Raw genomic sequence first — 57008 nt, forward strand, 5'->3', positions numbered from 1 at the left:
TAAGGCACCGGCCAAGGCGAACCCGGCGCAGGGCGAGGCGCTGTCGGCGCTCGTTAACCTTGGATATGCGCCCGGCGATGCAGCGGCGGCGGTGGCCGAGGCGATGACGCCGGGCGCTGCGACGGGGGACGTGATCCGCGCCGCCTTGAAGCTGCTGGCACCGAAGGGGTAAGGCAGGGGTATGAGTGAACCCGATCCCCTGATGCGGCCAGAGCCGTTGCCCGAGGATGCAGACCGCGCGCTGCGGCCGCAAACGCTGGAGGCGTTTATCGGTCAGGCCGAGGCGCGGGCGAACCTGCGTGTGTTCATCGAGAGCGCGAAGATGCGCAAAGATGCGATGGATCATGTGTTGTTTCACGGCCCGCCCGGGCTGGGTAAGACAACGCTGGCGCAGATTATGGCACGCGAATTGGGGGTTGGCTTCCGCATGACCTCTGGCCCCGTTTTGGCGCGGGCCGGGGATTTGGCGGCGATTTTGACGAACCTAGAGCCCAATGATGTGCTGTTTATCGACGAGATCCACCGTCTGAACCCGGCGGTGGAAGAAGTGCTATATCCCGCGCTTGAGGATTTCGCACTGGATCTGGTCATTGGCGAGGGGCCTGCGGCGCGCACGGTGCGGATCGAGTTGCAGCCGTTCACGCTGGTCGGGGCGACGACGCGGATGGGTCTGCTGACGACCCCGCTGCGCGACCGCTTTGGCATTCCGGTCCGGCTGGAGTTTTACACCGAGAACGAGTTGCACGAGATTGTCACGCGCGGTGCCCGCCTGATGGGTGCCCCTGCGACGCCGGACGGCGCGAGAGAGATTGCGCGGCGCGCGCGCGGCACACCGCGGATCGCGGGGCGGCTTTTGCGGCGGGTCGTGGATTTCGCGTTGGTCGAGGGTGATGGCACCGTGGACCACGCGATTGCTGACCGGGCGCTGACGCGGATGGGCGTGGATGATATGGGCTTGGATAACGCGGATCGGCGGTATTTACGTCTGATTGCAGAGAGTTATGCCGGCGGCCCGGTAGGGATTGAGACCTTGAGTGCGGCGCTGAGTGAGAGCCGGGATTCGCTGGAAGATGTGATCGAGCCCTATCTGTTGCAGAAGGGTCTGATTCAGCGCACCCCGCGCGGGCGGATGTTGGCGCGGGATGCGTGGCGGCATTTAGGGTTGGCTGCGCCAAAGCGGGACAGTGATCTGTTTGACTAGGGTTGGAGCCTCCGGCGGGCGTATTTTACAAAAAAGCGAGGATGGGGCGGTGGCGATCGAAGCGGAAGAGGTGGCGGCGAAGTTCACGCGGGGCGATGGCAGCTATCTGTGCGCCCGCTGGGGGCGGCCAATTGTGCCGGTGGTGTTCGGCGTCGATGAGGCGACGCTGGGCGTTTTTAAAAGCGCGATTGAAGCGGTTGTCGTCATGGCCGGTCACAAAATGGCCGAGACGGACTGGGAACTGGGCGCGAACCTGATGGTGTTTTTCTGCCGTGATTGGGCAGAGCTGCCGGAGGTGCCGCATTTGGATCAGATGGTGCCGGACTTGGTGCCACTGGTCGCGCGATTGCAGGCGGCCGAGGCGAACCAGTACCGGGTTTTCCGCTTTGACGAGGTGGGCGCGATCAAGGCGTGCTTTGTTTTCCTGCGGATGGATGCGCATTTAGAGGCAGTAAGCGCGGATACGCTGGCGCTGAGCCAGGCGGTGCAGACGATCGTGCTTTGGTCGGACCGGGCGTTCATGGATGCCTCGCCATTGGCGTTATTGGACGGCGTGGCGGTGATCAGGCCGGAGGTCGCGGCCATTGTGCGCGCGGTTTATGATCCGGTCATGCCGGCGGTGGCGCAGGACGCGAGCCATGCGCTTCGCATCGCGGCGCGGGCAGGGAAAATGCAATGAGCCACGAGACTCCGGTGCGTGTGTATTACGAAGATACCGACATGGGCGGGATCGTCTATTACGCTAACTATTTGAAATATATCGAACGTGGGCGGTCGGAATTAGTCGAGCTGCTGGGGATGAACCAGCTAGAGATGCGCGACAAAGAGGGCATCGTCTTTGTCGTGACGCGGGTGGTGGCTGATTATCTGGCCCCCGCAAAGCTGGATGATCGGTTGGTCGTGCACACAAGTCACCGGGCGCAAAGCGCGGTGCGCTGGGTGTTTGACCAAGAGGTACGGCGCGAGGATGTGGTGCTATTCCGGGCGGAAGTTACTGCGGTGTGTATGACGCTAGAGGGAAAGCCGACGCGGCTGCCTAAGGGTTTGCGCGCGGCGGTGCATTAGCCCATCGGCGGTCTGGCGCAAACGTGTGCGGAATGACATTGGCGTTTTGTTGCGATTCGGATAGAATCAGCCACAATCAGACCGCGAAAGCGGCCAAACGTCAGAGCAGGCACCATGGAAACAGTTCCCGATATCACGATGTGGTCGATGTTCGCCCACGCGACCATCCTTGTGAAATTCGTCATGTTCGCGCTGATTGGCACCAGTATTTGGTGCTGGTCGATCATCGTGGACAAGACAATTCAGTATCGCAAAGCGCGTGCTGCGGCGGACCTGTTTGACCGTGCCTTCTGGAGCGGCGAGCCGCTGGATCAGCTGTATGACCAGATCGGGGGTCAGCCACGCGGTGCGGCAGAGGTCGTCTTTAGCGCGGGCATGACCGAATGGCGCCGCAGCCATAAGCAGGACGGCGATCTGATCGCAGGCGCGCAGGCGCGGATTGATCGCAGCATGGATGTGGCTATCGCGAAAGAAGCGGCCAAGCTGCAAAAGGGTCTGTCTGTGCTGGCGACGACCGGGTCGGTTGCGCCGTATGTGGGTCTGTTCGGTACGGTCTTTGGGATCATGAACGCCTTTATCGAGATTGCGCAGGCGCAGAATACGAACCTTGCGGTTGTGGCACCCGGTATTGCAGAGGCGCTGTTGGCGACGGGTCTGGGCCTGATGGCGGCTATTCCGGCAGTTATTTTCTACAACAAGCTAAGCGCGGATGCGGACCGGATAGTCGCGGGCTATGAAGCCTTTGCCGACGAGTTCAGCACCATCCTGTCGCGCCAGTTGGACGCCTGAGCCATGGCTGAGGCTGGCAACCGGCGGGGGCGGCGGCGCGGACGGGCGCAGCCGATGGCCGAGATCAATATCACGCCCTTTGTGGACGTCATGCTGGTGCTACTGATCATCTTTATGGTCGCGGCCCCTTTGATGACCGTTGGCGTGCCTGTGGAATTGCCCAAGACTGCGGCAAATGCATTACCAAGCGATGAAGAAGAGCCGCTGACGGTGACGATCAAGGGCGATGGCACGCTTGCGATCCAGAACACCGACACGGCAGAGGGCGAGTTAGTCGCCAAGTTGCAGGCGATTGCAGCCGAGCGCACCAGCGACCGGATCTTCTTGCGCGCGGATGGCGGCAACGCTTGGAACCGGGTGGCAGAGGTCATGGGCGCGCTGAATGCGGCGGGCTTTTCCAACATCGGCCTTGTGACCGACATCGGCGGGACCGCGCTGGCTGCGCCTGCGGACGCGGGCAACTAAGTCATGGAACGCACGACCGGCACATATGTCTCGGCCGCCGGGCATCTGGCGTTGTTGGTCTGGCTGATCGGCGGCTGGGGGTTCGATTCTGAACCTTTGCCGTTTGAAATTAGCGAAGTGTCTGTCGTGAGTTCCGAAGAATATGCCGCGATCGTGGCGGCGACGACGCCTGATCCGACCGAAGCGCCACCCGATGCGCCAGAGGCGCCAAGCGCCGAGGCCGCCCCAGAGGTGCCTGTGCAGGAAGAGGCCGCAGCGACCCCGCCCCCACCCGATGCGGTGCAGCCGCCAACGCCTGATTTGCCGCCGCCCCCCGCGCCAGAGCCGCCAGAGCCGATGCCTGTGATCAGCGATTCGCCAGCGACTCCCGGTCCGCCGGCAGAAGAGGTCGTGGCTGCGCCGAACCTGACCGCCAGCCCGCGCCCGATTCCGCGCCCTGCGCAGCGGATTACGCCTGACGCCGTTGCGCCGCCGCCGCCTGATGCGGCCCCGGCCGATGTGGCGCAGGATATGGCCAGCCCTGACGCGGCCCCCGATGCGCCTGTAGTCGAGCAGGCGCAGGAGCAGACGGCACCCGAAGAGGCGGCGACCGAGATTGTGACCGAGGCGGAGACTCCGCAAGGTTTGGTGACCGAAACGCCGCGTCCGCGCACGCGTCCGAACCGGCCGACGCCGGCCCCTGCGCCAGAGGTTGAGCCCGAGACGCAAACGGCAGAAGCGCCTGCGCCGCAGGTGGACCAGTCGGCGGTTCAGGCCGCGCTAGAGGCCGCTGCTGCGGCGACAGCGCCGCCATCGCAGGCCGCGAATGTGCCGCAAGGCCCGCCGATGACGGGATCAGAGCGCGAAGGCTTTCGCGTGGCAGTGAACCGCTGCTGGAACGTCGATCCGGGCAGCCAAGCGGCGCGGGTCCAGATGACGGTTGGGTTCACGCTGGATCAAAGCGGCAAGGTCACCGGTGATGTGCGCCAAGTCGCGGCCAGTGGCGGCGATGATGCGGCGACCAAGATCGCCTATGATGCTGCGCGGCGTGCGATTCTGCGCTGTCAGGGCACCGATGGTTACGATCTGCCAGCGGACAAATACAGCGAGTGGCAAGAGGTCGAGATTACCTTTGACCCGTCGGGAATGCGGCTGCGCTGACGGCGAAGTTCCGCCTGTCGGGCGTAGCAAGTCACATCCACACTTGATAGTGTGGCAACAACAGGCAAACGGGCGCAAAGCCCTGCGAGTGAGGACGAGAGTGATGAAGAACCGGTTTATGATTGCCGCTTTGGCCGCCGCTTTGGCGTTTGGCTCTGCCGCCCCCGTGCTGGCGCAGGGCGGTCCGCTGCGGCTGACGATTACCGATGGTGTGATCGAGCCACTGCCGTTTGCTGTGCCGACCTTTCAGGCGGAAACCGCCGGGGCAGAGCAGGTCGCGAGCGATATTAGCCGTCTGGTCGCGCAGGATTTGGCCGGCACTGGTCTGTTCCGCGAAATCCCGCAGGACGCGTTTATCAGCCAGATGGGCGCATTCGGTGCGCCTGTGGCCTATCCTGATTGGCGTGCGGTGAATGCGCAGGCTTTGATCGGCGGCGCAGTCAGTGTGAATGGCGATCAGTTGGTCGTGAAATTCCGTTTGTATGACGTCTTTACCGGCGCTGAACTGGGCGAAGGTCTTCAGTTTGCAGGCACCGTCGGCGGTTGGCGCCGGATGGCGCATAAGGTGTCGGATGCGGCCTATAGCCGGATCACGGGCGAGGGCGGTTATTTCGACAGCCGCGTCGTTTACGTAGCCGAGCAGGGGCCAAAGGATAACCGCCAGAAGCGTCTGGCGATCATGGATTATGACGGCGCGAACACGCAGTTCCTGACCGACAGCAGCACGATTGTGCTGGCACCGCGCTTTTCGCCAACGGGTGACCGGGTGCTGTATACATCCTACGAATCCGGTTTCCCGCGCATCAACCTGCTCGACGTCGGCTCTGTGTCCAAGCGCCAGGTGCAAACGGCAGAGGGCGAGATGGCGTTCAGCCCGCGCTTTTCCAAGGACGGCAGCCGCGTCGTGTATTCCATCGCCAATGGCGGCAACACCGACCTTTATATCTCTGACCTGAACAGCGGTGCCTCGACCCGGCTGACCAATGCGCCAAGCATTGAAACAGCGCCAAGCTTTAGCCCCGATGGCAGCCAGATCGTGTTTGAAAGCGACCGGTCCGGTGGCAGCCAGATCTATATCATGTCCGCTGGTGGCGGAGAGCCGCAGCGTGTGTCGTTCGGCGCGGGTCGTTACGGCACCCCCGTCTGGTCACCGCGCGGTGATTTGATCGCGTTCACCAACCAAGAGGGCGGGCAATTCCATATCGGCGTCATGCGCACGGATGGATCGGAAGAGCGTATTCTGACGACATCGTTCCTTGACGAAGGCCCGACCTGGTCGCCCAATGGCCGCGTGCTGATGTTCAGCCGCGAAACACAGGGCGCTGGCGGTACTTCGGCACTGTATTCGGTCGATATTTCTGGCCGTAACTTAAAGCCGGTTCCGGTGCAGGGCGGGGCGTCTGACGCGGCTTGGGGGCCACTTCAGCCATAAACGCCAAAGATTTCCCTGTTACGGAAACCGTGATAGATTAATACGAACAGCAGTTCATAGGGACGAATTGACAATGAAGATGACGACTAAGGCGATGCTGGTTCTGCTGGCCCTGTCCACCGCGGCATGCACGCGGCCCGACCGTTTTGGCGGCGCTGACGACCTAAGTGCCAACGCAGGCAACGGCGCGCCGCTGGGCAACACACTGCCGCAGGGCGGCGCCTCTGATCCGCGCAGTGCGGAATACTTTCAGCAAACGGTCGGCGACCGTGTGTTGTTCGTTGTGGACAGCAGCAGCCTGACACCGCAGGGCCAAGCGACGCTGGACGGTCAGGCGAACTGGTTGCAGACCAATAGCGATTACCTTGCAATCATCGAAGGCCACGCCGACGAGCAGGGCACGCGCGAGTATAACCTTGCGCTGGGTGCACGCCGGGCGAACGCTGTGCGCGAATACCTCATCTCTCGCGGGATCCCGTCGTCGCGTCTGCGCACGATCAGCTACGGCAAAGAGCGCCCGATCGAGGTTTGCTCGAACGAGGCTTGCTATGGCAAAAACCGCCGTGCTGTGACCGTTATCTCGGTCGGGTCGCTCAGCTGATGCGGGGCGCGGCACGCTTTGGGGCGCTGCTAGGTCTGGCGGTTATGACCGCCACGGCCGCCACAGCGCAGGACGCCACGCTGGCGGATATCCGTCAGCAGCTGGGCACGCTTTACAGTGATGTGCAAAGCCTGCGGTCGGAATTGTCGACCAGCGGCGCGCTGACGACGGGTGCGGTGGGAAACACCCCGCTAGACCGTCTGAACGCGATCGAGAGCGAGCTGACGCGCCTGACTGGTAAAAGCGAAGAGCTGGAGTTCCGCATCAACCGGATCACCACTGATGGCACCAACCGGATCGGTGATCTGGAATTCCGCCTATGCGAAGTTGAGCCCGGTTGCGATATCGGCAGCCTTGGCGACACGCCGTCGCTGGGCGGTGTCGATAGCGCATCCAGCGTGCCCGCCCCGGCGGCGGCCGTGCCGGATCAACCACAACTCGCCCTTGGCGAACAGCAGGACTATCAGCGGGCGCAGGAGGCGCTCGCATCAGGTGACTTTCGCAGCGCCGCGGATCTCCTTGCGACCTTTAGCGCGACCTACCCGGGGTCAACCCTGACAGAGGAAACGGCCCTGATGCGGGGCCGTGCGCTGGACGGTTTAGGCGACACGGCCAACGCGGCCCGCGCCTATCTGGAGGCGTTTTCTGGTAACCCAGAGGGGGCGGTCGCTGCAGAGGTACTGTTTCGTCTGGGCAATGCCCTTGGCGGTGTTGGGCAGGCGCAGGACGCTTGTGTCACCTTGAACGAAGTCGGCGTGCGCTTTCCCGCGTCGCCCTTCGTGACCGAGGCTGCGAACGCGCGTGTCGCGCTGGCATGTCCCTAAATACGGGATCTGCCTTGAACACTGGCCTGCCGCAGCGGTTCGCGGACCGTATGGGGCAGTTGCTAGGGCCTGATTTTCCACAACGTTTGTGCCTCGCCGTGTCTGGCGGCGGGGACAGTATGGCGATGCTGCATCTGGCGGCGGGCTGGGCGCGTGTTTACGGCATTACACTGCAAGTTGCGACCGTAGACCATGGTTTGCGCGAGGCGAGCGCCGCCGAGGCCGTGATGGTCGCGGCAGAAGCGCAAGGTCTTGGTTTGCCGCACGAAACCCTGCGCTGGCAGGGGTGGGACAGCCGCGGAAATTTGCAAAATGAAGCTCGGCAGGCACGGCGGGCTTTGCTGCGGCAAGCGGCAGGCGGCGCACCTGTTTTGATGGCGCATACGCAGAATGATCAGGCGGAAACGGTGCTGATGCGCCTTGCGCGCGGATCGGGCGTCGATGGCCTTGCAGGTATGTCTGACGACGCGACTGCTGGCGGAATGCGGATTTTGCGGCCGCTGTTGACCGAAACGCGGGCGGCGTTGCGGCACTATGTGACGACGCTGAAAATCCCCTTTGTCGACGATCTAAGCAATGAAGATACCGAATATGCACGTGTGCGGATGCGGGCGTTGATTGGCACCGAAGGGCTCGATACCGCGACCCTTGCCGCAACGGCCACGCATATGGCGCGGGCGCGCGATGTGCTGCAGGCTTTGGCGCGGAATGCGGCTAGGGACCTGTCGCGCCCAGATGCAACCGCACCTGGGGCGGTTGTCTGGGATCGTGACGGATTTGCCGCGCTTGGCGCGGAGACTCAGTCGCGGCTTGCGGCCGCTGCGGTGATGGCCGTGACCGCTGCGACCTATCGTCCACGCCTTGAACCGCTCTTAGAGGCGGTAAATCGCGCAATGTCGGGGGGCGCGGCCGTGCTGGCCGGGGCCATCATCGTCCCGCGACGGGGCCGTTTGTTCATCGCAAGAGAGCCGATGGCGGTGGGGAATGCGGTGGACGTCGCGGGACCTGCATGCCTTTGGGATACTGGGTGGCGGTTGGAAGGCCATGATATCAACGGCTTGACGGTGCGCGCCTTGGGCGAGGCCGGGCTTGGCCTCATCCCCGATAAGCCGCAGCCGCGTGCGCCGCGACACATCTTAGCCAGCCTGCCAGCAGTCTGGGACGGCGCGACGCTGGTGGCCTTCGCGCCGCTTGGGTTTGGCGCGCCGCACAGCATTATTCCACCCGGCAGCGGTGAAGAATTGACCCTTGCGCGGCTTGCGCATTGAAGATTGCGGCGGAATGTCTATTTTGGGTAACAACGCACGGTTTGTTAATAAACTTCCGTCATTTTCCGATGCCAAAGGAGCCTCTCATTGGGCAACGCACGTAATATAGTCTTTTGGGTCGTCCTGTTCCTGTTGGTTCTGACGCTGTTCAATTTGTTCAGTGGTGGCACCAGTAGCGGGATGAGCAATTCTAAAAGCTATTCGGAATTCGTTTCCGCTGTTGAAACCGACTCTGTATCCAGCGTGACGCTGGATGGTGAACAGGTCCGCTACCGCGGCACCGACGGTCGCGACTATGTCACGATCAAACCGCAGGATGCGGAAGTCACAAACCTTTTGATCGCCCGCGACATTCCTGTGACGGCGCAAAGCCAGGAACAGTCTGGTCTGCAAAGCTTTTTGATCGGTTTGCTGCCCTTCGTACTGCTGATCGGTGTGTGGGTCTATTTCATGAACCGCATGCAGGGCGGCGGCAAAGGCGGCGCGATGGGCTTTGGTAAATCCAAGGCAAAGCTGCTGACTGAAAAGCATGGCCGCGTGACCTTTGATGAAGTGGCTGGCATCGACGAGGCCAAGGACGAGCTGGAGGAGATCGTCGAATTCCTGCGCAACCCGCAGAAATTCTCGCGGCTTGGTGGTAAGATTCCTAAGGGTGCTTTGCTTGTCGGCCCTCCGGGTACGGGTAAGACCCTGCTGGCCCGGGCGATTGCGGGTGAGGCTGGCGTGCCGTTTTTCACCATCTCTGGTTCCGACTTTGTCGAGATGTTCGTCGGTGTTGGTGCAAGCCGCGTGCGCGACATGTTCGAGCAGGCAAAAAAGAACGCGCCTTGTATCGTATTTATCGACGAGATCGACGCTGTTGGTCGGTCGCGTGGCGCAGGCTATGGCGGCGGCAATGATGAGCGTGAACAGACTCTGAACCAGTTGCTGGTTGAGATGGACGGTTTTGAGGCCAACGAAGGTATCATCATCATCGCGGCGACCAACCGTCCTGACGTTCTGGACCCTGCTCTGCTGCGTCCAGGTCGCTTTGACCGTCAGGTGCAGGTGCCAAATCCAGACATTAAGGGCCGCGAGAAAATTCTCTCCGTCCATGCTCGGAAGGTGCCGCTGGGTCCCGATGTTGACCTACGCATTATCGCACGCGGCACGCCCGGATTCTCGGGTGCCGACTTGGCGAACCTTGTGAACGAATCCGCACTGATGGCGGCGCGCATTGGGCGTCGGTTCGTGATGATGATCGACTTCGAGTCGGCCAAGGACAAAGTTATGATGGGCGCGGAACGCCGCAGCATGGTCATGACCGAGGACGAGAAGAAGTTGACGGCCTATCATGAGGCTGGTCACGCGGTTGTTGGTCTGAACGTTCCGCAGCATGACCCGATCCACAAGGCGACAATCATCCCGCGTGGTCGTGCGCTGGGTCTGGTGCTGTCATTGCCGGAGCGTGATCAGTTGAGCGTAAGCTACACGAAGTACACGTCGAAAATCGCGATGGCGATGGGCGGCCGTGTTGCGGAGGAGCTGGTGTTCGGCAAGGATCAAGTCACCTCTGGCGCATCGTCCGACATCCAGCAAGTGTCAAAGATTGCCCGCGCCATGGTTACGCAGTTCGGCTATGCGGAAGAGCTTGGGTTCGTTGATTACGCGAACGAGCAAAGCTCTTATCTGGGGAATTACGGTGGTGGTACAAACCACTCTGCCGATACCCAGAAGATCATCGATGACAAAGTTAAGGCCATCGTTCAGGAAGGTTATGAAACCGCTAAGCGTATCCTGACAGAGAAGCGCGACGATCTGGAACGTTTGGCGCAGGGTTTGTTGGAATACGAAACCCTGACCGGTAACGAGATCGCACGCGTCATTGCTGGAGAAGTACTGAAGCGCGGTGAAGATCAGGACGATACGCCGCCCTCTGGTGGCAATGCGATCCCCACGGTTCCTAAGACCCGCAAGACGCCGCAAGCTGACGGCGGCCTGGAGCCGGAGCCTTCGGCTTAATCCTAACTTGATTTAAATAGAGCCCCGTGCTGAAAAGCGCGGGGTTTTTCTTTGTGAAAGTATGCGATGCCAGCGCTGATAAAAACGGAACACGTGGGTCGGATAACTTGGCTTGGCCGCGTCCCGCACCGCAATGCATCTGAGATTGTGGGGGAGCCGATTCAGTCAATGTCCTTGAACTTCGACGGGATGCCGGGCGAATTTCACGCAGGATTAACGCGGCTGTCGTGTAGCCGGGTGACGACGCAGTATCCCAAGGGGACTGAAATTCGGAACGTGCGGCAGTTGAGCATTGTGAGCGCTGCCGAACTTGCGATCATCGCGAAGAAACTAGATTTGGACGAGATTGACCCAGCTTGGTTGGGTGCAAGCGTTGTGGTGGATGGCATTGAAGATTTCACGCATGTGCCGCCATCAGCGCGCCTTCAGGGACCAGATGGCGTCACATTAACTGTCGATATGCTGAATCAGCCCTGCCATTTGGTGTCGAAGACGATTGAAGAAGCGCGACCCGGGCACGGTAAGGCTTTTAAAGCTGCTGCCAATGGTCTGCGCGGTGTGACTGCTTGGGTGGAACGGGCGGGAACGTTGACACTTGGTGATACTTTGGTTCTGCATGTCCCAGGCCAAAGGGCATGGCGCGGGTAATTCTTTGGTCGCGACACGATCTGCGAGCGGAGACCATATTCCTTTGCGGGGCGGGCCAGTGTAGGTGAGTAGCGCGCGCCGCGGCTGCGCGTGAATGACGATTTAGGGATTGAACGATGTGCGACGCTGCCCGGGTGTGCCACCCGAAGGCGCCCCGCACAGCGTCCTGCGATGGAAAGGCAGCATCAATGACAGCCACGATTATCGACGGAAAGGCCTTTGCTGGCCGGGTTCGGGAAAAAGTCGCAGCGCATGTCGCGCGGCTGAAAGAGGAGCACGGGATTACGCCTGGTTTGGCTGTCGTGCTGGTCGGCGATGATCCAGCATCAGAGGTTTATGTCCGCTCTAAGGGCAAAATGACGAAGGCTGTCGGCATGCTGTCGCTGGAATACCGCCTGCAGGCGGATGCGGCGCAGGATGAGGTCATGCGCGTTGTTGCAGAGTTGAATGCCAATCCTGAAGTGCATGGCATTCTGGTCCAACTGCCGTTGCCGCGGCACATGGACGAGGCAGAGGTTCTTGCGGCGATTGATCCAGCGAAGGATGTGGACGGGTTCCATATTTCGAACGTTGGTCTGTTAGGTACGGGCCAGCGGGCGATGGTGCCCTGTACGCCGCTGGGCTGTCTGATGATGCTGCGCGATCATCATGGTGACCTGACAGGCATGGATGCGGTCGTTATCGGGCGTAGCAATATTGTCGGAAAACCGATGGCCCAATTGCTCTTGGGCGAGAGCTGCACGGTGACGATTGCGCATTCACGAACGCGCAATCTAGCTGACGTGGTGCGCCGTGCGGACATCGTCGTGGCAGCGGTGGGGCGACCCAAGATGGTGCCGGGCGATTGGATCAAGCCGGGGGCGACCGTGATCGACGTGGGTATCAACCGGACCGAGGATGGTTTGGTCGGCGACGTCGATTTCGCGTCGGCGGTAGAGGTCGCTGGCGCGATAACGCCGGTGCCGGGCGGCGTTGGCCCGATGACCATTGCCTGCCTGTTGGCAAACACGGTTACGGCCTGCTGCCGCGCAAACGATTTGGCCGAGCCGGATGGGCTGACGGTTTAACTGGAACGCAGATTGCGCGATGGCCGGTTAAAATAGCGATAACTGATCCGCTAAAAAGGCGGGTCAGCACCGGGTCCGTTGCGCGCAATCCGCCCGTGTATGCGCCATAGGCCGGCAAGATCAGGCGTTTAGCATCGGTTAAAAAGCATGAGCGCGCATTGCCTGCGCCAGGAATCGCGTACTTGGGGTGATAGTGGCCGGATATCTCGAGCTGGGTGTCGCTTGCGATATGGCGAAAGGTCAGGCCGCCGTCCTGATGGATTGAAAGGTGTGTTCCGCCCAATGCCAAGGGACCCGGATCGTGATTCCCTTCGAGCCAGAGCCACTGACGCCCGGCCTGAAGGCTGGTCAGGGTTGTGTCATCCGCGTCTGACAGGCTGTCCGCAGCCATAAGATCGTCGAAACTGTCGCCAAGGCAAAGTACGGTTTTTGGGTCGGTCACGGCAATGTCGTGGCTCAATTTCGCCAAGGTTTCTTGGGTCTCATAGGGCGGCAACATGACACCGGACCGCCGCGCAATGCGGTCGGATTTACCAAGATGCAGGTCGGAGACGCAAAGCAACTGCCGATCGCCCCACCATAAAGCACCAGAGGGCAGGGCGGTCAGCCGGTGTTCACCAAATGTAAAGCTATGTGCGTTCATACTTTGTTCTAGAGCGTATTGAGGCGAAGGTGCAAGGATCAGAGTGCAGATAGACCAGCCTCGTCCATTAAGCGGGCGGCCATCTCCTCCATCAGGCGTTCGCGGCCTGCGCCTACGACGGGTACGCGGCCGGGTTCAAGGAGCATAGGTGCTGCAAGCGGGCTCACGCGGGGTAGGATGACGTGATCGACGCGGCCAGACGTGCGGGTCAGCATCTCTTCGATGCGGCCGAAATCGACGATGCCGCGCAGGGCCTCTTCTTTGGTGACCTGCATAATAAGATGGTCCGGGTCGTATTTGGCGAGGGTGTCATAAAGGATGTCGGACGAAAACGTTGCTTGGCGGCCTGATTTACGTGCCTGCGGTAGGTTGCGCTGGATGAGGCCAGCGATGGTGGCCGATGCACGAAAGGTGCGTTTCATGACGGCGTTGCCGGCAAGCCAATCGGCGAAGCCATCGTGCAGCGCGTCAGGGTTGAATAGCGAAGCGGGGTCATCGACAGGGGTTAATCCCCAGACAAGTGTCGCATAGTCGGTCGAGACAAAGCCAAGGGGATTGAGGTCAAGCTCCTCCATCCGTTTGGTCAGAAGAAGGCCAAGGGTTTGCTGAGCATTGCGGCCTGCAAATCCGTAGAAACAGGTATGCGCGCGGCCATCGTGCGGAAAGGATTCGACAAGGATGCGGTCGGCTTGCGGAAGCTTTGACCATTCTCGTTGCAGGTGAAGCCATTCGGCGGTGTGCATCGGCAGCTCTGGCCAATCGTCTTCACGGAACATACGCAAGATGCGTTGGGATAACTGAGTGGAGGTTGCGAATTTCGTGCCCATGAATGTGGCGATCTTGGGTGTCTTATCAGCGCGGCGGGTGACCTCGACCGACATGTCTTTAAGGGATTCGTAGCGGACGATTTGGCCGCCGATCAAAAAGGTATCACCGGGGGTCAGGGTAGCGGCAAAGGATTCCTCGATCTCGCCCAACGGTTTAAATCCGCCGCGCAGGCGAACTTTAAGGGTGTCGGTGTCCTGAATTGTGCCAATGTTCATGCGCAGATCGCGTGTAGCGCGGGGATCGCGCAGGTGCCAAAGGCCATCACGCAGATGAAGTCGCTTCCAGCGATCATAGGCGCGCAGGGCGTAGCCACCGGTAGCACAGAAGTCGAGGCAGGCGTCGAAATCGGCGCGAGCCAGGGTGCTGTAGGCGCCGACGGTGCGGACTTGCTGATAGAGGTCGTCTGCCGAGAACGGTCCAGCGCAGGCGCGGATCAGGATGTGTTGGCATAGAACGTCGCGTGGACCGGGGCCGGGGGGATCGCCGTCGAGTTCATGGTCGCGGGCGGCTTGCAGGGCGGCAACGCATTCGACGACTTCAAACCGGTTCGCCGGAACCAGCAGCGCCTTGGACGGGGCGTTATAGCGGTGGTTTGCGCGGCCGATACGCTGGATCAGGCGTTTAACGTTTTTGGGGGCACCGACTTGGATCACCAGATCAACGTCGCCCCAGTCGATGCCAAGGTCGAGGCTGCCAGTGCAGACGATGGCGCGCAGTGTGCCGGCGACCATCGCGGCCTCGACTCTTTGTCGTTGATCCCGGTCTAGGCTGCCGTGGTGAATGCCGATTGGCAGATCAGTGTCATTCGCGAGCCAGAGGTTGTGAAAGAAGATCTCGGCCTGCGCCCGCGTGTTGTGGAAAATGAGCGTGGTTTTGTGTTGTTTGACCTGCTCTAGGACAGCCGGAATTGCATATTTGGCCCCGCCACCAGCCCAGGGGGGTCGTTCCTCGGTCACCAGCATGGAGATGTCAGGGTCGGGACCGGGATCGGCGTAGAGAATTTCGCAGGGGTCAGGATGGCAGGCGAGGCCGCTGGCAATCCGGGCGGGGTTTTCGACGGTGGCAGAGAGGCCGACGCGGCGCAGACCGGGGGCCATGGCTTGCACGCGGGACAGGGCTAGCATGAGCTGATCGCCACGTTTCGATTCCGCGAGCGCGTGAATTTCGTCAACGATGACGCGCTGTACACCGGCAAACATGCGGGGCGCGTCCTCGTACGAGGTCAGAAGGGCAAGGCTTTCAGGCGTGGTCAGTAAAATATGCGGGGGATCGGCGCGCTGGCGCTTTTTCTGGGTGGCGCTGGTATCGCCAGTTCGATCCTCGATCCGGATCGGCAGGCCCATGTCAGTGACCGGAGTGGTCAGATTGCGTTTGATATCGGCAGCCAGCGCCTTGAGCGGCGAGACATACAGCGTGTGAAGCCCTTTATGTTGGCCATCTGCGAGTTCGGCCAGCGTTGGCAGAAAGCCCGCGAGCGTTTTGCCGCCGCCCGTCGGTGCAATCAGCAACAGCGCAGGGGCATCGGCCCGGTCCAGCATGTCCTGCTGATGGGGATGGATGGACCAGCCCCGCGCGGTGAACCAATCGTGAATAATAGGGGGCAATTCCATCCCCCTGATGTGTGGCGGCAGGTGCCTTTGGTCAAGCGATCAGCGGACGATCTCTTCTTCTTTGACGAACATGTTGGCCCAGGCGCGGTCAATCATGTCGGGATTCATTTGATATGGGATCCCCTCAAACTCGCAGATCGAAATCATCTGATCGATCAGGAAGATCGGTTGGTAGTTGGCATAGACGTTGTCGATCTGCGGGTAGAGGTTGTTGAGCAGGTGAACCAACGTGCGTTCGTCCAGCGGCATCTTTTTCTTGCGTGCAACAAGAGCGAAGATTTTCAGGAAGTCGGCCTGCGAGGGTCCATCAATTTTGATCTTGAAGAAGATACGGCGCAGGGCCGCTTGGTCAAAGATCGCATTGGGGTGAAAGTTCGTGGAAAAGATGACGAGGGTGTCAAATGGCACCTCGAACTTTTCACCCGATTGCAGGGCAAGAATATCTTTGGACTCTTCCAGCGGAACGATCCAGCGGTTGACCAGCGACTGTGGCGGCTCTGCCTGACGGCCAAGGTCGTCCACGATAAAGATGCCCCCCGTCGATTTCATCTGCAGCGGGGCCTGATAGGTCCGTGCAACCGGGTTGTAGACAAGGTCGAGCATCGAGAGCGACAGTTCGCCCCCGGTGATCACGGTCGGGCGTTCGCAGCGAACATAGCGGGTATCGAACCGACCTGTCGTGCGGCGCAGGGAATTGGGGTCCTGTTCGTCGTCATCGGCGCTGGAGTGCACGATCGGATCGTAGACGGTGATGACCTGACCGGAGTATTCGATGGCGCGGGGCACATAGATTTTGTCCCCCAGAGCGTCGCGAATACCGTTTGAAATTGAAGACTTACCATTGCCCGGCGGGCCATACATCAGGATGGATCGCCCAGAACTGACAGCAGGGCCAAGGTTGGAAATAAGGGCGGGGGGCAGGATGAGGTGCCCCATCGCGGTAGTCAGTTGGTCGCGTGTAATCTGGATGTTGCGGATCGACTGACGCTTGATCTGTTCGCGGTAGATGTCCAGCGGCACGGGCATTGCACCGTAATATTCCGACTGTTTCAGCGCATCATTGGCCCGGTTACGGCCTGCGTCGGTCAGCTGATAGCCCATTTCAGAGCTGCCAGAGGACGACATGCTGCCCGTCGCCTCGAGTAAGAGCTGGCCGCGGGCCAGATCGACCAATTCCTGCGTGACATTGACAGGCAGACAGACGGCGCGCGCAAGCTGCGTGACCATTGTCAGGTTCATGCGGAACATGGTTTTCACCAATATGTCGCGCATCATTGGCAGGGGCAGAGCCATACCTTCCAAAGAGCGCGGGCTTGGCGGGGCCATGACCCCAGTGTTTTGCATGTTCAAATGATCGACCCCATCAAAGCAACGCGGGGCGGACCCCCGGTGTTGCCTCTGTATGGTGTCGATTTATGGCTAAAACATGGACAAACGGTTTCACTGCAGCGGCATTTACGGCCGCCGTGGGTCAATATCCGCGGTAAATGACCAGTCCGAGGTAGGCGAGCAGGGTCATTGCCAAGGGAAGGCCCATAGGAAAGCGGCGCCCTGACGTCCAGCTGGCCCAGTCCGGTGCGAGGCGGCGCAGAGGCGTCATGCGCGCGATGCGGTGGATAGCCCAGCCGCCCAGCAGGCACAGCGAAAACAGGTAAAGCAACGGGGCAATGTCACCTGTCGCGATCATTGGCGCGGCGGCGGCGGCGAATTTCGCATCACCCGCGCCGACTGCGCCAACGGCGTTCAGGGCAATGCCGATGATCAACACGACGATCATGTGCACATAGCCCCAAAGATAAGCCTCGAGCGGGAGGGCGAAGTAGCCTAGGACCACGTAGCCTGCAAAAAGCGTCATGACGGCGGCGTTGGTGATCTTCATACGCGATAAATCGGTATAGGCGACCCAGAGGCCGACCGGGATTGCAACGATCATGAACCACCAAGCGGCTGTAGCGGACAATACCATGTGTTAAACCGCTTCCAGGGCGCGCAAGGCGCGGGTGGCTTCTTCGAAGTGCTGCGGGTGCGTGTCGATGGCTTCACGCAAAAGGCCCTTGCCCGTGGTCACGTCGTTTTGCTTAATCGCGGTCAGCGCCATGGTGTAAAGCAGCTGTGCGCGTTCAATTTGGGTCATTGGCACGACCGGCAGATCGTATTTTCGCTGCGCGCCGCGTGCCAAGATCAAGTTGTTCTTGGCGGTGAACATTGTGCTGTCTTGGCGCAGGGCGTCGGTGAACAGACGCTCTGCCCCTGGATAATCGCCGCGTGTCAGCTTGGAGTAACCCCAGTTATTCATGGTGTTAGCGGGCGTCGACGTGAGGCCGACGGCGGTTTGGTAAAAGCTATCAGCCTTGGACCACTGTTGTTTGCTGTCGGCGATCATCGCCTCTAGCCGGTAGCGATCAAAGGTTTCGTGGGTCGGCGGGATGGCATTCAGCGTAGCTGCTGCATCGTCCCAGCTATTTGCGCGAATTTGGGCTTCGGCCATTTCGACCCGGTCATCAAGGTTGGAGTCGGGGTGCGCAATGACAAGCTTCCAAGTCGTCACGCCCTCGTCTGCGCGGCCTGCACGGACCAATGACTTGGCAAGTCCGCGCTGCAAATCGATCCGGTCCGGATTGCCGGCCAAGGCACCGTTGAAATATTTTACGGCCTCTTCGGGATCGCCAACCGTAAGCATGACGTCGTTCAGGCTCGCGCTTTCGATCGAGTTGAGGTCCTGCATAGCGCGCTGCACTTCGGCATCGCCGTTACGTGTGCCGCAAGCGGACAAGGCCAGCGTTCCGGCCAGACATAGAATAACGGTATGGCGCATTTTTATGCGTCCTTTCCTGCTGCTACCTCAAAGCGGTTCGATGGAGTCGTCATCGGCGCGCCGGACCAGTTCAAAGTTCTGGTTCTCTTGCGCAGGATCGTAAATAACGGCGTCGCGTTTGGATAGTGCCAAGCGCAGGTTCTCTCGGATCTCGTCAGAATTCCCGTTGTCCGTGGCAAATGCGCGACGAAAAATCTCGGCTGCTTCGGCAAATTCGCCTTTTTCCATCAATAATACGCCCAAGTTGTTCCAAGCGGGGGCGAAATCAGGTGCCTCTTCAGCGGCGCGGCGCAGCAGGCCTTCGGCTTGTCCTAAGCGGCCAAGGCGCAGGTTGGCGGACCCAAGCGCGGACAATGTGTCCACGTTAAAGCCCTGCACCACGGCGGCGCGGGAATATGCATCAAGCGCGAGTTCGTATTCCCCGGCGGCCATCAGGCGGTGACCGACGACAAGGTTATCGACCTGCGCCTTGCCCGCGACGCCGGGTGCAAAAACGCCGTCCCCAGACGCAAGCGGGCCGCCTGATGAACAGGCGGCCAGTGCGAGACATATTGCGGCAGCCAAGGCGCTGCGAGGTCGAATCATCGGTTCAGTTTCCGCCCCCCATGGTTTGCGTGATACCGTAGATGGAGGGTCCGATCAGGATGAGCAAAAGCGGCGGCACGGTCAACATCATCGTGGCAAGTGTCATCTTAGTCGGTAGTTTATTTGCAGCTTCTTCGGCACGCATGACACGTTTGTCACGCATTTCTGCGGCATAGACCCGCAGCGCATCGGCGATCGAGGTGCCGAATTGTTGGCTTTGGATCAGCACGGTTGTGAAGGACGAGATGTCTTGCACACCGCAGCGTTCCGCCATGTCGCGCAGCACAGCCTCTTTTCCTTTGCCGGCCTTCATTTCTTGGCTGACCAGTTCGAATTCAGAAGCCAGATCGGGGAAGCCTGATTTCAACTCTCTTGCGACGCGCAGGATGGACTGGTCCATGGATTGACCAGCTTCGACGCAGACCAGCATCATGTCGAGGCTATCTGGGAAGCCGTATTCGATGGCCTCTTTGCGCGCGGCAACGCGGCGCGTGACCCAGTATTTCGGTAGCATGTAGCCAATAAAGCCCGGAATCAGCAGCGTCATCATCATGGATTGCTGCGACACTTCGCCCGTCTGCGTTTTCAGCAGGGCATAGAGGCCGCCAAAGATAAGACCGAAAATGCCCAAGGCGAACTGACTGAAGTGAAAGGTACGGACGGCGTTTTTGGATTTATAGCCGGCCTGCAACAGCGTCAGTCGTGCTGCAGAATAGGCGACGGCGTCCTGCGGTTCCAGAAAGTTGGCGTATTTTTCCAACTTGTCTTTGCTTGTGGGCGCACGCAGGCGTTCGCCGTTGCCGCTTGCCTTGGCGGTGTGGGCGCGGTTGAGGGCTTTGAGTTTGTCGAGTGGATCGACCTGCTTTTTCAGCAGGACAGGCAACGTGACAAGGATCATGATGAGGCCAATAAAGCCCACCAGAATGACGCCGCCAAATGGCCCCAGGATGTCGGTTAGCATCGTGTTGATATCGTTGATAATAGACATAATCTGACCTTACACCTTGATGTTCACGAGGGCGCGCATGACGATCAGGTTCAGAACCAGAAAGCCGGTTACGACCAGACAGGCAGGGATGAAAATCGGCTTATCCATCACCTCGTCAAAATAGCCGGGCTGGATCAGGTTGATCACGATCAACGCTAGGATCGGGAAGGCCGAGAGCAATTTGCCGGACCATTTTGCCTCTGACGTGATGGCTTTGACGCGGCGGAATAGGCGGAAGCGGGACCGGATCACCTTGGCCAGACCGTCAAGAATTTCGGCCAAGTTACCACCAGAGGTTTGCTGGATCGTGACGGCGACCGCCAAAAAGCGCAAATCCTGCATATCAAGACGTTCTGCCATGGCCTTCAGCGTTTCACCCATATCGCGACCATAGGCGGCCTCGTCCGAGATGACGCCCATTTCGGTGCCCAATGGGTCAGGCAATTCCCTGGCAACGATCTGAACAGCCGAAGAAAATGGGTGGCCGACGCGCAGGGAACGCACCATCAGTTCGACGGCTTCTGGCAGTTGTTCTTCGAACAAGGCCATGCGCTTGTTCGCCTTGCCGCTGATCCACATGAACACACCGCCCACGCCCATACCAACCGCGACGACGGCGCGGGTCGGGGGGGCGACTTCGGTCATCATCGTCAGGCCAAAGAAGGCCATGACGCTGACGCCTGCCATCAGCAGGATGATTTGCGGCGGGGTAAAGGCGATGTTAGCGCGCTGCGCCTTGGCAGCCAAAATCGAATAAAGCGGGATGCTTTGCGATTTCATGTGCTGGGTCATCTCCTTGCGGAGCTGTTCCAGAACCTGTTCGCGATTGCCGCCTTTTTCAAGCAGCTGCAGGCGGCGGTTCACCTTGCCATTCATGGTGATCGATTTGCCAAAAAGCACCAAATAGATGCCCTGCACCACGAAGATCACGGACGCAAAGATCGCAATATAGATAAGCGGTTCGGCGGAAATCATGGTGCGTTACTCCGCAACAAGGGGTTCGAAAATCTGCGGCGGCAAATCGTAGCCCCACAGTTTGAAACGGTCAGAGAAGTGGCTGCGCACGCCGGTCGCCGTGAAGTGACCGATGATCTTATTCTCGGGCGTCAGGCCAACACGCTGGAATTTAAAGATTTCCTGCATAGAGATCACGTCGCCTTCCATCCCGGTAATTTCGGTGATGGACGTCATGCGGCGCGAGCCGTCTTGCAGACGCGAGGCCTGCACGATCAGGTTCACAGCGGATGAGATCTGGCTACGCATCGCTTTGATCGGCATTTCAATACCGGCCATAGCGATCATGTTTTCAAGACGCGACACGCCGTCACGCGCAGAGTTGGCGTGGATCGTGGTCATCGATCCGTCGTGGCCCGTGTTCATGGCCTGCAACATGTCGATAACTTCTTCGCCGCGCGTTTCCCCGACGATGATGCGGTCTGGCCGCATCCGCAGGGCGTTTTTCAGACAGTCGCGCTGGCTGACAGCGCCTTTGCCTTCGACGTTGGGCGGACGGCTTTCCATGCGACCCACGTGGATCTGTTGTAGCTGAAGTTCGGCCGTGTCTTCGATCGTCAGAATGCGTTCGTCGTTGTCGATGAAAGACGACAGCGCGTTCAACGTCGTCGTCTTACCCGAACCCGTACCGCCAGAAACGATAATGTTCAGACGGGTTGCGACGGCGGCCTGCAGATAGGCGGCCATTTCTTCGGAAAACGCCCCGAATCGCACTAGGTCATCGATGCCCAGCTTGTCTTTTTTGAACTTACGAATCGACACCAGCGAGCCGTCGACCGCAATCGGACCGACCATCGCGTTGAAACGCGAGCCGTCTGCAAGACGGGCGTCAACGTAGGGGTTACTTTCGTCGACGCGGCGACCCACGGCAGATACGATCTTGTCGATAATCCGCAGCAGGTGCTTTTCGTCTTTAAAGGTGATGTCGGTCAGTTCGAGCTTGCCGTCGCGTTCGACAAAGATCTGCTGTGGGCCGTTCACCAGAATATCGTTGACCGTGTCATCCTTGAGCAGGGTTTCAAGCGGACCCAAGCCCTTCACCTCGAAGAACAGATCCTGCGACAGGGTAACGCGTTCATCCCGGTTCAGGACGATGCCCATTTCATCAAGCGTTTCGTTCGTGATTGCGTTGATTTCGTTGCGCAAATCATTCTCGCTCGCATTTTCAAGCGCGGCGAGGTTCAGGTTGTCGAGCAGGGCTTTGTGCAGCTCTAGCTTAATTTCACCCAGTCGTTCCTTGCGCTTTTTATCGCGGTCACCCGGCGCGACTTCTGCCGCGCGGGTGGGCATGGATTTCATCAAGGATTTACGCGGAGCATCCTCGGCCACCAGCGCCGTGACGGCGGACATGGTTGGCTTGGGATTTCCGGGTGCGGGCGTCGCCGCGCCGCCTGGCTTTTTGTACTTCGAGAACATGACGTGCCTTTCCCTTAACCGCGTGCTTCGGCGTGATCGGCCCGATTGACCGCGTGGACAGAGGCCGCGAGTTTCGCGATCTCTTTGCGCATGGTATTTTTAGGGGCATTCACAGCAAGCGGCGTGCCGTGATCACCGGTTTGCGCGACCTGCTTGCCGCCATCGGGCAACTGAACTTCGACTGAGATTCCAAGGCTTTCGCCCAGCCGTTTGACCCGCGCCTTGCCGGAAAGATCGGTGAAGCCGGGTGCCCGGTTCAGCACAAAGCGCAGCTTTTCGAACGGCAGGTTTTCAGACTGCAGGGCGCGTTTCAGACGCAGAGTGTTCTGCGCTGACCGCATGTCCAGTTCTAACGTCGCGAAATAGATGTGCGCGGCTTCTAGAACGGTCTGCGACCATTCGACCATGACAGAGGGCATATCAATGATGATGTAATCAAAGTTTGTCCGCGCCATTTCCAAGATTCGCGAGACATCAGCGCTGGTGATCAGATCCATGGGGATCATGTCCGTCGGCGCGGTCAGCACGTGCAGTTTTTGGTCATAGGACAAAAGCGCCTGCATAAATGAGGTGCTATCCATCGCTTCGGTGTCTGACATCAATTCAAGCACTGCCTCTCGGCGGGGCAGGTCGAGGTAAGTCGAGACCGAGCCGCACTGCAGGTCGAGGTCGAGCAAGCAGACGCGGGGTGGGTTGTCCTTGTCGAGCAGCGACAATTCCCAAGCCAGATTGACTGCGAAAGTCGTGGCCCCGGTGCCGCCAGCCATGCCGTGCACAGCGATCAGCACACCATCATGGGTGCCAGTCGCCTTCAGCTTGTTTTGCAATTCCGGGGCGATGGCGATTTCCGCGGCAGGGGTTAGGACCCGTTCGATTGCGTTGGCCAGCTCGTTTTCCGGCAGCGGATAGGGCACAAATTCGTCGCCGCCTTCGCGCAGCAGCTTGTGTAGCGCGGCGGGGCTGACGTCTTCGGTGATAAGGATGACTTTGATTTCTTGGGTCTTGGCCGCACTGATGATGGCAGCGATTCGGTCAAGGTTGACTTCATCCTCTGCATCCATCGCGACGGCCAGAAATTGCAATTCAGCCGCGTCGGGTTGGCGCAAAAATGCAAGGGCGTCGTCGAAGCTCAAATCACCCCAGCTTTCGCCAAGGGCTGCTTCCATGTCTTCGATCAACAGATCAAAGATCTGTACATCACGACTAACGGTGCAGGCCACCAGAGCGGGGCTATCGGATTTATGAATTGCATTGCTGCTCATGCCGGACGTCCTCATTCAATTGGGCGCCACACGGGTATATGAGGGATTTCTTAAGGTCCCGTCACGATCACCCGGTGCCTACGTCTGACCTGCATCGTGCAGAACAAGACTGACCCGTTGGATCGGTTTTGACGGTTAATCTTGTCGAGAATGGGACCAAATTCGATTGATTGTGCGTTCAGGCGGCACGATCATGTGAATTTTGAAGCACTGTTGACGCACACCTTGCGGTGCGCGTCACATAACAGTGAGGATATTAGGCGGTTTTGGTGCGTTTTACTGAATAGAGTCCAGCGTCGCCGTCGCAGAAGTCGACAGGGTCGTCGGAGGGACGGCGCTGGCGATATATTCGCGGAAAATGACTTCGGCGTATTTACCGTTCAGCAACATCGGCGCGCCTTTGACGAAGCCAGAAACTTCGGTGACGGTGCGGCGATTCTGTTGTTCGGGCGCTTGCGTTGCGATGACCGGACGGGTTTCGCCGTACGAAACAAGCGCTTCTAGACGCGAACGGCTGATGCCTTGAGTCGACAAGAAGTTGACGACCGCATTGGCGCGCGCCAAGCCGAGGCGTTTGTTGTAGGACGCGCTGCCGACCAGGTCGGTGTGCCCGTAAACATTGAAACGGATTTCCGGGAATTGCCGAATCCAATTGGCCTGTGTGATCAGAACCGCCTGCGCGGCTGCGTCCAACTGGCTGGAATTGAACGCGAATGTGACCGTCGTGTCGACCTCGGCTGCAAAGCGCTGGCCCAACTGGACTGTTGCCTCGCCGGGGTTGGTCATTGCTTGGTGGTTCGCAGCGGTGGCTGCACCAAAGTCGGCAGCAACCCCGGCAGCGCCAGCAGGCAAAGCGGCATCGTTGTGGAAACCGGCCTCTTGGGCGCAACCCATTAAGGTCAGGGCGGCGGCGGTAATTGTTAGCAGAGTCTTCATCATACCGCCCCTATCATTCCATCACATAGCCGTAGGACCCGCTAAAGTCCTGACGTGCTACTTCACCCGCGCCGCCCGATTTGGGGGCGTTTGATGCCGCCACACGGCCGAACAGGAACAGGTCCTTTTCGGATGGCGGTTGCACACGGTCTGTCGGCAAAGCCAAGGCTTGCCCACGGGTCGGTGTCACCAAATGCGGGGTGACGATAATCACCAGCTCGGTCTGTTCGCGGCTGTATTCGACGCTGCGGAACAGGGCACCCAAAACGGGCACGTCGCCCAGCCATGGCACCTGACCTTTAAGATCGGTGAAATCATCAGACAGCAAACCGGCGATGGCAAAGCTTTCGCCGTCGCGCATTTCAACTGTGGTCGATGTTTCGCGGCGCTTGAAGGCGTTGATGGTAAAGCCGTTTGCGGTAAAGCCGTTGGCCGTATCGATCGACGACACTGCTGCCTTTAGTTCCAAGTTGATGATGTCGCCATCAACAACCCGGGGTGTGAAGGTCATTTCCACGCCAAAGGGTTTATATTGAACCGAAATTTCACCGTTGTCTTGTGTCACGGGCACGGGATATTCACCGCCGGCCAAGAACTTAGCCTCTTGCCCCGAGAGCGCAGTCAAGTTCGGCTCTGCCAAGCTACGGACCACGCCGCGCGCTTCCAAAGCTTCTAGCAGAATGCCGACTTCAAGTCCGCCAGCGTTAAAGCCAAACAAGAAAGCGCCGTTATTCGCATTCGTGGTGGGGGTGGACCCGCTAAAAGTATTGCTCACTGCGCCAGAGCTGACAAGCGAACCAGTGCCGCCAGTTGTGCCAAGGTTGCCGTTCAGCGCGGTGCCCTGTGCTGCAATCGATGATGCCAGCGATTTGCTAACACTGCGCTGCATTTCGGCAAAACGGACCTTCAGCATGACCTGCTGGGTGCCGCCGACGCTCATAAGGTTGGACACCCGGTCAGGGGCATAACGCTCAGCAAGTTCCAACGCGCGATCAAGCCGCGCGGTGCTGGTGACAGTACCGGACAAGACGATACCGTTGTTCGCTGTGCGGACCTCGATCGGCTCTCCTGGCAGGATCTGCTCCAGCCGTTCTTTGAATTCCGCGATGTCAGGGGTGACCTGCACCTCGACGTTGCTGATCAGGCGGCCGTCTGGCCCCAAAATCGTCATCGTCGTGCGCCCTGGTTCCTTGCCCAGCAAATAGATGCTGCGGTCCGACAAAGACGAAATGTCGGCGATACCAGGGTTTGCGATGGAAATTTCCGCAAAGGGTTCGTCGCTTTCAACCACGATGGCACGGTTCATTGGCACTGCCAAAGGGGCAGACGCCGAACCGCGCACAACACGTAGTGTCTCCGCAGACGTTGTCATTGGAATGCTGGCCATCGCCAGCGAAAGGCTCGCAAGTGCGGCCTTCATGAATCTGTCATAGCTCATTGTGACCTGCCTCTCCGATCACGCCTCAGCGGAAATTATTTTCCGTCATTAGGGCTACCATGACCGGACCGCATGATTATTGCAAGAATCAATGGTTTGCAGGTCGGACTTGCTGTGGATAAAGCGCAACAGCTAGCCATTTTTTGTATGTCTGCTTGGCTCTGCGGACATAGAAAAGGCGCCGGGGACGTGGCCCCGGCGCCTTGTATTGGCTGCCATCAGTTTGTGCAGGCGATTTCCATCTGCACTTTTTCGGTGCCGCGGCGGACAGTCGTGTAGCAAGTCTGCGGGGCAGGGGCGACTTCGACGGGGGCTTCGGCAACGACGACGGGGGCTTCTGGCGGCTCTGGCAAGGTGATTGCCTGGTCGCCATCGGGCACGACATTCAACGCAGAGTCCGATCCGACGAGCGAGAGGCTGAGCTTGCCTTCGGACTGGGCCTGCGCAAGGCGGGCAACGTCAGAGGGGCTGACCTGAACAGTCACCGTGCGCGGGATGACGGTTTGGGTGCTGTTGCGGTCGGTGCTTTGATCAATCGCGATCAGCTCAATCGAAGATCCAATCAAGAATGTTTCGTCCTGCCGTGCGGTCGGGCCGACCAAGCCGGTCCAGTAGATGTCGACTCGGTTTCCGGGGCGCAGAAAGCCTGACACGCCAGTTCCGGCATCAACATAGATGGTAAAAGCACGCATCATGGGGCGCAGTGTCTGCGTGATGCTGGCGATTTGGCCTTGCGGGGTCACTTTTGACGAAAGAACAATTTCGTTTGCGTCCATCGAGACGAGTACCGATCGGCTGATGTCCATGCCTTCGGGAAATAGGTCCTCTTTGGTTGCAAAAGAGCCTTCGGGAAGGAAGTCTTTGGCGTAACGGACCGCTATCAGGTCGTCTGGCATGATGGTGTCGCCAAAGGCCTTTGCGGAGTTGACCGCCAAAACTTCGACAGTTTCGACAATTTGAGCTGCGCGTTGACGTTCTGCAATCAACGCAGATTCTGTATCGGCAACATAGCCTTTGACCATGTAGACGGCGAATCCTGCGAGCGCCATTCCCAGCACCAGCACTAATCCAAATACTGTACGCATGATTTATCCTTTCGTGGTGGCCGTAAAATCGACGGAGTGGGGCGGCAGGGGCCGACGCGTCGTGGCTAAAATATTAAGGTTCGGTGGCTGCGATGACGTCTGCGATGTTATCTGCTTTTGCCAGCGCTGACGGCTTGATGGCGACGGCGATGATCAGGCCAAGGCCCACAGTTGCAGCCGTAAGAACGACCCAATCTACGGTGATCGCGCCGTCTTCGGCTGCAATGAAATTTTTCAAAAATCTTGTCATGTCCAAGTTCTCCGATCTGGTGGCGACATCTTTGCATCGCAGGGTATTACGGCAAACTTGCGGCGGGGCCGTGGTGCTTTCGTGCCCAGCACAACAAAAAAAGCCGCGCCATATTGGCGCGGCTTTCAGTAGCGTTGGAGCTACTATTATGGAGTGGTGGTGCCGGCAACAGCCTGGATGTCAGTAACGATCAGGGCAGTCTTGGCGATTGCCGCGTTACGGACAGTCGTGCCGACCAGCAGGCCCAGAGCAACGATGGCAGCGGTCAGAACGACCCAGTCAACAGTCACAGCACCGTCTTCGTCGTTGCGGAAGTTTTTGATAAAGTTCAACATGTTAATTCCCTCCTCAGGGTATCGCTAGTGTTATAGTATCCCTTGCCGGATTATCGCGACCGGCCTCTTGTTTGGCCGCTCCCCGTCTTGGATGAGTTATATTTGCCCTGTGATTGCGTCTGAAATTAGGCCCGTTTCGCATTATTTTGGACGAGACTTGATAAAGAGCAATAAAACTCCTAAGTATATGAATTAATGTGTGAATTTTATTCATTTACTACATTTTTGTTAATTTTTGCGTTGCGCGTTTGCGTCGAATACTGGCGAAAATGCCTTATTGTTCACGTCAAAGTAGCAATCACGCCGTGAACCTGCGACTCTCGGCGCAAAAGAAGCGTCGAGCAGGACGGATAAATTATGAAAATCTTTACGGTGGGCTGTCTTGTGGTAGCCGGGCTGATGATGGGCGTCGCGGAATTGCGGGCTGAAAGCCGATTGCAGCCTGATTTTACCTTTAAAAGGGTAGGGGTGCCTAAGTCGGGTGGATCGCGGATTACTGTTCAGGTCGATCCCAACGCAGCCCCTGCGACAATGTTTGCGCCAAAGCCCGAACAGACCGCTGCGGCTGTTATGACGCCGGACGGTGCTATCGCCCGCGTGCCGCAGTCGTCGGGGCTGGATTGGTTCTGGTCCACGATCTCTCCTGCTTTGGCGGACAGTGGGCCGGGGCGTTTGCACGATGCGCTTGCGGTGATCGCCCAACCGCCAGAGGGTAAGTCGGTGCCGGCCCCGCGCTTGCAGACATTGCAGGACATCGCGGCGCTACATGGGATCGAGATTCTGAAGGCGACCGTCGGCACAAAAGTCAGTCCGGCGTTAGTGCTTGCTTTGATCAGTGTGGAAAGCGCGGGGAATGCGCAGGCGGTTAGCGGGGCAGGGGCGCAGGGGTTGATGCAACTGATGCCCGACACCGCCGCGCGTTTTAGCGTGACGGATAGCCTGTCGCCCGCACAGAACATCAAAGGCGGCGTGGCCTATCTGGATTGGTTGATGAACAAGTTCGATGGCGACCCGATTTTGGTGCTGGCAGGATACAATGCTGGCGAAGGGTCGGTGCGCGACAATAAAGGTGTGCCGCCCTTCGCGGAAACCCGCGGCTATGTGCCCAAGGTGCTAGCCGCTTTTGCCGTGGCAAAGGGCCTGTGCCTGACGCCGCCAGAACTGGTCAGCGACGGCTGTGTGTTCGCGGTCAACAGGTCGTAATTGGTAGGCGGGCCAATCTGGCCCGCCCGTTTTGATTAGTCGACGATTGTGGCTTCGGTTGCAGCGCGCAATTCGTCCATCGTCACGTCCGTCGCACATTCGACGATCCGCAAACCGCCTTCGACGACATCCAGCACACCAAGGTTCGTGATGATCCGGTCCACGACGGCAGCGCCCGTCAGCGGCAGAGTGCAGGCCTTCAAGACCTTTGATTCGCCGTGCTTGTTGGCGTGATCCATGACGACCACGACGCGCTGCACGCCGGCGACAAGGTCCATCGCGCCGCCCATGCCTTTGATCAGCTTGCCGGGAATCATCCAGTTCGCCAGATCGCCATTCTCGGCGACTTCCATCGCGCCAAGAATCGCCATCGCGATCTTGCCGCCGCGGATCATGCCAAAGGACGTCGCAGAATCGAAGAACGCGGTCTGCGGCAGTTCGGTAATCGTCTGTTTACCCGCATTGATCAGGTCGGCGTCTTCTTCGCCTTCAATCGGGAAAGCGCCCATGCCAAGCATGCCGTTTTCCGATTGCAACGTCACCTCGATCCCGTCGGGGATATAGTTGCTGACCAGCGTCGGGATGCCGATGCCAAGGTTTACGTACCAGCCGTCCTGCAATTCTTGTGCAGCGCGGGCCGCCATTTGGTTGCGGTCCCAGCCCTTTTGCGTCCCAGCCATTATGCAGACTCCTTCTTGCGTGTCGTGCGCTGTTCGATCCGCTTTTCGTGCTCGCCTTGAATAATGCGATGCACATAGACGCCGGGCAGGTGGATGCTGTCGGGCTCTAGGCTGCCTGTCGGCACGATCTCTTCGACTTCGACCACGCAGACCTTGCCGCACATGGCGGCGGGTGGGTTAAAGTTGCGGGCAGTCTTGCGGAACACAAGGTTGCCGGTCGCGTCCGCTTTCCAAGCCTTCACGATTGCCAGATCCGCGACGATGCCGCGTTCCATGATATAGGTCTGGCCGTCGAAGTCCTTGTGCTCTTTCCCCTCGGCGATCTGGGTGCCGACGCCGGTCTTGGTGTAAAAGCCGGGAATGCCGCAGCCGCCAGCGCGCATCCGTTCGGCGAGCGTGCCTTGCGGATTGAATTCGACCTCTAGTTCGCCAGCCAGATATTGACGCATGAACTCGGCGTTCTCGCCCACGTAAGAAGAGATCATCTTCTTAACCTGTTTGGTTTGCAGCAGGATGCCGATCCCGAAGTCATCGACGCCAGCATTGTTGGACGCAAAGGTCAGACCCTTAACGCCTGAGTCCTTGATCGCGCCCAGCAGAAGTTCGGGGATGCCACACAGGCCAAAGCCTCCGGCGGCGATTAGCATGTCATCGGTCAGCAGACCGTCCAACGCCTCGGCGGCAGAGCCATAGACTTTCTTCATCTCGCACCCTCAAAATTCAATTGCCCGGCGAACCTGCTAGGCGCGCCGGGCAATGTCAATCTGATGCGGGCCTTTGAAGCCTATTCCAAAACGTCGCCGTCATCGTCGTCTGGCGCTGGCTTGGCTTTTGGCGCAGCTTTTTTCGCAGCAGGCTTTTTGGTCGCCGTCTTAGTTGCAGTCTTCGCCGCTGTCTTTGCAGCAGGTTTCTTTGCGGCCGTTTTCGCGGCTGGTTTTTTCGCAGCGGCCTTTTTCGGAGCAGCCTTCTTTTTGGCCCCCGGTTTGGGTTTGCCAGATTTCGCAGCCCGTTCGTCCAACAGGTCCACCGCCTGCGCCAGCGTCAAATCCTCTGGCGTGATCGTGTCAGGGATCGTGGCGTTCAGCTTATCCCATTTCACGTAAGGACCATATTTTCCGTCATAGATATTAACCGGACCGCCAGCGGCCGGGTGTTCGCCCAACTCTCTCAACGCGACGGCTGCCTTGCCGCGGCTGCCGCGGCTGGCGACTTTTTCGGCCAATAGCTGCACCGCGTGGTTCATGCCAACGGTCCAGACGTCGTCCAACCCTTCGAGGTTGGCATTGGTGCCACCCCGGTCAGATGTCGTGTCAGCGTGTTTCAAATACGGACCATAGCGTCCGATGTTTGCCCAAACGTTAATGCCGTCTTCGGGGTGTGTTCCAATGAGTCGGGGCAGGGCGAGCAGGCGCACGGCCTCTTCCAGGCTAACCTCTTCAGGCTCCCACGCAGCAGGCACAGATTGACGTGGCGGCTTCGGCACCTCCTCTGTCGCGGCACCGCGTTGGGCGAAGGGGCCAAAGCGGCCTTTGAAGATGCGGATCTCTTCGCCTTGATCCTCGCCCAGCAGCTTGCCGTCAGGGGGAATTGCAGACTTTTCCGCCTCTGGGTCGGGGGGGCCGAAGGGCCGGGTGTAGCGGCATTCAGGGTAATTCGAACAGCCGATGAACGCGCCGCCGGACCGGGCTGTGCGCATCGACAGACGGCCCGCGCCGCAGTTGGGGCAAAGGCGTGGATCGGTGCCATCGCCGGGATCGGGGAAAAGGTGCGGTTCCAGCACCTCGTTGATTTTGTCCAGCACTTCGCCGATGCGCAGATCGGCGGTTTCAGCAATCGCTGCGGAAAAGTCGCGCCAGAACCGTTCAAGCAGCTTTTTATAGTCGCCTTCTCCGGCGCTTACCTTGTCGAGCTGATCTTCTAGGTCGGCAGTAAAGTCGTATTCGACGTAGCGGTGGAAGTAGTTCGACAGGAACGCTGTCACCAGCCGCCCTTTGTCCTGCGGAATCAGGCGGTTCTTGTCTTTTTCGACATAGCCGCGATCCTGAATTGTCGTGACGATGCTGGCATAGGTGGACGGGCGGCCGATGCCGAGCTCTTCCATGCGCTTGACCAGCGTCGCTTCGGTATAACGGGGCGGGGGGAGGGTGAAATGTTGTTCACTATCAACAGATTGCTTTTTGGCAACCTCGCCCTGTTCGATCTGTGGCAGACGCTTGTCGTCTTCGTCCGTGCTGTCGTCGCGGCCTTCCTCGTAGACGCGCAGGAAGCCGTCGAACAGCATGACCTGACCGTTGGCACGCAGCATGACTTGCCCGTCCTTGCTGCCCACATCCACGGTCGTGCGTTCCATACGCGCCGCTTCCATTTGGCTGGCCAGCGTGCGCTTCCAGATCAGGTCATACAGCTTGCGCTGATCGGCATCCTTGATCTCTGCTTGCGTTGCGTCGACCATCATATCCGTCGGGCGGATACATTCGTGCGCCTCTTGCGCGTTCTTCGCCTTGTTTTTGTAGATGCGGGCGTCCTTGGGGACGTAATTGTCGCCAAACTTCGCCTTGATCGCGTCGCGCGCACCGGTCACCGCTTCTGGTGCCATGTCGATGCCGTCGGTCCGCATATACGTGATGAACCCGGCCTCATACAGGCGCTGTGCAACGCTCATACACTGCTTTGCGCCCATGCCGAATTTACGGCTGGCTTCCTGCTGCAGGGTCGAGGTCATGAAGGGTGGGCTGGGGTTGCGGCTGGCGGGCTTCGCCTCCACGCTTTGGACGGACAGATCGCGGGAGGTGATCGCCTGCACAGCCATTTCGGCCTGCGTTGCGTTGCCCAGATCGAATTTATCAAGTTTTTTGCCGCCAAGCACCGTCAGGCGCGCCTCGTAATTTGCGCCGCGGGGGTTTTCCAGAACCGCGCGGACGGTCCAGTATTCCTGATTGCGAAAGGCTTCGATTTCCATCTCGCGTTCGACGATCAAACGCAGGCAGACCGACTGAACCCGGCCTGCGGATTTCGCGCCGGGCAGTTTGCGCCACAACACAGGCGACAGGTTGAAGCCCACCAGATAATCCAGCGCGCGGCGCGCCAGATAGGCATCCACCAGCGGTTGGTCGACTTGGCGGGGATTTTTCATCGCCTCGGTTACGGCGGATTTTGTGATCGCGTTAAAGACGACGCGGCTGGCAGATTGAATTTTCAGCCCGCGCTTGTTCTGCAACTCTTCTTGCAGGTGCCACGAAATCGCCTCGCCCTCTCTGTCGGGGTCGGTTGCGAGGATCAGGTGCGGGTCTTCTTTCAGCGCATCGACGATGGCCTTGAGGTGCTTTTTGGAATCGCTCGCGACCTCCCACAGCATGGTAAAGTCTTCGTCCGGTAGGACCGAGCCGTTCTTTGGCGGCAGGTCGCGGACGTGGCCGTAGGATGCCAGCACCGTGAAATCCTGCCCCAAATACTTGTTGATCGTCTTGGCTTTCGCCGGGGATTCGACAACGACAACTGGCATGGAAAACCTTGCTTTTACTAGAGGGCACACTGGCCGCGCAACATGGTCGGCTTGTCCCTAAGTTGTCAATCCGGCGGCGTAGCGCCAGTGCCAAACCGCTTGATGCGCCTTACTGCATTGAAATTAATGATAAACAAATTTTCCGGCGTGTCACCACTCAGTTGGTGCGTGACAATAGCCCGCCGGCAGAACGGGCAATGAGGCCCTCAAGCTCTAGGTCGACTAGCGCTGGTGCGACGACGGGGGCAGCCCCTCCAAGGTCGCGGATTAGCTGATCTTCGGCCATCGGGGACACGCCAAGGCGGTTCAGGATCAAGTTGTGCAGCGCTGCAGTTTCGCGCAATCCGCGCTGCGGTTTTGGCGGGCGGTCTGGCGCTTGCGGGCGGTCTGGCGTTTGCGAATGATCTGGCATTCGCAGCGGCAGTTCAGGGGCGGCGCAGGGCAGGGTGCCGACGGCTTCGATCACGTCAGCGGCGCAGCGGATCAACGTTGCCCCATCGCGGATCAGCATGTTGCACCCGGCGGCGCGGGCATCAAAGGGGTGGCCCGGCACGGCGAGCACGTCGCGGTTGGCATCCAGCGCATTGCGGGCGGTGATCAGGCTGCCTGACTTGGCCGCCGCTTCTACGATGACCACGGCGCGCGACAGGCCCGCGATAATGCGATTGCGCGCGGGAAAGTGCCGCGCCTGTGGTTGCAGGCCCATTGGCATTTCCGACAGGCGCAGTCCCTGCGCCCCAATCTGCTGTGCCAGCACACTATTTTCGCGCGGATAAATCACATCGACCCCGCCCGCCTGGACAGCAACGGTGCCACCTTGCAGCGCAGCGTGGTGGGCGGCGGCGTCAATGCCGCGCGCAAGGCCGGACACCACGACAAAGCCTGCGGCGGTCAGATCGGCGGCCAGCGCCTTTGCCATGCGTGTGCCAAGGGACGATGCATTGCGGGCACCAACCATGGCGATCATGGGCCGCTGCAGCAGGTCAATTTGACCGATTGCCCATAGCATGGGCGGTGCGTCGGAAAGATCGTCAATGACCGCAGGCCAACCCGGATCGCCCTGCATCAGCAATTGCGCACCGGCCTTTTGCCCGGCCTTCAGTTCGGCGGCAACAACGCCTTCTGGGCAAATGCTGTAGTCTGATACGCCAGCCGCTGCGGCGATATCTGGCAGGGCGTCAAGCGCGGCAAGCGCCGTGCCGTGTTCGGCGAGCAGCCGGCGATAGGTTGCTGGCCCGACCCGGCGAGAACGCAGAAGACGAAGGTGATGGAACCTGGGGGCATCCTGGGGGGGGATGTGGTGCGTGGTCGGGAAACGTTCCACTTTTGAACCATACCTTCGTCTTGCTGCCTGATCAGACTAGAATCCCAAGGGTTAATAGGTTCTGAATCATTTCAGCAATTTAAGACGTTTTTGATCGGTCAGGCCGATCCGCCCACGGTCAGCCCCCCGATCATCAGGCTGGGTTGGCCGACGCCCACGGGCACCCACTGGCCTGCCTTGCCGCAATTCCCGATGCCGGGGTCGAGCGCGAGGTCATTGCCGATGCCGCGAATCTGCTTCAGCGCGGTCGCGCCGTCACCGATCAAGGTTGCGCCCTTGATCGGCGCGCCGACGACGCCGTCTTTGACGCGGTAGGCCTCTGTGCAGGAAAACACGAACTTGCCGTTGGTGATATCGACCTGACCACCGCCAAAGCCAACCGCATAGATCCCGTCCTTCAGGTCTGCGACCAGATCGGCGGGGGGCGTGCCGCCAGCCAGCATATACGTGTTCGTCATCCGCGGCATCGGCGCATGGGCATAGCTTTCGCGCCGCCCGTTGCCGGTGGGTTCGACGCCCATCAGGCGGGCATTCTGCCGGTCCTGCATATAGCCAACCAGCACACCGTCATCGATCAACACATTCTTGGCGCTGGGCGTGCCTTCGTCGTCCACGGTGATCGAGCCGCGACGGTCGGGGATCGTGCCATCGTCCAGCACTGTCACGCCTTTGGCCGCAATCTGTTGGCCCATCAGGCCCGCAAACGCGCTGCTGCCTTTGCGGTTAAAGTCGCCCTCTAGCCCGTGGCCAATCGCTTCATGCAGCAAAATGCCTGGCCAGCCCGGCCCAAGCACCACGTCCATCACGCCTGCTGGCGCGGCTTCGGCCGTCAGGTTGACCAGCGCGATGCGCAGCGCTTCGCGGGCGACGCCTTGCCAGTGGTCGGGCGCGATCAGGCCGATCAACGATGCGCGGCCACCGCCGCCCATGCTGCCGCTTTCCCGGCGGCCGCCGTCCTCGACGATGACAGAGATATTGATGCGGCTCATCGGCCGAATATCCGTGACGACAGTCCCTTCGGGGCGCAATATCACGACCTCTTGCAAGGATGCGCCCAAGGATGCGCTGACCTGCACGATGCGCGGGTCTAGATCGCGGCAGAAGGCGTCGATCTGGCGCAGTAGGTCGATTTTTGCCGGAAAGGTCGCCTCTGCCACCGGGTCAACGTCACTATAAAGCTTAACATTCGTCCCCTTGGGCCCGGCCGCCAGTGTGCCGCCGCCATCACCGACGGCCAAACGCGCCGTCGCCACGGCCCGCCGCAGCGCATGTTCGTCAATGGTCGAGGCGTGGGCATAACCGGCACGCTCGCCCCGCACGGCGCGCAGGCCGAAGCCTTCGGACGCATCATAGCTGGCGTTTTTTACACGCCCATCGTCCAGCACAAGGCTTTCCGACCGGCGGCGTTCAATGAACAATTCACCGTCGTCAGCGCCCTGAACGGCGTCCCGCAACAGGCCGAGGGCTGCATCCTGATCGAGGTGCGTCGTGAATGGGCGGAAGGCGTCAGCGGTCATTTAGGCATCCTTAAGCGGGGCAAGTTAAACACACACATCGCGCCAAAGCGTCTCTTTGACGCAATCGTGGTTCTTGAGTTGTCCCTCAGGATATGGGACACGCTGGGCAGGATACAACGGGATTCCGTGTCGGCCGCATCGTCGGTGGCCCCGCGCAATCGTCACGCCGCAGGGGGAAAACCCTGCGCCGGAGCAAAAGGGAAAGACATGCGAGTGAGCAATTTCGCCAAGACTGCCTGGACCACCATGGGTCTTATTCTTGCCGGTGCCGCGGCCAATGCGCAGGACGTGAACGTGGAATTGCCCGTCATCGGTGCCCCCCATGCGAACGGAATCGGTTTTCAAGAAGCTGTCACCAGCATTGCGCGCGACGTGCATTGGCTGGACGGCATGCTGCTGTGGATCATCACCGCGATCGTGCTTTTCGTGTCTGGTCTGATGATTTGGACCTTCTGGAAGTTTAACCACAAGACGAACCCAAAGCCCGCTGGCTTTACTCACAACAGCCCGCTGGAAATCGCTTGGACCGTCGTGCCAATCATCGTTCTGGTGTTTATCGGTGCGTTCTCTTTGCCGGTCTTGTTTAACCAGCAGGAAATCCCTGAAGGCGACATCACCATCAAGGTGACAGGCTACCAGTGGTATTGGGGCTACGAATACGTTGACGAAGGCGTCGCGTTCGAATCCTTCATGCTCGCTCCTGAAGAGCTGGCCGACTACGGTTACACCGACGATTTGTACAAGCTGGCAACCGATCAGGCGATCATCCTGCCCGTTGGCAAGACCGTCGTGATGCAGCTGACTGGCGCTGACGTGATCCATTCGTGGACCATCCCTGCCTTTGGTGTGAAGCAAGACGCCGTGCCTGGCCGTTTGGCGCAACTGTGGTTTAACCCAGAAAAAGAAGGCATTTACTTTGGCCAGTGCTCTGAGCTGTGTGGCAAAGACCATGCCTATATGCCGATCACCGTCAAGGTCGTCAGCCAAGAAGTCTACGACGCTTGGTTGATCGAAGCGAAAGACCAGAACGGCGTCTGATCGCAGTTGCGATTAGGGACCAAATTTACATACGGCGCGACCCGGTGATTACCCCGGGTCGCGTCCCTTTTATCCGAGCTGCTGAAGGCGCAAACCATGTCTGACATGAGCCTGCACGAAACCACCCCAGAGACCGAGTACGAGGCGCAGATGGGCGATTATTTCGCCTTACTGAAGCCGCGCGTGATGTCGCTGGTGGTGTTCACAGCCCTTGTTGGCCTTCTTGTGGCACCGACGCCGGTCCATCCCTTCATCGGGTTCGTTGCGATTTTGTGCATCGCCGTTGGGGCTGGGGCCTCTGGTGCGCTGAACATGTGGTGGGATGCGGATATCGACGCCCGCATGCGCCGCACGGCGAAACGCCCCATTCCTGATGGCCGCGTTAAACCGGGCGAAGCGCTGGGCCTTGGTCTAACTTTGTCCTGCTTTGCTGTTGTGCTGCTTGGGCTTGCGACCAATTGGGTCGCGACCGGGTTGCTGGCCTTTACCATCTTCTTTTACGCCGTCGTTTATTCGATGTGGCTCAAGCGCGCGACGCCACAGAATATCGTGATTGGCGGCGCTGCTGGTGCGTTCCCTCCGATGATCGGCTGGGCCGTTGCGACCGGGGGAATCAGCATTGATTCGGTCCTGATGTTCGCGCTGATCTTTATGTGGACGCCGCCGCACTTCTGGGCGCTCGCGCTGTTTGTGAAAACGGACTATGGCGACGCTGGCGTGCCGATGCTGACCGAAACCCACGGCCGCCGCGTCACCCGTAACCACGTGCTGGCCTATTGCGTGCCGCTGGTCGCTGTGGCGATTGGACTTGGCTTCACCTCGATCGGGGGCTGGGTCTATTTGGCGGTGGCAGTGTTCTTTAACGCTTGGTTCCTGAAAGGCTGCTACGACATTTGGCGCCGGGACGATGCACAGGCCGAGGCGGACAATTACAAGGTCGAGATCAAGACCTTCAAAGTGTCTCTCTATTACCTTTTCGCGCATTTCGGTGCCCTCCTGATCGAGGCTGTCTTGCGCGCCAACCATATCGGAGGCCTGTAAATGGCAATCCAAGTCGAACATGAAATTCACAAACGCCGCCGTGGCCGCAACATGGGCGTCGGCATTTTGCTGCTGGCGTTTATTGGTGTCGTCTTCGGGCTGACCGTGGTGAAGGTTCTGCAACTGGGCGACTTGCGCAAGTTTGAGACATTTGACCACGTTGTGCGCCCGCAGATCGTGCCTGATACTCCTGAAACAACTGTTCCATTACCAGAGGTTTCAAACTGATGCTTTTCCCTAGGCTTACCGGTGCCAATCGCACCCTTGCACAGACGGTTGCTGTCGTTGCGGTGATGGTTGGCCTCGCGTTTGCGTCCGTGCCTTTTTATTCGTGGTTCTGCCGGGTTACGGGCTTTTCCGGCTATACCAATGTCGCGACCGCCGGGTCTGACACGATCCTTGATCAGACGATTAAGGTCCGCTTTGACGCGTCCCTTGATCGCGATATGCCTTGGACCTTTACGCCCGTGCAGCGGGAAATGACCCTGCGCCTCGGCGAAACGGGCCTTGCATTTTACGAGGCGCATAACCCGACCGACCGTGTTGTGTCGGGGCAGGCTGCCTATAATGTCACCCCCTACGAGGCGGGCGGCTTTTTCGATAAGATCGAATGCTTCTGCTTTACCGAGCAAACCTTGCAGCCCGGAGAAACGGTACAGATGCCCGTCAGCTTTTATGTTGACCCGGCAATTATCGAAGACCGCGATGCGAAGTATGTCCATACGATCACATTGGGTTATACCTTTTACGAGATTGACCCACCCGAAACCACACAACAGGCATCCGCCGACGCGAATCTTTTGACAACCGCGCCAGCCAACGCCATAGACACCAACTAACGACCGCGACCAGCAGCACGGGAAAACAACAACATGGCTCACGAAAAGAACCACGACTTCCACATCCTCGCACCGTCGATCTGGCCATTCGCCGGTTCGCTAGGCGCATTTATCATGCTGTTCGGCGGCACACTGTGGATGCACGATCACGGGCCATGGGCGTTCCTGGTCGGCTTGGCGCTGGTGCTTTACGTCATGTTCGCTTGGTGGTCCGAAGTCGTCCACGAAAGCCAGATTGGCGATCACACCCCGGTTGTCCGCATCGGCCTGCGTTACGGCTTCATCATGTTCATCATGTCCGAAGTCATGTTCTTTGCGGCCTGGTTCTGGTCGTTCTTTAAGCACGCCATGTACCCGATGGGCCCGATGAGTCCCATCGTTGATGGTGTTTGGCCACCTGCAGGGATCGAAACCTTTGATCCGTGGCACCTGCCGCTGATCAACACGCTGATCCTGCTCTGCTCTGGCGCGGCCGCGACTTGGGCACACCACGCACTGGTGCACGAAAACAACCGTCAGGATATGAAGTGGGGCCTGATGCTGGCCGTCGCTTTGGGCGCGCTGTTCACCGTGTTTCAGGCGTACGAGTATTCGCACGCGGCCTTCGGCCTTGCTGGCAACATCTACGGCGCGAACTTCTACATGGCGACCGGCTTCCATGGTTTCCACGTTCTGATCGGTACGATCTTTCTGCTGGTCTGCTTGATCCGCGTCTACAAGGGCCACTTCACCCCTGAAAAGCACGTCGGTTTCGAGGCCGCAGCTTGGTACTGGCACTTCGTTGACGTCGTCTGGCTGTTCCTCTTTGCCTCGATCTACATCTGGGGCGCATAAGCGCGATCCACGCACCGAATTTGAAAAGGCGGCCCCAGCGGGTCGCCTTTTTGCATAAGACCGGACCTTCACCCCGCGCGCCAAACGCGGTAAGGCAACCCGGTCTGATCCAAGGGGCGACATCGATGCTGCGCAAGATTTTCTTTCCCCTGCTAATGGGCGTCGCCGGTTGCGCCGTCCTGATCGCGTTGGGGACATGGCAGGTGCAGCGCCTGACGTGGAAGACAGCCATTCTGGACCAGATCACAGCGACCATCATCGCACCGCCCGTGGCGCTGCCCGCGAACCCCGATCCTGTCGCCGACGAATATCTACCCGTTATGGTTTCGGGGCAGATCATCGGCGCACCTTTGTCGGTGCTTGTCAGCACGGCGGATAACGGCGCAGGCTATCGCACCATCACGGCATTTCAAACCGACGCGGGCCGCACGATTGCGGCCGATTTTGGCTTTCTGTCCCTTGATGATCGCGGCGCGGCGCTGCCGACGGGGCAGGCGACGCTGACGGGCAATCTGCTTTGGCCGGACGAGGTGGACAATTGGACGCCGGAGCCCGATGTCGCCACGGGCATCTGGTTCGCCCGCGATCTGCCTGCCATGGCCACTGCCTTGAACGCAGAGCCTATTTTGCTGGTCGCCCGCAATATTGACCCCGTCAGCCCCACCGTCCCTATGCCGGTCGGGATCGAGGGGATCCCCAACGACCACCTTGGCTATGCCATTACGTGGTTCATGCTGGCTATCGGCTGGGCGCTGATGACTGGCCTTTTGATCTTTCGCACACTTCGCCAAAAGGACGCCTGACATGCGCTATATTTCGACCCGCGGGCAGGCCCCGATCCTGTCGTTTGAAGACACAATGCTGACGGGCCTTGCCCGGGATGGCGGCCTTTATGTGCCGGAAACGATCCCGACACTAACCCCCGATCAGATCGCCGCAATGGCTGGGCAAAGCTATGAGGACGTGGCCTATACCGTCATGCGCCCCTTTATCGGTGAGACCTTCACCGACGCGCAATTCCGCGAGCTGATCGCCAAGGCCTATGCCGGATTTGGCCACGCCGCCCGCGCGCCATTGGTGCAGTTGGCCCCGAACCATTTCCTGCTGGAGCTGTTCCACGGCCCAACGCTGGCGTTCAAAGACTTTGCGATGCAGCTGATTGGCCAGATGTTTCAGGCGGCGCTTGCCCGCTCTGGCAACCGCGTCACGATTGTCGGTGCGACATCGGGCGATACCGGTTCTGCCGCGATAGAGGCGTTTCGCGGTCTTGATGCCGTGGATGTCTTTATCCTGTACCCGCATGGCCGCGTGTCCGAAGTGCAGCGCCGTCAGATGACCACGCCGACCGAATCCAACGTCCATGCGATTGCCGTGGATGGCGATTTCGACGGTTGTCAGGCGCTGGTGAAGGATATGTTCAACGACTTCCAGTTCCGCGAAGACGTGCGGCTGGCGGGGGTGAACTCGATCAACTGGGGCCGGGTGTTGGCGCAGGTGGTGTATTACTTCACGTCCGCCGTGTCGCTGGGTGCGCCGCATCGCAAGGTCAGCTTTACCGTTCCGACGGGCAATTTCGGTGACATCTTTGCGGGCTATATCGCCAAGCAGATGGGCCTGCCGATTGGCGAGTTGGTTGTTGCGACCAATACGAACGACATCCTGCATCGCACACTGGAAACCGGCGCTTATACCAAGGACAGCGTGACCCCGACGATCAGCCCGTCGATGGATATTCAGGTCAGCAGCAACTTTGAACGCGCGCTGTTTTATGCCTACGGCCAAGACGGCGCCGCCGTTGCCAGCCAAATGGATGATCTGAAAAAGGGTGGCTTTAAGATTTCCCAAGGTGCCATCGACGCGCTGCGCAGCGCCTATGCCTCTGGCCGGGTGTCAGAGGGTGACACATCCGAGACGATCACCCGCTATCTGGCAGAGCATGGCGAACTGCTGTGCCCTCACACGGCTGTGGGTGCAAATATCGGCGAAAAGCACCTTGGCACCGTTCCGATGGTCACACTGGCCACGGCACACCCCGCAAAATTCCCCGCCGCAGTCGAGGCTGCGACAGGCATCCACCCCCCCTTGCCCCCGCGCATGGCGGACCTGTATGACCGCCCCGAACGGATTACACGCAGCAAGGGTGACCTTGTTGCAATCCAGAAAATCATCAAGGACCGGATCACGTCTTGACCATTGAACTTCACACGCTGTCCAACGGCTTTCGCGTTGTAACTGAACATATGCCGGGGCTGGCCAGCGCCTCTGTTGGCATCTGGGTGAACGCGGGCGGCCGACACGAGGCCGAAGAGCAGAACGGCATTGCGCACTTTCTGGAACACATGGCGTTCAAGGGCACAGACACCCGCACGTCCCTGCAGATCGCAGAGGCGATCGAGGATGTGGGCGGCTATATCAACGCCTATACCAGCCGGGAAACGACGGCCTATTACGCGCGCGTGCTCGAATCGGACGTCGGGCTTGGCCTTGATGTGATCGCTGATATCCTGCTGAACCCGCTGTTCGAGGACCACGAGATCGAGACAGAGCGCGGCGTGATCTTGCAAGAGATCGGCCAGGCGCTGGATACGCCAGACGATATCATCTTCGACTGGCTGCAAGAGGTCGCTTATCCCGACCAGCCCATTGGGCGCACGATCTTGGGACCAGAGGAGCGGGTCGAGAAGTTTACCCGCGATGATCTGACAGGCTTTGTCGGCACGCATTATGGCCCGAACCAAATGATTCTTGCCGCCGCTGGTGCTGTCGATCACGACGCATTGGTTGCGCAGGCGGAAAAGCTGTTTGGACATCTGCCAGCGCGTCCGCGCACCGGCCTGATCCAGCCCGCGAAATTCGTCGGCGGCGAGCGGCGCGAGAGCAAGAAGCTGGAGCAAGTCCACTTTGCGCTGGCGTTCGAGGGGCCGGATTACCGCGATCCCGCGATCTACACCGCCCAGATTTATGCCAGCGCGTTGGGCGGCGGCATGTCGTCCCGTCTGTTTCAAGAAATCCGTGAAAAGCGCGGGCTGTGCTATACGATTTTTGCGCAGGCTGGAGCCTATGAGGATACAGGCCTGACCACGATCTATGCGGGCACTAGCGCCGAAGAGATCGAAGAGCTTGCCAATATCACCATGGACGAGATGAAGCGCGCGGCCGACGACATGACGGCAGCCGAGGTCGCCCGGTCGCGTGCGCAGATGAAGGCTGGCTTGCTAATGGGGCTGGAAAGCCCATCGAACCGGGCAGAGCGTCTGGCGCGGCTGCTGGCGATCTGGGACCGTATCCCGACTGTCGCGGAAACGGTGGAAAGCATCGACGCCGTCACCACGGGCGACGTGCGCGACTTTGCCGCCCGCACGGCGCAGGCTGGCGCGGCGCTGACGCTTTATGGTCCCGCCGACGCGGCCCCCTCGCTAGAGGCGCTGCGCGCGCGACTGGTCGCCTGATGCTGGGGCGGGCGCGCAAGGTTCGGCTAGATACCGAACGCCTGATGTTGCGCCCGCCGATGCATGCCGACTTTCGCCCATGGTGCGGGTTGCGCGAAGCCAGCCACGATTTCCTGCAACCGTGGGAGCCGACCTGGGCTGCCGATCATTTTAGCCGCAAGTCATTCACCAACCGGGTGTATTGGTCGCAACGGTCGATCCAGCAGGGCAGCGCAGTGCCGTTGTTTCTGATCCGCCACAGCGACAACCAACTGATCGGGGCGATTACGCTTGATAATATCCGCCGCGGTCCGGCGCAGGCGGGGACAACGGGCTATTGGATCGGGCAATCTTTTGCGCGCCAAGGCTACATGCGCGAGGCGATCAAAGCGCTGGTGCATTACGCCTTTACCGCGCTGGACCTGAGCCGGATCGAGGCAGGGTGCCTGCCCGAAAACGCGCCATCGCGCCGGCTCTTGGAAAACTGCGGGTACAAATACGAGGGCGTCGCGCAAAGCTATTTGCAGATCGACGGGCGCTGGCGCAATCACGTGCTTTACGCCAACCTGCGCCATGACCGGCGGGGGCGCACTGACGTCGGCTAGGCGCTACGCCACCGATACGCGGCAGGGCACCTTGACGGCAGCGTGCAATCGCACAATGCATGGCGGCATGCGCTGGATTTTTCTTTTGTTGATGTGTGCAGGGTGTAGCCCGGCCTTACTGCGAACCACCGGGGCGCAGGACCCTTTTGTGTATGACGCTGTAGCCGTGGCGCAGGCCGACAAGGTCGCCCTTTTTATCCCCGGGGCTCTGTCGTCAATCGAAGTCTTTGGCCCTTCAAAAGACTGGGAAGCTGCAGGTTATACCCGCGCTTTTTACCGCTATCCCGGCCTTGATGGCCTGCCGACAGACCACCGCCTTGACCCGTCAACGGCCGCTGCTGACGTTGTTCAATTTGCCAGTAAGTTGGCCCCAGACGCACAGCTGGTCTTGGTCGGCTATTCTACCGGCGCATTGATCGCGCTAGAGGCCGCGCCTGACATAAATCCCGCCCATCAGGTCCGCGTGGCCGCGATGTCGCCGTCGGTCGAACACGCTGGCGGATTGCAGACGATTGTGTCCGGCGCAGGTGATGTCGTGCGGGCGGTTTATGCGACAAAGTCGGTGGCAAAGGAAAAAGTCTGGCCTCGGTTCTGGGCAGGGCTTTTGTTCGGCAGAGAAGAACTGGCCGCGCCAACCGCTTCGCCTGAATTGCAGGACGCGGTGGCGCGTGGGTCCAAGATTCAGACGCAGCTGGATACGCAAATCGCGTTTGCGCATATGCTCGCGCTGCCCGGCTGGCGGTTGCCTTCGAATCTGGACCTGACGGGCATCCCGGTCGCGTTTTTCATTGGCCTAAGTGATCCGGTGTTCTCGACCCGCCAAACAACCGATTTTTCGCGAAAAATCGGCGGCGTCCCCATCCTTGGCTATCCGGGGCAGGGGCATCTGTTGTTCTTTACCCGGCCAGATGTCTTCGCGGATATGCTTGATTTTGCCGAAGGCCGCCCGCCCCGATTGCGTTAAGGTCCGGCCGTTTCTGATCGACGGGGCGTTTGCGCTGGACACCGCCCGGCGTGCCCTTACCTTTGCCTCGACAAAGAATGGAGCCGCCATGCTGACCCCGGCCACGACCGATACCCTTGCCGATCTGCGCGCGGCCTTGCCCGCAGATACCTTTCGCGATGATACCGCGCCTTACCTGACTGAACCACGCGGCCGCTGGGCGGGTAGCGGGATCGTCGTCGCGCCGCGCACGACGGATCAGGTTGCGCAGATCGTACGTTATTGTCACGAACGGCGCATCGCTGTCGTGCCTTACGGTGGTGGCACCGGATTGGTCGGCGGCCAGTTGATGGGGCAGGGGGATGTGCCGCTTGTGCTGTCGCTAGAGCGCATGACTGCAATCCGCGCGACCTATCCCAGCGAATCCGTTCTGGTGGCCGAGGCCGGGGCGATCTTGGCTGATGTGCAAAAGGCCGCAGAAGATATCGGGAGGATGTTCCCGCTCTCGCTTGCCTCTGAAGGGTCGGCGCGGATTGGCGGGTTGCTATCTACCAATGCAGGCGGCGTGAATGTGCTGCGCTACGGCAATGCGCGCGCCCAGTGTCTGGGGCTAGAGGTGGTGCGCCCGGACGGCAGTATTTGGAACGGGTTGTCGCGCCTGCGCAAGGATAACACCGGATACGATCTGCGCGATTTGATGATCGGGGCAGAGGGCACGCTTGGCATTATCACCGCGGCCGCCTTGCGCCTTGTGCCGCAGCCTGCCGCTGTTGGGGCTGCAATGCTGGCGGTGCCGTCCCCTGCCGCGGCGCTGGATTTGCTTGCGCTGGCCCAGTCGCGCCTTGGTGACGGGATTTCCGCGTTCGAGATGATCCACCGTCAGGGCCTAGATTTTCTGGACGAGGTCGGCCCGGCTTTTAAGGCCCCCTTTGCTGCGCACCCCGAATGGATGGTGCTGATTGATATCGGTATGCCCGCCGGGCTTGCCCCTGACGCGGCGCTGGAAACCCTGTTCGAGGTTGCGGCCGAGGCGGGGCTTGTGACCGACGGCGTGATTGCCCGGTCCGGTGCGGACCGCGATGCGCTGTGGCATATCCGTGAAAGCATTCCAGAGGCGAACCGGCGCATCGGCTCTATTTCGTCCCACGATATTTCGCTGCCGCTGAGCCTTGTGCCTGATTTTATCGTCGAAGGTGGCAAGCGGTTGGCGCAGGTCGGTCATTTCAGGATCAACTGCTTTGGTCATCTGGGGGACGGTAACCTGCACTACAATGTCTTCCCCTTACTCGGCGAGGCGCGCAGCGATCACGAAGATAAGCGTGCCGCGGTGAAGGATTGCGTCCATGATCTGACCCACGAGATGGGTGGGTCGGTCAGCGCCGAACACGGCGTTGGGCGGCTAAAGGTCGGCGATCTGGAAAAATACGGCGATCCGGCCAAGCTGGCGATGATGCGTGCGATTAAATTAGCACTGGATCCCCACGGCATTATGAATCCCGGTGCCGTGCTGCGCACGTTAACTGACGATTAAGGATCACGACGCATAAGGGAGGAAGAAAGCCGGTGAATCACTGGACTTCCTCCCAGGTCAGAAGACCTATGCTGCGACCTTCGAAAGAGGTCTTGCCGGAAAATCCGGCGCAGCCGGTCTGCGGATCTAGTCGCGGCGGCGCGGGTTAAATGCCAACGCCGCCGCAGCGCCTTAGTGGCCTTCGTAGGCACACAGCGCATGGACATCCATGCCTAGCGCTTCCAGTTTTGCCCGTCCGCCTAGTTCAGGCAGGTCGATGACAAAGGCGCAGCCAGTGACCTGTGCGCCAAGGCGTTCGATCAGCTTGATCCCAGCCTCTGCCGTGCCGCCAGTGGCAAGCAGGTCGTCAACCATCAGCACGCGTTCGCCCGGCTTCAGCGCGTCGTCGTGGATTTCGACAATCGCCTCGCCGTATTCCAGCGTGTAGGCCTGCTCGATGCATTTGGCGGGCAGCTTGCCCTTTTTGCGGATCGGCACAAAGCCGACGGACAACTGGTGGGCAATCGCGCCGCCAAGGATAAAGCCGCGCGCTTCTAGCCCGACAACCCGGTCGATGGGCTGACCTGCATAGGGGTGCAGCAACTGGTCGATCGCCATGCGAAATCCGCGCGGGTCGGCAAACAGGGTCGTCACATCGCGAAACATGATCCCTTCGTGCGGGAAATCGGGGATCGTGCGGATATAGTCCTGAACGGTTTTCATGCGGTGTCCTTTGGGTTCAGAACGCGGCCCGCGACCGCGCCCAGTTTTGCCACCAGCGCAGGGTCGCGCCGGTCGGGGGATGTCATAATCGCATGGGCCAATGCCTGATCGCAGTCGCTAGCGCAAGCTTTGGGCAGCATCGCGGCAAGCGCCATGACCATGTCGCGCGCCTTTGTGCCGTTGCCTTGCAGGGTGCGGATCACGTCGGCGACGTCGACGGCATCGTGATCCGGGTGCCAGCTGTCGTAGTCGGTTATCATCGCGACAGAAGCATAGTGCAGCTCTGCCTCTCGGGCGAGCTTCGCCTCTGGCATGTTTGTCATGCCGATCACGTCGCAGCCCCAGCTGCGGTACATCAGACTTTCCGCCCGGGTGGAAAATTGCGGGCCTTCCATCGCCAGATAGGTGCCGCCGTCATGCACGCGAATACCGGCCGCGCGGGCCGCAGAAACGCAGGCGGCGGAGAGGTCGGGGCAGACCGGGTGGGCGACGCTGACGTGCGCGACGCAGCCGGTGCCAAAGAACGATTTTTCCCGTGCAAAGGTGCGGTCGATGAATTGGTCCACGACGACAAAATCGCCTGGGGCCATGTCTTCGCGGAACGATCCGCAGGCGCTGATGCTGACCAGGTGTGTCACGCCCAGCCGTTTCATCGCGTCGATATTCGCGCGGTAGGGGACAGTCGTCGGGCTGTGCACATGTCCGCGTCCGTGGCGCGGCAGAAACGCCAGCGGCACGCCGTTCAGTGTGCCGGTCAAGACCGCATCGGATGGTGCGCCCCACGGACTGTCGACTTGCGTCCAAGCTGCGTCCTTGAGTCCTGGAATGTCATACAGGCCCGAGCCGCCGATAATGCCAAATCTGCCCTGCATGAATGCGCCTTTCGGTGTTGCACCATCGCTTTGTGGCCCCTGCGCCGCGGCGGTGCAACCGTTCAGCGCGGGGCGGGGTGACAATCGGGCCGTTCTGGCGTAGGGGCCACACAACACGTTTAGTATTAGGATGTCCCATGGCCCCCCGCGCCCTTCTGGCAAGTTTTGCCGACAGCATTGCCCTAACTGATCCCAGTGCGCCCCTGAATGCCGGTCGCCTGCGGATCGAGGTGCTGTCAGGTCTGACCGTCGCCCTTGCGTTGGTGCCAGAAGCCGTGGCCTTTGCCTTTGTCGCCGGGGTGCCGCCGCTGGTGGGCCTTTATGCCGCGTTCATCGTGGGCCTGATTACGGCCGTGTTTGGCGGGCGTCCGGGCATGATCTCTGGCGCGACGGGCGCGCTGGCCGTTGTGATCGTCAGCCTCGTGTCGCTGCACGGGATTGAGTATCTGTTTGCCACCGTCGTTTTGATGGGCCTGATCCAGATCGTCGTTGGGGTCATGCGTTGGGGGAAATTTATTCGGCTTGTACCGCATCCGGTTATGCTGGGCTTTGTGAACGGTCTGGCTATCGTGATCTTCTTGGCGCAGCTGGGCCAGTTCAAAGTGCCCGGCACGGCAGAAGCTGTTGGTCACGGTATGTCAGGCGGCGCATGGCTGTCTGGTCTGCCGTTGATCTGGATGTTGGGCCTGACCGCCTTGACCATGTTCATCATTTGGGGTGCGCCGAAGGTGACGAACCTGATCCCGGCGCCATTGGCCGGCATTGGTATTGTCGCCGCAATCGTCATCATCTTTGGCATCGACGTGCCTGTCGTGGGCGATCTGGCGTCCATCGAGGGCACTTTGCCCCCGTTCCACGTTCCCATGGTGCCCTTCACCTTTGAGACGTTCCAGATCATCCTGCCCTATGCGATGATCTTGGCCGCCATTGGCTTGATCGAAAGCTTGCTGACCCTAAACCTGGTGTCCGAAATGACGAACCAGCGCGGCGGTGCCAGCCAAGAGTGCATCGCGCAGGGTGTTGCGAACACTGTCACCGGTTTCTTTGGCGGTATGGGTGGTTGCGCGATGATCGGTCAGTCCATGATCAACGTGAAATCTGGCGGCCGTACGCGCATCGCCGGGATCGCGGCGGCGCTGTTTCTGCTCGCCTTTATTCTATTCGCTTCTGGCCTGATCGCGCAGATCCCGCTGGCGGCGCTGGTCGGCGTGATGTTCATGGTCGTGATCGGCACCTTCGCGTGGAACAGCTTTAGCATCCTGCGCAAAGTGCCGCGGACCGACGCCGTCGTCATCGTTCTGGTGACTGCCGTCACTGTGGCGACCGATCTGGCGACGGCTGTGCTGGTCGGTGTGGTCGTATCCGCGCTGGCCTATGCGTGGAACAACGCGACCCGCATCCACGCCAAGACCTATACCACGCCCGAAGGTGCTAAGGTCTATCAGATCCAAGGTCCGCTGTTCTTTGGCTCTGCCGAAGGTTTCAGCGAGCTGTTTCAAGTGGACGCCGACCCGTCGCTGGTGATCGTCGATTTCAACGATAGCCGCGTTGTGGACCAGTCAGCTCTGGCCGCGATTGAGACGATTGCCGGCAAGTATGAGGACGCCGGAAAATCCATCCAATTGCGCCACCTGTCTCGCGATTGTCACCGCCTGCTGTCCAAAGCCGGGCACCTGATCGTCGATAGTGATGACGATCCCGATTACGCACTGGCCGTTGACTATTCGGTCCGCACTGGGGTTCTGGGCGGTCACTGACGCCTAAAAATTAAGCAAACGCACGGAAACGGGGCGAAATTCCCCGTTTCTGGCTAGCCATGCGGCGGGCAAGGTCCAATACTGCGGTTTAACAATAAACCGATGACGGGGACCTTTTATGTTTTATCGCTCACTTACTGCTGCCGTTCTGATGGCATCCGCAGCGCAGGCGCAGACCGATCTGCCATTCGCGCTGGACTGGAAATTCGAAGGGCCCGCTGCGCCCTATTTTGCCGCCATCGACAATGGCCACTTTGCGGCCGCCGACCTGAATGTCACGGTCGAGGCTGGCAATGGCTCGCTTGATGCGATCCCCAAGGTCGCCACCGGTGCGTTCCCCGTCGGTTTTGCCGACATCAACAGCCTGATCAAGTTCCTTGACCAAAACCCCGGCGCGCCCGTGATCGCGGCGATGATGGTCTATGACAAGCCGCCATTCGCCGTGATCGGCCGCACGTCGCTGGGCGTCAGCGATCCTAAATCGCTTGAAGGCAAAGTGCTGGGTGCCCCGCCGCCCGATGGCGCATGGGCGCAGTTCCCGATCTTTGCCGCTGAAAATGGCCTTGATATGGATGCGATCACCGTCGAACCTGTCGGCTTTCCGACGCGCGAACCGATGCTGGCCGAAGGCAATGTCGCCGCGATTACCGGCTTTTCCTTCACGTCCTACCTGAACGCCGCCCGCCTTGGCGTGCCAGAAGATGATCTGGTCACCATGCTGATGGCGGACTACGGCGTTGATTTGTATGGCAATGCGGTCATCGTGAACACCGAATATGCCGCGGCCAATCCAGAAGTAATCAAGTCCTTCCTCGGTGCCGTGGCGATGGGCTGGTCCGACGCAATTGCTGATCCGGCTTCGGTCATTCCCATGCTGATCGAACGTAACCCCGCGGCTGATGCAGAGCTGGAGCAGCGCCGGCTAGAGCTTTCGATCCGCGACAACGTGGACACCGATTGGGTCAAGGCGAACGGCTTTGGCGGCATTGATGCGGACCGTATGGAAAACAGCCTTGCCCAGATCGCGACCACCTATGAGTTCGCGACGACGCCTGATGCGTCGCTGTATTTCACCAGCGATTACCTGCCCGAGGGCGGCTTTAAGTTGGCGGAATAAGGTTTGGAAAACCTAATTGAAATCAAGGGGGTGCGGCACTCTTACCGCACCGCCTCTGGCCCTTTGCCGGTGCTTGATGGGCTTGACGTTACGGTGCCAGAGGGCGGTTTTGTTGCCGTCGTCGGGCCGTCTGGCTGCGGAAAATCGACACTGACCCGCCTTGTCGCGGGTCTGCTGATCCCGGACGAGGGCACGGTCAACGTTCACGGCACCCGCATCACCGCGCCGCGCAGCAATGTCGGCATGGCGTTCCAGAACCCGGTACTGCTGGAATGGCGCACGATTTTGGACAACGTCATGTTGCCGCTGGAAATCGTGCCAAACAAGCTGACCAAAGCCCAAGGCGAGGACCGCGCGCGCAAGCTGCTGGCGCTGGTGGGGCTAGAGGGGTTCGAGTCAAAACGCCCGTCAGAACTGTCGGGCGGCATGAAGCAACGCGCGTCCCTGTGCCGTGCGCTGATCCACCAACCAGAGGTGTTGATCCTTGATGAACCTTTTGGCGCGCTTGACGCTTTCACCCGCGAAGACCTGTGGCAGACCATGCATAAGGTGAAAGCAGAAGAGCCATTTACCGGCGTGCTGATTACCCATGATCTGCGCGAATCGATCTTTCTGGCCGACCAGGTCGTCGTGCTGTCTGGACGTCCGGCCAAGACGCAGTTCGTCATGGATATCCCCGATACGGGCCTGCGCACGCTCGAAGACCTTTATACCCCGCTAGCCGCTGAACGCCTGAACGTGCTCCGCCACCAGATCGAGGTCGCCCAAGGGCGGGTTGCCGCATGAAGGCGCGTCAGGTTCTTGTGCCGCTGGCCGCCGTCGTCGTGTTTCTGGTCCTGTGGGAGGCCCTTGTTTGGGTCATGGGGTGGCCGAACTACAAAATGGCCTCTCCGTCCGACTTGATCCCGGCCTATGAAAAATACTGGTCGCTGTTCCTGATCATGGGCTGGCAGACGCTGTGGCGGACGATTGTCGGCCTGCTGCTTGCGGTTATCTTTGGCACCGGACTGGGCATGGTCATGGGCTTTTCACGCACAATGCGCGACGCGCTCTATCCCCTGCTGGTGGGCTTTAACGCCGTGCCCAAGGCGACCGTGGTGCCCATCGTGGCGCTGATGTTCGTCGGTTGGCACGATTTTAACACAGTGCTGATTGCCTTTATGATCAGCTTTTTTCCGATCGCCGTATCCGTCAGCATCGGCCTGTCCACGCTGGAACCGGAATACCGCGACATCCTGCGCAGCCTTGGCGCGAGCCAAGCACAGGTATTCTGGAAAATCGCGCTGCCCAAAACCCTGCCGGAATTCTTCGGTGCGCTCAAAGTCTCGGTCACGTTGGCCTTTATCGGCACCAATCTGATGGAGATCGTGTCGCCCCATGGCCGCGGCCTTGGGGCGCTGTTTGATAGTGGTAAAACCAACTCTGACTATCCGCTGATGTTCGCGGTGTTGATCGCCTTAGCGTTCCTTGGCATCGTTTTGTACTACATCGTCGTCGCGCTAGAGAAGATCTTTGCCGGTTGGGCCGACCGGACGGTTTAAGATTCGCCGGGCCGGTTTAGACTGAACACCTCGGTTACCGTCGCATAGTCGCGGTAGCCGAGGCGCGACAGCGGGTTGAACGTGGTCACGTCAAACATGCCGTCCACGATGCAATCGTCAGCCATGCGGATGCCGACGACTTCGCCGATCACCATGAAATTGTTTGCGCCCTCTAGCGTCACGATCTGGGTCATTTTGCATTCCAGCGTCGCGGGGCTGGCGGTGACAAAGCCGCAATCGATGGTCTGGCATTGGCCCTTTTCCAGACCCGCGACAGCAAACTCGTCCACATCCCTGCGCCACGGGCCGGACGTTTGGTTCATCGCGTCGCGCAGCGCATGGCTGACGATATTGACCGCAAAGACACCGGTTTCGCGGATATTGGCGACCGAATCCTTGGTGTCGCCCCGGTCCGGCTTGGCCGAGGTTGAGGCAAACATGACCTGCGGGGGGAAATAGCTGACCGCGTTGAAAAACGAATACGGCGCAAGGTTATCTGACCCGTCGCTGCCGCGCGTCGAAATCCAACCGATGGGGCGGGGGGTGACGATGGCGTTGAACGGGTTGTGCGGCAGGCCATGGCCCGCCCCTGTGTTGCGATCTGGTTGATAGAACATGGCTGTGATCCCTTTTATCCGGCTTGCTCAACAGCTAGCGTGCCAAAACGCGCCGGACCATACGAAAGACTCGCACAGCATGGATATCACAACCGCACGGGAACGCCCCGACGACTGGTGGGAAGTCGAGGCGCTGTACGACACATGTTTTGCGCCAGGCCGGACCGCGTTGTCGTCCTATCGCCTGCGCTACGGTGTCGACCCGATTGAACGGCTGTGCATCGTGGCGCGCGATGGTGACGGACAGATTGCGGGCGCGATCCGTAACTGGCCCGTGCGGGTCGCCGGCAAAGAGGTCGTGCTGCTGGGCCCCGTCGCCGTTCACCCCGTTCATCAAGGCGAAGGGATCGCCGCCCTGTTGATCTGGCGCTGCCTAGAGGTCGCGGCAAAAGACGGTTGGCCGCGGATTATGCTGGTGGGCGATGCGCCTTATTACGGTCGCTTCGGTTTTACCCCGCTGACGGACGTTGTCATGCCGCCGCCGACGAACCCCGACCGCGTTTTAGGCATCGCATTGCGCAAAGGTGGCTGGGACGGCGTAACTGGGCCGGTGGAACGCGCGCACGATTGAAAACGCCGTAGGGTTGCATATGTTCATGCTAACCAAAAAGGTGCGGTCCCGATGAAGACGATCAACGCCGAAATATCTGACAAGTCCCCGTTGGGCGATGACGAACGCGCCCGTATTCGCGCCCTTGCTGACCGGCAGCGCCGTGCGAACGGGGTGCTGATGCGGGCGATCAACTTTGTCGGCACGCAGGTCGAAGATACGCTGAAAATGCTGCCCAAAGGCGCGCGCGGTCAGATTGATGCCGCAGCCCGCGCCGCCTTGACGCATAGCTACGAGGTCGCGGCAAAGTCCCGCTCTGGCGCGCTGGGGCAGGCGGTGAATACGGACCGGATGCACAAGGTTATGGCGACGCTGTCGGGCGCGATTGGGGGCTTTGGCGGTCTGCCGACAGCGCTGGCAGAACTGCCTGTCGCCACCACGATGATTTTTCGCGCGGTACAGGGTGTCGCCGCCCAATATGGCGAAGACCCCGCTGACCCCGAAACCCGCCTGCAGGCGCTGGCTGTCTTCGGCGCGGGCGAGGATGGCGAGGACGGGATCGACACGTCGTTCCTTGGCGCGCGTTTAGGGCTGTCCGGCGCTGCCGTGCATACACTGATCGCCCGCGTCGCGCCGCGCTTTGCCGCTGTTTTAACTCAGAAACTGGCGACGCAGGCCGTGCCGATCCTTGGCGCAGCGGCCGGGGCAGGGACGAATTATGCCTTCACCCAATACTACGTCGAGATGGCCCATGTGCATTTTGGCCTGCGCCAAATCGTGCGCGAACACGGCGAAGATGCGGTGTTAGACGTCTTCCACGCCGCTCTTGCCAAACGTCAGGTCACGGACCGCGACGCCTGATGGTGTTCCACTAGCCAAGCGTTAATCATCTCTCTGATATCTTGCTCGCCTGCGTCAAGCGCGGCTGACACGGCCTGGCCTGCGGCGACAATATCGACCTGACGCAGCAAGTGTTTGACTGGCCCGACAGAGGCGGGCCGCATCGACAGGCTGCGGAACCCAATGGCCGACAGCACAAGCGCCTCTAGCGGGCGGCCCGCGTCTTCACCGCAGAATGACACCGGGGTGCCCGCCGCATTGCAGCGTTCGACGACGGTTTTCAGGAACGACAAAAAGCTTCCGTTCAATGTGTCATAGCGCCGGCGCACCAGCTCGTTCTCGCGGTCAGCTGCATAAAAGAACTGCTTTAGATCGTTGCCGCCGACCGAGATGAAATCGACCTCTTTGAAAAACGCAGCAGGCGCATAGGCGAGCGACGGGGTTTCCAGCATGGCGCCGACTTCGAACTTTGACGGCAATGGGTTGCCCAACTTGACCTCGCGGGCCAGCACCTTGTCCAGCTCTGCCTTGGCCGCGCGGAATTCGGAATGCAGCGTGATGAAGGGGAACATCACCGCCAGCGGCCCGCCGTTTGCAGCGCGGATCAGCGCCTGCAACTGCATCCGCAGAATGCCGGGCTTATCAAGGCCAACGCGGATCGCGCGCCAGCCCATCGCGGGGTTCGGCTCGTCGTTGGCCTTCATGTAGGGCAGGACTTTGTCCGACCCGATGTCGAGCGTGCGGAAGGCAACGCGCTTGCCATGCGCCGCGCCGATGACGCGGGAATAAAGCGCTGACAGCTCTGACCGTTTCGGCATCTGGCTGCGGATCAGGAACTGCAATTCGGTCCGGAACAGGCCCACACCTTCGGCCCCGGATGACGGCAGCGACGGTAAGTCCGCCATCAGTCCTGCGTTCATATGCAGTGCGATCTGCGTCCCGCAGGTGCCCACCGCAGGCAATTCGCGCAAAGACGCATAGCGTTCTTGTGCCCGCGTCTGCATCGCCAGTTTGTCACCAAAGGCGGTCGACACGCTGTCGTCAGGCCGCAGGTGCACAACGCCCTGTTCGCCGTCCACAAGGATCGTGTCGCCGTTCAGCGCCTCTGTCGTGATGCCTTTGACGTTGATGACCAGCGGAATGGCCCAAGCCCGCGCCACAATGGTCGCGTGCGATCCGACAGAGCCTTCTTCTAGCACGATCCCGCGCAGCGCCTTGCCGTATTCCAGCAATTCGCCGGGGCCGATGTTCTTGGCGATTAGGATCGGATTTTCTGGCATTTCCGCGCCAGTGTTCGATCCTTGGCCGGTCAAAATCCGCAGCAGGCGGTTCGACAGATCGTCCAGATCATGCAGCCGGTCGCGCATATAGGCGTCCTCTGCCTGACCCAGACGGGACCGGGCAAGCGACTGCTCTTTCTCGACAGCGGCCTCGGCGGACAACCCGTTAGAGACGTCGGCTTCCATCCGGCGCATCCAACTGCGCGAATTGGCAAACATCCGGTAAGCCTCAAAGATTTCGACCTGATCGGGGGTCATGGCGCGGTCGCCGCTCAGCAATTCGTCGACGGACAAGCGCAGCGTTTCCACCGCAGCGCGCAGGCGCTCCAGCTCTAGATCCGGATCGTCAGAGATCGGGTTCGTGACCACGACGCGCGGCTCGTGCAGGTAAACTTTGCCAGCGCTGGCACCTTCTTGCGCGATCGTGCCGCGGAACAGAACCGGTTGTTGGTGCCGCGCAGACAAGGCCGCACCTTCGCCGACAAAAGCGCCCAGTTCCGTCATTTCCGCCAGCACCATGGCGACCACTTCAAGGGCATAAACTTCGTCCGTGGTGAAGGCGCGCGAATCCTTGGACTGCACAACCAGCACGCCAAGGGCATCGCCCAGCCGCTGGATTGGCACGCCGCAGAAGGACGAATAACGCTCCTCCCCGGTCTCAGGCATATAGCGAAAACCGGGGGCAGAGGGCGCGTCGGCGGCGTTCACCACACGGCGCGTCCGGGCCACGCGGCCAACCAAGCCTTCGCCCAGCCGCATCCGCGTTTTATGTACTGATTCAGCCTGCAAACCTTCGGTTGCACACAACTCTAGCGTGTCAACGTCGCGGAAAAGATAGATCGAGCAGACCTCTGTCTGCATCGAACTCGCGATCAATTCGACGATTCGATCCAGCCGTTCCTGACCGGCTGAATCCTCGGCCAAGGCGCGGCGCAGACGGCCAAGCAGCTTTCGGCTTTCGGTTTCGATCCTGTCGCTCATGGCTCCCCCAGCGCGTCGTCTTTTCCCTTCTGTATGCGGTTTGCACCCAGAAGGGGAGGGTGAATGCACCCCAGCGTCGGTGCGGTGATCAATTCAGGCGAAAAGTTTGCGAAATCGCACAGCACTTAAGCGGATATTCACCCCAAGCCCGCAGTCTGTCCGAAGACCATTGATCTGCCATAGGATTGCCCATGACACCCTGCCGCGCTGCCCTGTTCTCTGTGATGCTGTTATGCTTTGCGCTGCCTGCGGCGCATGCGGCGGACTGGTCTTACGATGGCGAACACGGGCCGGACCATTGGGCTGACCTATCGGACGATTTTGCAACCTGCGCTGAGGGTCATTTTCAGTCGCCGTTTAATATCGTCCCTGACATTGATGCCGATTTGGCGAACCTTGATATCCACTACACCCCGATGCCGGCTGCGGTGACAAACAACGGGCATACGCTTGTGGTGAACGGCGGAGTTGATGATTTTCTCCGGATCGGTGGGACGGATTTCAAACTCCTGCAGTTTCACTTTCACACACCCAGCGAATACCTGATCAATGGCAAGGCC

The 57008-nt window shown here is 59.9% G+C and carries 57 protein-coding genes (2 of these 57 only partly in view); 33 read left to right on the top strand and 24 right to left on the bottom strand.

All coding sequences use genetic code 11. The features are described from left to right. The 14 genes from ruvA to folD all read left to right on the top strand — a co-directional run. Nucleotides 1-172 carry the 3' end of a Holliday junction branch migration protein RuvA gene (ruvA, locus tag BM131_RS03370; protein WP_090185658.1) on the top strand. It extends 485 nt beyond the left edge of the window, so 172 of the gene's 657 nt are visible here — the last part of the coding sequence; the start codon falls outside the window, past its left edge; its stop codon occupies nt 170-172. A gap of 9 nt (nt 173-181) precedes the next feature. After that, the gene (gene ruvB, locus BM131_RS03375; RefSeq protein ID WP_090185661.1) at nt 182-1201 is read left to right on the top strand and encodes a Holliday junction branch migration DNA helicase RuvB; all 1020 of its coding nucleotides are present in this window, start codon (nt 182-184) and stop codon (nt 1199-1201) included. Nucleotides 1202-1250: 49 nt separating this feature from the next. Further along, nucleotides 1251-1880: a hypothetical protein gene (locus BM131_RS03380; RefSeq protein ID WP_090185663.1), complete on the top strand. Its 630-nt coding sequence runs from the start codon at nt 1251-1253 to the stop codon at nt 1878-1880. Then, entirely contained in the window at nt 1877-2266 is a 390-nt protein-coding gene (gene ybgC / locus BM131_RS03385; protein WP_090185666.1) for a tol-pal system-associated acyl-CoA thioesterase, read from the top strand. Before BM131_RS03380 ends, ybgC begins: the two co-directional genes overlap by 4 nt. Before the next feature lie 114 nt (nt 2267-2380). Next, on the top strand, nt 2381-3055 hold the full coding sequence (gene tolQ, locus BM131_RS03390) for a protein TolQ (protein ID WP_175499143.1): 675 nt from the start codon (nt 2381-2383) through the stop codon (nt 3053-3055). Nucleotides 3056-3058: 3 nt separating this feature from the next. Next, nucleotides 3059-3520, top strand: a complete 462-nt coding sequence (gene tolR, locus BM131_RS03395; protein WP_090185668.1) for a protein TolR — start codon at nt 3059-3061, stop codon at nt 3518-3520. Nucleotides 3521-3523: 3 nt separating this feature from the next. Next, a complete protein-coding gene (locus BM131_RS03400) occupies nt 3524-4660 on the top strand; it encodes a hypothetical protein (protein WP_090185671.1) in 1137 nt (378 codons plus the stop codon). A gap of 103 nt (nt 4661-4763) precedes the next feature. Then, nucleotides 4764-6092 (top strand): Tol-Pal system beta propeller repeat protein TolB, encoded by a 1329-nt coding sequence (gene tolB, locus BM131_RS03405; RefSeq protein WP_090185675.1) that lies wholly within the window; start codon nt 4764-4766, stop codon nt 6090-6092. Nucleotides 6093-6165: 73 nt separating this feature from the next. Next, nucleotides 6166-6693 carry a peptidoglycan-associated lipoprotein Pal gene (gene pal / locus BM131_RS03410; RefSeq protein ID WP_090185678.1) on the top strand — a complete coding sequence of 176 codons (528 nt, stop codon included), beginning with the start codon at nt 6166-6168 and terminating at the stop codon, nt 6691-6693. A gap of 44 nt (nt 6694-6737) precedes the next feature. Continuing rightward, the gene (locus BM131_RS03415) at nt 6738-7517 is read left to right on the top strand and encodes a tol-pal system YbgF family protein (protein ID WP_245754123.1); all 780 of its coding nucleotides are present in this window, start codon (nt 6738-6740) and stop codon (nt 7515-7517) included. Between the two features lie 14 nt (nt 7518-7531). Further along, nucleotides 7532-8785: a tRNA lysidine(34) synthetase TilS gene (gene tilS, locus BM131_RS03420; protein WP_245754124.1), complete on the top strand. Its 1254-nt coding sequence runs from the start codon at nt 7532-7534 to the stop codon at nt 8783-8785. A gap of 87 nt (nt 8786-8872) precedes the next feature. Further along, a complete protein-coding gene (gene ftsH / locus BM131_RS03425; RefSeq protein ID WP_090185686.1) occupies nt 8873-10786 on the top strand; it encodes an ATP-dependent zinc metalloprotease FtsH in 1914 nt (637 codons plus the stop codon). A 189-nt stretch (nt 10787-10975) separates the two neighbouring features. Then, the gene (locus BM131_RS03430) at nt 10976-11434 is read left to right on the top strand and encodes an MOSC domain-containing protein (RefSeq protein WP_342713939.1); all 459 of its coding nucleotides are present in this window, start codon (nt 10976-10978) and stop codon (nt 11432-11434) included. Nucleotides 11435-11622: 188 nt separating this feature from the next. Next, on the top strand, nt 11623-12501 hold the full coding sequence (folD, locus tag BM131_RS03435) for a bifunctional methylenetetrahydrofolate dehydrogenase/methenyltetrahydrofolate cyclohydrolase FolD (protein ID WP_090185691.1): 879 nt from the start codon (nt 11623-11625) through the stop codon (nt 12499-12501). Here the strand turns inward: folD and pdeM are convergent. From pdeM to BM131_RS03505, 15 genes are all read right to left on the bottom strand, one after another. Further along, nucleotides 12446-13144, bottom strand: a complete 699-nt coding sequence (gene pdeM, locus BM131_RS03440; protein ID WP_090185694.1) for a ligase-associated DNA damage response endonuclease PdeM — start codon at nt 13142-13144, stop codon at nt 12446-12448. The genes folD and pdeM overlap by 56 nt on opposite strands. Before the next feature lie 38 nt (nt 13145-13182). Then, nucleotides 13183-15582 carry a ligase-associated DNA damage response DEXH box helicase gene (locus BM131_RS03445; protein WP_090185697.1) on the bottom strand — a complete coding sequence of 800 codons (2400 nt, stop codon included), beginning with the start codon at nt 15580-15582 and terminating at the stop codon, nt 13183-13185. Nucleotides 15583-15621: 39 nt separating this feature from the next. Then, complete coding sequence (locus BM131_RS03450; RefSeq protein ID WP_090185700.1) at nt 15622-16932, bottom strand: ATPase; 1311 nt, start codon at nt 16930-16932, stop codon at nt 15622-15624. Between the two features lie 121 nt (nt 16933-17053). Further along, nucleotides 17054-17548 carry a prepilin peptidase gene (locus BM131_RS03455; protein ID WP_090185702.1) on the bottom strand — a complete coding sequence of 165 codons (495 nt, stop codon included), beginning with the start codon at nt 17546-17548 and terminating at the stop codon, nt 17054-17056. A 3-nt stretch (nt 17549-17551) separates the two neighbouring features. Then, on the bottom strand, nt 17552-18397 hold the full coding sequence (locus BM131_RS03460; RefSeq protein ID WP_090185705.1) for a tetratricopeptide repeat protein: 846 nt from the start codon (nt 18395-18397) through the stop codon (nt 17552-17554). Nucleotides 18398-18424: 27 nt separating this feature from the next. Continuing rightward, nucleotides 18425-18982: a tetratricopeptide repeat protein gene (locus BM131_RS03465; protein ID WP_090185708.1), complete on the bottom strand. Its 558-nt coding sequence runs from the start codon at nt 18980-18982 to the stop codon at nt 18425-18427. Between the two features lie 4 nt (nt 18983-18986). Next, on the bottom strand, nt 18987-19970 hold the full coding sequence (locus BM131_RS03470; protein ID WP_090185709.1) for a type II secretion system F family protein: 984 nt from the start codon (nt 19968-19970) through the stop codon (nt 18987-18989). A gap of 9 nt (nt 19971-19979) precedes the next feature. After that, complete coding sequence (locus tag BM131_RS03475; protein ID WP_090185712.1) at nt 19980-20945, bottom strand: type II secretion system F family protein; 966 nt, start codon at nt 20943-20945, stop codon at nt 19980-19982. 6 nt (nt 20946-20951) lie between these two features. Further along, nucleotides 20952-22400 (bottom strand): TadA family conjugal transfer-associated ATPase, encoded by a 1449-nt coding sequence (locus BM131_RS03480; protein ID WP_090185715.1) that lies wholly within the window; start codon nt 22398-22400, stop codon nt 20952-20954. A gap of 14 nt (nt 22401-22414) precedes the next feature. Beyond that, nucleotides 22415-23662 (bottom strand): CpaE/TadZ family protein, encoded by a 1248-nt coding sequence (locus BM131_RS03485; RefSeq protein WP_090185717.1) that lies wholly within the window; start codon nt 23660-23662, stop codon nt 22415-22417. Nucleotides 23663-23938: 276 nt separating this feature from the next. Next, nucleotides 23939-24598 (bottom strand): OmpA family protein, encoded by a 660-nt coding sequence (locus BM131_RS03490; RefSeq protein WP_090186005.1) that lies wholly within the window; start codon nt 24596-24598, stop codon nt 23939-23941. 13 nt (nt 24599-24611) lie between these two features. Then, nucleotides 24612-26036, bottom strand: a complete 1425-nt coding sequence (locus BM131_RS03495) for a type II and III secretion system protein family protein (protein ID WP_090185721.1) — start codon at nt 26034-26036, stop codon at nt 24612-24614. A gap of 218 nt (nt 26037-26254) precedes the next feature. Beyond that, nucleotides 26255-27121, bottom strand: a complete 867-nt coding sequence (gene cpaB, locus BM131_RS03500) for a Flp pilus assembly protein CpaB (protein ID WP_090185723.1) — start codon at nt 27119-27121, stop codon at nt 26255-26257. Between the two features lie 73 nt (nt 27122-27194). Continuing rightward, nucleotides 27195-27359, bottom strand: coding sequence for a hypothetical protein (locus tag BM131_RS20205; protein ID WP_175499140.1), 165 nt, complete (start codon nt 27357-27359; stop codon nt 27195-27197). 158 nt (nt 27360-27517) lie between these two features. Continuing rightward, nucleotides 27518-27706 carry a Flp family type IVb pilin gene (locus BM131_RS03505; RefSeq protein WP_090185725.1) on the bottom strand — a complete coding sequence of 63 codons (189 nt, stop codon included), beginning with the start codon at nt 27704-27706 and terminating at the stop codon, nt 27518-27520. A gap of 357 nt (nt 27707-28063) precedes the next feature. Between BM131_RS03505 and BM131_RS03510 the strand changes: the two genes are divergently transcribed. Further along, nucleotides 28064-28909: a lytic transglycosylase domain-containing protein gene (locus BM131_RS03510; RefSeq protein WP_090185728.1), complete on the top strand. Its 846-nt coding sequence runs from the start codon at nt 28064-28066 to the stop codon at nt 28907-28909. A 35-nt stretch (nt 28910-28944) separates the two neighbouring features. Here BM131_RS03510 and BM131_RS03515 read toward each other — a convergent pair whose 3' ends face one another. The 5 genes from BM131_RS03515 to tldD form a co-directional block, all read right to left on the bottom strand. Continuing rightward, entirely contained in the window at nt 28945-29589 is a 645-nt protein-coding gene (locus BM131_RS03515) for a 3-oxoacid CoA-transferase subunit B (RefSeq protein WP_090185730.1), read from the bottom strand. After that, on the bottom strand, nt 29589-30293 hold the full coding sequence (locus BM131_RS03520) for a CoA transferase subunit A (protein WP_090185732.1): 705 nt from the start codon (nt 30291-30293) through the stop codon (nt 29589-29591). Before BM131_RS03520 ends, BM131_RS03515 begins: the two co-directional genes overlap by 1 nt. An 80-nt stretch (nt 30294-30373) precedes the next feature. After that, on the bottom strand, nt 30374-33091 hold the full coding sequence (topA, locus tag BM131_RS03525) for a type I DNA topoisomerase (protein WP_090185735.1): 2718 nt from the start codon (nt 33089-33091) through the stop codon (nt 30374-30376). A 157-nt stretch (nt 33092-33248) separates the two neighbouring features. Then, nucleotides 33249-34415 carry a DNA-processing protein DprA gene (gene dprA, locus BM131_RS03530; protein WP_090185738.1) on the bottom strand — a complete coding sequence of 389 codons (1167 nt, stop codon included), beginning with the start codon at nt 34413-34415 and terminating at the stop codon, nt 33249-33251. Between the two features lie 98 nt (nt 34416-34513). Further along, nucleotides 34514-35932, bottom strand: coding sequence for a metalloprotease TldD (tldD, locus tag BM131_RS03535; protein ID WP_090185741.1), 1419 nt, complete (start codon nt 35930-35932; stop codon nt 34514-34516). Nucleotides 35933-36139: 207 nt separating this feature from the next. Here tldD and coxB point away from each other — a divergent pair, with 207 nt between their 5' ends. The 11 genes from coxB to BM131_RS03590 all read left to right on the top strand — a co-directional run bounded on the left by coxB (nt 36140) and on the right by BM131_RS03590 (nt 46191). Next, on the top strand, nt 36140-36970 hold the full coding sequence (gene coxB / locus BM131_RS03540; RefSeq protein WP_090185743.1) for a cytochrome c oxidase subunit II: 831 nt from the start codon (nt 36140-36142) through the stop codon (nt 36968-36970). A gap of 96 nt (nt 36971-37066) precedes the next feature. After that, on the top strand, nt 37067-38011 hold the full coding sequence (gene cyoE / locus BM131_RS03545; RefSeq protein WP_090185746.1) for a heme o synthase: 945 nt from the start codon (nt 37067-37069) through the stop codon (nt 38009-38011). Next, nucleotides 38012-38239: a hypothetical protein gene (locus BM131_RS03550; RefSeq protein ID WP_090185747.1), complete on the top strand. Its 228-nt coding sequence runs from the start codon at nt 38012-38014 to the stop codon at nt 38237-38239. Then, entirely contained in the window at nt 38239-38850 is a 612-nt protein-coding gene (locus tag BM131_RS03555) for a cytochrome c oxidase assembly protein (protein WP_090185750.1), read from the top strand. Before BM131_RS03550 ends, BM131_RS03555 begins: the two co-directional genes overlap by 1 nt. A 33-nt stretch (nt 38851-38883) precedes the next feature. After that, nucleotides 38884-39684: a cytochrome c oxidase subunit 3 gene (locus tag BM131_RS03560; RefSeq protein ID WP_090185753.1), complete on the top strand. Its 801-nt coding sequence runs from the start codon at nt 38884-38886 to the stop codon at nt 39682-39684. A gap of 125 nt (nt 39685-39809) precedes the next feature. Then, complete coding sequence (locus BM131_RS03565; protein ID WP_090185755.1) at nt 39810-40487, top strand: SURF1 family protein; 678 nt, start codon at nt 39810-39812, stop codon at nt 40485-40487. 1 nt (nt 40488) lies between these two features. Next, a complete protein-coding gene (thrC, locus tag BM131_RS03570) occupies nt 40489-41874 on the top strand; it encodes a threonine synthase (RefSeq protein ID WP_090185758.1) in 1386 nt (461 codons plus the stop codon). Further along, entirely contained in the window at nt 41871-43133 is a 1263-nt protein-coding gene (locus BM131_RS03575; protein ID WP_090185760.1) for a M16 family metallopeptidase, read from the top strand. Before thrC ends, BM131_RS03575 begins: the two co-directional genes overlap by 4 nt. After that, complete coding sequence (locus BM131_RS03580) at nt 43133-43717, top strand: GNAT family N-acetyltransferase (protein ID WP_090185763.1); 585 nt, start codon at nt 43133-43135, stop codon at nt 43715-43717. Before BM131_RS03575 ends, BM131_RS03580 begins: the two co-directional genes overlap by 1 nt. Nucleotides 43718-43865: 148 nt before the next feature. Continuing rightward, nucleotides 43866-44681, top strand: a complete 816-nt coding sequence (locus BM131_RS03585; RefSeq protein WP_175499144.1) for an alpha/beta fold hydrolase — start codon at nt 43866-43868, stop codon at nt 44679-44681. 88 nt (nt 44682-44769) lie between these two features. Continuing rightward, nucleotides 44770-46191 carry an FAD-binding oxidoreductase gene (locus BM131_RS03590; RefSeq protein WP_090186008.1) on the top strand — a complete coding sequence of 474 codons (1422 nt, stop codon included), beginning with the start codon at nt 44770-44772 and terminating at the stop codon, nt 46189-46191. 171 nt (nt 46192-46362) lie between these two features. Here the strand turns inward: BM131_RS03590 and BM131_RS03595 are convergent, their stop codons facing one another. Together BM131_RS03595 and BM131_RS03600 are read right to left on the bottom strand one after the other, a co-directional pair. Beyond that, nucleotides 46363-46893: an adenine phosphoribosyltransferase gene (locus tag BM131_RS03595; protein ID WP_090185768.1), complete on the bottom strand. Its 531-nt coding sequence runs from the start codon at nt 46891-46893 to the stop codon at nt 46363-46365. After that, nucleotides 46890-47765, bottom strand: a complete 876-nt coding sequence (locus BM131_RS03600; RefSeq protein WP_090185771.1) for an S-methyl-5'-thioadenosine phosphorylase — start codon at nt 47763-47765, stop codon at nt 46890-46892. Before BM131_RS03600 ends, BM131_RS03595 begins: the two co-directional genes overlap by 4 nt. 137 nt (nt 47766-47902) lie before the next feature. Here BM131_RS03600 and BM131_RS03605 point away from each other — a divergent pair, with 137 nt between their 5' ends. The 4 genes from BM131_RS03605 (at nt 47903) to BM131_RS03620 (ending at nt 52180) form a co-directional block, all read left to right on the top strand. Further along, complete coding sequence (locus tag BM131_RS03605) at nt 47903-49522, top strand: SulP family inorganic anion transporter (RefSeq protein ID WP_090185773.1); 1620 nt, start codon at nt 47903-47905, stop codon at nt 49520-49522. A gap of 118 nt (nt 49523-49640) precedes the next feature. Continuing rightward, nucleotides 49641-50639, top strand: coding sequence for an ABC transporter substrate-binding protein (locus BM131_RS03610; protein WP_090185776.1), 999 nt, complete (start codon nt 49641-49643; stop codon nt 50637-50639). Between the two features lie 3 nt (nt 50640-50642). Further along, on the top strand, nt 50643-51425 hold the full coding sequence (locus BM131_RS03615) for an ABC transporter ATP-binding protein (RefSeq protein WP_090185778.1): 783 nt from the start codon (nt 50643-50645) through the stop codon (nt 51423-51425). Then, entirely contained in the window at nt 51422-52180 is a 759-nt protein-coding gene (locus tag BM131_RS03620; protein ID WP_090185781.1) for an ABC transporter permease, read from the top strand. The genes BM131_RS03615 and BM131_RS03620 overlap by 4 nt, the downstream gene beginning before the upstream one ends. On the opposite strand, the gene BM131_RS03625 is transcribed toward BM131_RS03620, so the two are convergent. After that, nucleotides 52177-52797: a flavin reductase family protein gene (locus tag BM131_RS03625; protein WP_090185784.1), complete on the bottom strand. Its 621-nt coding sequence runs from the start codon at nt 52795-52797 to the stop codon at nt 52177-52179. The genes BM131_RS03620 and BM131_RS03625 overlap by 4 nt on opposite strands. 79 nt (nt 52798-52876) lie before the next feature. Between BM131_RS03625 and BM131_RS03630 the strand changes: the two genes are divergently transcribed. Both BM131_RS03630 and BM131_RS03635 read left to right on the top strand, forming a co-directional pair. Beyond that, complete coding sequence (locus BM131_RS03630) at nt 52877-53368, top strand: GNAT family N-acetyltransferase (RefSeq protein ID WP_090185787.1); 492 nt, start codon at nt 52877-52879, stop codon at nt 53366-53368. 51 nt (nt 53369-53419) lie between these two features. Next, the gene (locus BM131_RS03635; protein ID WP_090185789.1) at nt 53420-54208 is read left to right on the top strand and encodes an EcsC family protein; all 789 of its coding nucleotides are present in this window, start codon (nt 53420-53422) and stop codon (nt 54206-54208) included. On the opposite strand, the gene ptsP is transcribed toward BM131_RS03635, so the two are convergent. Continuing rightward, the gene (gene ptsP / locus BM131_RS03640) at nt 54184-56448 is read right to left on the bottom strand and encodes a phosphoenolpyruvate--protein phosphotransferase (RefSeq protein WP_090185792.1); all 2265 of its coding nucleotides are present in this window, start codon (nt 56446-56448) and stop codon (nt 54184-54186) included. The genes BM131_RS03635 and ptsP overlap by 25 nt on opposite strands. A gap of 191 nt (nt 56449-56639) precedes the next feature. Here ptsP and BM131_RS03645 point away from each other — a divergent pair, with 191 nt between their 5' ends. Then, nucleotides 56640-57008: the 5' end (the start) of a carbonic anhydrase gene (locus BM131_RS03645; protein ID WP_090185795.1), read on the top strand. 372 nt of this gene lie beyond the right edge of the window; the window shows 369 of its 741 coding nt (coding positions 1-369); the start codon lies at nt 56640-56642; its stop codon lies beyond the right edge, outside the window.

The sequence above is a fragment of the Loktanella salsilacus genome (genome assembly GCF_900114485.1).
GTDB classification, from domain to species: domain Bacteria; phylum Pseudomonadota; class Alphaproteobacteria; order Rhodobacterales; family Rhodobacteraceae; genus Loktanella; species Loktanella salsilacus.

Excerpts from the sequence above, each read along its gene's own strand:
- cyoE (WP_090185746.1), top strand. The coding sequence starts at position 37,067 with ATGTCTGACATGAGCCTGCACGAAACCACCCCAGAGACCGAGTACGAG.
- ruvB (WP_090185661.1), top strand. The coding sequence starts at position 182 with ATGAGTGAACCCGATCCCCTGATGCGGCCAGAGCCGTTGCCCGAGGAT.
- BM131_RS03550 (WP_090185747.1), top strand. The coding sequence starts at position 38,012 with ATGGCAATCCAAGTCGAACATGAAATTCACAAACGCCGCCGTGGCCGC.
- BM131_RS03565 (WP_090185755.1), top strand. The coding sequence starts at position 39,810 with ATGCTGCGCAAGATTTTCTTTCCCCTGCTAATGGGCGTCGCCGGTTGC.
- folD (WP_090185691.1), top strand. The coding sequence starts at position 11,623 with ATGACAGCCACGATTATCGACGGAAAGGCCTTTGCTGGCCGGGTTCGG.
- BM131_RS03480 (WP_090185715.1), bottom strand. The coding sequence starts at position 22,400 with ATGTTCTCGAAGTACAAAAAGCCAGGCGGCGCGGCGACGCCCGCACCC.
- BM131_RS03600 (WP_090185771.1), bottom strand. The coding sequence starts at position 47,765 with ATGCAGGGCAGATTTGGCATTATCGGCGGCTCGGGCCTGTATGACATT.
- BM131_RS03560 (WP_090185753.1), top strand. The coding sequence starts at position 38,884 with ATGGCTCACGAAAAGAACCACGACTTCCACATCCTCGCACCGTCGATC.
- BM131_RS03595 (WP_090185768.1), bottom strand. The coding sequence starts at position 46,893 with ATGAAAACCGTTCAGGACTATATCCGCACGATCCCCGATTTCCCGCAC.
- BM131_RS03520 (WP_090185732.1), bottom strand. The coding sequence starts at position 30,293 with ATGAAGAAAGTCTATGGCTCTGCCGCCGAGGCGTTGGACGGTCTGCTG.
- BM131_RS03485 (WP_090185717.1), bottom strand. The coding sequence starts at position 23,662 with ATGAGCAGCAATGCAATTCATAAATCCGATAGCCCCGCTCTGGTGGCC.
- BM131_RS03635 (WP_090185789.1), top strand. The coding sequence starts at position 53,420 with ATGAAGACGATCAACGCCGAAATATCTGACAAGTCCCCGTTGGGCGAT.
- BM131_RS03610 (WP_090185776.1), top strand. The coding sequence starts at position 49,641 with ATGTTTTATCGCTCACTTACTGCTGCCGTTCTGATGGCATCCGCAGCG.
- tolQ (WP_175499143.1), top strand. The coding sequence starts at position 2,381 with ATGGAAACAGTTCCCGATATCACGATGTGGTCGATGTTCGCCCACGCG.
- BM131_RS03490 (WP_090186005.1), bottom strand. The coding sequence starts at position 24,598 with ATGAAGACTCTGCTAACAATTACCGCCGCCGCCCTGACCTTAATGGGT.
- cpaB (WP_090185723.1), bottom strand. The coding sequence starts at position 27,121 with ATGCGTACAGTATTTGGATTAGTGCTGGTGCTGGGAATGGCGCTCGCA.
- BM131_RS03605 (WP_090185773.1), top strand. The coding sequence starts at position 47,903 with ATGGCCCCCCGCGCCCTTCTGGCAAGTTTTGCCGACAGCATTGCCCTA.
- BM131_RS03495 (WP_090185721.1), bottom strand. The coding sequence starts at position 26,036 with ATGAGCTATGACAGATTCATGAAGGCCGCACTTGCGAGCCTTTCGCTG.
- topA (WP_090185735.1), bottom strand. The coding sequence starts at position 33,091 with ATGCCAGTTGTCGTTGTCGAATCCCCGGCGAAAGCCAAGACGATCAAC.
- pal (WP_090185678.1), top strand. The coding sequence starts at position 6,166 with ATGAAGATGACGACTAAGGCGATGCTGGTTCTGCTGGCCCTGTCCACC.
- BM131_RS03580 (WP_090185763.1), top strand. The coding sequence starts at position 43,133 with ATGCTGGGGCGGGCGCGCAAGGTTCGGCTAGATACCGAACGCCTGATG.
- BM131_RS03455 (WP_090185702.1), bottom strand. The coding sequence starts at position 17,548 with ATGGTATTGTCCGCTACAGCCGCTTGGTGGTTCATGATCGTTGCAATC.
- BM131_RS03620 (WP_090185781.1), top strand. The coding sequence starts at position 51,422 with ATGAAGGCGCGTCAGGTTCTTGTGCCGCTGGCCGCCGTCGTCGTGTTT.
- BM131_RS03510 (WP_090185728.1), top strand. The coding sequence starts at position 28,064 with ATGAAAATCTTTACGGTGGGCTGTCTTGTGGTAGCCGGGCTGATGATG.
- tldD (WP_090185741.1), bottom strand. The coding sequence starts at position 35,932 with ATGACCGCTGACGCCTTCCGCCCATTCACGACGCACCTCGATCAGGAT.
- BM131_RS03400 (WP_090185671.1), top strand. The coding sequence starts at position 3,524 with ATGGAACGCACGACCGGCACATATGTCTCGGCCGCCGGGCATCTGGCG.
- BM131_RS03515 (WP_090185730.1), bottom strand. The coding sequence starts at position 29,589 with ATGGCTGGGACGCAAAAGGGCTGGGACCGCAACCAAATGGCGGCCCGC.
- BM131_RS03505 (WP_090185725.1), bottom strand. The coding sequence starts at position 27,706 with ATGTTGAACTTTATCAAAAACTTCCGCAACGACGAAGACGGTGCTGTG.
- BM131_RS03465 (WP_090185708.1), bottom strand. The coding sequence starts at position 18,982 with ATGATTCGACCTCGCAGCGCCTTGGCTGCCGCAATATGTCTCGCACTG.
- ybgC (WP_090185666.1), top strand. The coding sequence starts at position 1,877 with ATGAGCCACGAGACTCCGGTGCGTGTGTATTACGAAGATACCGACATG.
- BM131_RS03555 (WP_090185750.1), top strand. The coding sequence starts at position 38,239 with ATGCTTTTCCCTAGGCTTACCGGTGCCAATCGCACCCTTGCACAGACG.
- BM131_RS03590 (WP_090186008.1), top strand. The coding sequence starts at position 44,770 with ATGCTGACCCCGGCCACGACCGATACCCTTGCCGATCTGCGCGCGGCC.
- tolR (WP_090185668.1), top strand. The coding sequence starts at position 3,059 with ATGGCTGAGGCTGGCAACCGGCGGGGGCGGCGGCGCGGACGGGCGCAG.
- ptsP (WP_090185792.1), bottom strand. The coding sequence starts at position 56,448 with ATGAGCGACAGGATCGAAACCGAAAGCCGAAAGCTGCTTGGCCGTCTG.
- BM131_RS03470 (WP_090185709.1), bottom strand. The coding sequence starts at position 19,970 with ATGTCTATTATCAACGATATCAACACGATGCTAACCGACATCCTGGGG.
- BM131_RS03445 (WP_090185697.1), bottom strand. The coding sequence starts at position 15,582 with ATGGAATTGCCCCCTATTATTCACGATTGGTTCACCGCGCGGGGCTGG.
- coxB (WP_090185743.1), top strand. The coding sequence starts at position 36,140 with ATGCGAGTGAGCAATTTCGCCAAGACTGCCTGGACCACCATGGGTCTT.
- tolB (WP_090185675.1), top strand. The coding sequence starts at position 4,764 with ATGAAGAACCGGTTTATGATTGCCGCTTTGGCCGCCGCTTTGGCGTTT.
- pdeM (WP_090185694.1), bottom strand. The coding sequence starts at position 13,144 with ATGAACGCACATAGCTTTACATTTGGTGAACACCGGCTGACCGCCCTG.
- BM131_RS03630 (WP_090185787.1), top strand. The coding sequence starts at position 52,877 with ATGGATATCACAACCGCACGGGAACGCCCCGACGACTGGTGGGAAGTC.
- BM131_RS03415 (WP_245754123.1), top strand. The coding sequence starts at position 6,738 with ATGACCGCCACGGCCGCCACAGCGCAGGACGCCACGCTGGCGGATATC.
- BM131_RS03460 (WP_090185705.1), bottom strand. The coding sequence starts at position 18,397 with ATGCGCCATACCGTTATTCTATGTCTGGCCGGAACGCTGGCCTTGTCC.
- BM131_RS03475 (WP_090185712.1), bottom strand. The coding sequence starts at position 20,945 with ATGATTTCCGCCGAACCGCTTATCTATATTGCGATCTTTGCGTCCGTG.
- BM131_RS03625 (WP_090185784.1), bottom strand. The coding sequence starts at position 52,797 with ATGTTCTATCAACCAGATCGCAACACAGGGGCGGGCCATGGCCTGCCG.
- BM131_RS03430 (WP_342713939.1), top strand. The coding sequence starts at position 10,976 with ATGCCGGGCGAATTTCACGCAGGATTAACGCGGCTGTCGTGTAGCCGG.
- thrC (WP_090185758.1), top strand. The coding sequence starts at position 40,489 with ATGCGCTATATTTCGACCCGCGGGCAGGCCCCGATCCTGTCGTTTGAA.